Below are 57,671 nucleotides of genomic sequence, written 5' to 3'. Positions count from 1 at the left end.
GGGCGTCATCAACGCCTTCATCGACCTCGGGGTTTTCCTGGTGTTCTATGACTGGATCGGGGTGCCCCTGGTGGCCAGCAACGTGCTGGCGTGGGCGGTCGCAGTGTCCTGCTCCTACATCATGAACAGCTTCACGACCTTCGGACGGGAATCCGGCGGCAAGCTGCGGCTGCGCGACTATCTAAAATTCGTAGTGTCCGGCATTGCCGGGGTGACCGCCGCGACCACCACGCTGGTGGTGCTGTCGCTTTATCTGCCGGTCTTGACGGCGAAGCTGGTGTCGATCCTGGTGAGCTTCGTGGTGAATTTCTCGCTGTCGCATTTCGTGGTGTTTCGGCGCAGCGGCGACGGCGGGGTCGCCGGCTAGCGCGCCGCGCCTGCACTTGCGCGACCTGCGCAAATGCGACAGAAAGCGGCACGCTTAAACCAACCGAGAGGCGTTTCGATCTGATGGCCACTCCGATCATTCCCCTGATCATGTGCGGTGGAGCGGGGACGCGGCTGTGGCCGGCTTCGCGTGAGTCGCGGCCGAAACAATTTCTGCCGCTGTTCGGACCGCGCTCGACCTTTCAGGATACCTTGCTGAGAGTGTCCGATCCCGCGCTGTTCCGGCGTGCTATCATCATCACCAATGCCGCCTATCGCTTCATGATACTTGAGCAGCTGGCCGAGATCGGGCTGGAGGCGGATGTGCTGCTGGAGCCGGCGCGGCGGGATTCCGGCCCGGCGATCGCCGCCGGCGCCGCCTTCGCGCAGATCCACGACCCCGACGCGATCGTGCTGGCGTTGGCGTCCGACCATGTGGTGACCGATACGCCGGCTTTCCTCGCCGCCTGCCGCGAAGGCCTGGAAGCCGCGGAGGCCGGCAGCATCGTCACCTTCGGCGTCGAGCCGGCCCGCGCCGCCACCGAATACGGCTATATCCGCCCCGGTGCGACGGTGGCCGGCGAGGTCCGCGCGGTGGCGCGTTTCGTCGAGAAGCCGGACCCGGTGACCGCCGAGGCCTATATCAAGGACGGCTATCTCTGGAACAGCGGCAACTTCATGTTCCGCGCGTCCGTGCTGCTCGATGAATACCGGCTGGTCGATGCCGACAGCGTTCAGGCGGTGACCGACGCGGTGACCAAGGCGGGGCGCGACCTCGGCTTTATCACGCTGGATCCGGCGTCGTTCGCGGCGGCGAAACCGATCTCGATCGACTACGCGGTGATGGAGAAGACCAGCCGCGCCGCGGTGGTGCCGGTGTCCTGCGGCTGGTCCGATGTCGGCTCCTGGCACGCGGTCTGGGAGCTTTCGGCCAAGGACGCACAGGGCAACGCCGCGCAGGGCCAGGCGGTGTTCGAGGATTCCCGCAACTGCAACGTCGCGACCGACAAGACGTTGGTGGCGCTGGAAGGCGTCGACGACCTTGTGGTGGTGGCGACGCAGGACGCCATTCTGGTGTCGCGGCAGCAGGACCCCAACGGCCTGAAGCGGCTGGTGGTAAGACTGAAAGCCGAAGCGCCGCGGGTCACCGAAGATCATATCAATGTGCATCGGCCGTGGGGCTCCTACCAGTCGCTGGACAACGGCGAACGTCACCAGGTCAAACGCATCGTGGTGAAGTCGGGCGGCCGGCTGTCGCTGCAGATGCATCACCATCGCTCCGAGCACTGGATCGTGGTGCGCGGCACCGCGCGGGTCACCATCAACGATCTGAACAAGATCGTGCACGAGAACGAGTCGATCTACATTCCGATCGGCGCCACCCACCGGCTGGAGAATCCCGGCAAGATCCCGCTGGAATTGATCGAGGTGCAGACCGGCAGCTATCTCGGCGAGGACGACATCGTTCGGTTCGAGGACGATTACAAGCGGAACTAGCCGGCGGCCTCACCCGTGAGACGCGCGCGGTGCCGCGGGTCAGTCGGCCCCTTGGTCGGCAAGGGAAACCGCACACCATTGATAGGGCGTGCGCTGCTGTCCGACATAGGCGTCATAGGTCGTGCAGGCGGGAATGTCGATCGCCATCCCATAAGCGGCAAGGTTCGCCTTGGCCCGCGCCTCGATCTCACCGCGCCGCTCCGGGTCGGGGCCATATTGATACAGCGCGAACAGCGGCCCGCCGTGATGTGCGATCAGCTGGCGCACCTTCTGACGATGGGCGGCGGTGCGGAAGCTCGGGTCGAGCCCGACAAAGGACAGCTGTGGCGGAAACTGGGTGATCATCCAGGTCGGCGGCGGATCCATGTTGATGATCAGCACGGTGGTTCGCGCCACGTCGGTGAGCTCCGGTCGATCGACCCGGTAGGGCGGGTCGGCCCAGCGCTGATGCCCCCAGAAACGCACCCCGCCCGCGACGAACACCAGCGTCGCCGCGATCAGCAGCGGCGTGGCGATCCATCGTGCGGTCTGATCCGAGAATATTCCCCGTAGCAGCAGAACCACAACGAGCGGGGTCAACATTTCGATCGGAACGAGATAGCGCGCGATGCTGAACACCATCATCCAGAGCAGATAGGCGATCGCGAAAAACGTCAGCAGGTAGCATTGCTGCGGCTCGAACCGTCGAGCGGCCACGCCGTGCCACCGCCGAATCAGGGCCGTTGCGGCGTAGACCCAGAACGAGAGGTAGCTCACCGCCCAGATCGCCTGATGGAAGCTGGCCTGCCCTGTGCGCCGCGGCGCCAGGGTGAAGATGAACGGCCACAGTAGGTGCTCGCCGATCGTCGTCGGCAAGAACGACCTGTCGATAATGCTGAAATTCGGCGCCAATTCGCTGGGAAATAGCGACGTAAACTGCGGAAATAGCGGGTTACCGAACGCCCGCCACATCGTCAGATGCCAAGATCCGCCGGTGATCGCCGCGCCGCCCACCACGCCCAGTCCGAAGGCGACGACGAGCGCGAGCCGGCGCGTCCAGGGAACCGGAATGATGAACAAGGCAAGACCAAGCGCCGCAACGTGGACGCAATTGGTCAGCTTGAGACCCATGCCGAGCCCGGCGAGCAGCCCGGCGCCCCCGATCCAGCAGGCGGCGGCCGTCGCGGCGGCCGTCGCGGCGGCCTGCAGCCGCGGCCTCGCTGTGAGGATGACGAGCAGCGCCGACAGGATGAACAGCGCCGTGGCGTTGTCGCCCATGGTGTTGCCGATTTCGGAAAAGAAATTCGGCGTCAGGATGCCGGCGACACTCAGCCAGAACGGAACGCGCAGACGATCGCGCTCCGGGAGGTTGGGAAGAGCGCGGCGGATGATTTCAAACAGGAGATTGAAGTTCAGGCCATGGACGCAGCCCCAGGTGAAGCCCGCCAGCATCGCCGGCCAGTGGCGGATCATCAAATAGTAGGCCAGATCGAGCGTCGGATTGAAGTAGATCTGGAAGCTGCCGGGCGTGAAGTCGATGTCCAGTTTGCCGTTCAACAGCGCAAATGGGCCATAGAGATGGTAGTGGCGCAGATCCCAATTGTCGTCGACGCCGAGGAAAAGGGAGATCAATCCAAAAACGCCGGGGGCCGCCAGGTGGATCAGAAGACGTCGGCGACGGTCCGCGCCGGTGAGTGGCTGCAGCGAAACTGTCGACCCCATGATGCGTCCTTGTGTGGCTCATAACAAAAACCCCGCCATTTGCGGCGGGGTTCAGTCGGGAGGCGAGAGCTGGTCAGGCTCTCCTTGAAATCGCGCCGCTGAAGGCGGCTCAGGCCGGGATGCGGGCTTCTTCTTCGTGCGGCTCGCGCAGCACATAGCCGCGGCCCCATACGGTTTCGATGAAGTTGCGGCCATCGGAGGCGTTGGCGAGCTTCTTGCGCAGCTTGCAGATGAAGACGTCGATGATCTTCAGCTCGGGTTCATCCATGCCGCCATAGAGATGGTTGAGGAACATTTCCTTGGTCAGCGTGGTGCCCTTGCGCAAGCTGAGCAGCTCCAGCATCTGATATTCCTTGCCGGTCAGATGCACCCGCTGGCCGCCGACTTCGACGGTCTTGGTGTCGAGATTGACGACGAGGTCGCCGGTCTGGATCACCGATTGGGCGTGGCCCTTGGAACGGCGGACGATGGCATGGATGCGGGCGACCAGTTCGTCCTTGTGGAACGGCTTGGTCATGTAATCGTCGGCGCCGACGCCGAGACCCTTGACCTTGTCCTCGATGCCGGCGAGGCCGGAAAGAATGAGGATCGGAGTCTTAATCTTCGACACGCGCAGCTGCTTGAGAACGTCGTATCCGGACATGTCCGGCAGGTTCAGATCAAGCAGGATGATGTCGTAATCGTACAGTTTGCCGAGATCGACGCCCTCTTCCCCGAGATCGGTTGTATAGACGTTGAAGCTCTCGGATTTGAGCATCAGTTCGATCGACTGCGCGGTGGCGCTGTCGTCTTCAATCAGCAATACGCGCATGCCAGTCCCCTTTAAGCGCCGCTCCGGGCGTCAGGCGTCCGCACTACCTGCGGCACTGGAAACGCCTTTGAACAACTGATTCGGATCCTGACGTCATATGGTTAACAAAACCTGATTCGTGTCCGCAAGCTCTAACCGTGCAATTTTTATCGAATCGCCATAAGATGTTGCGTACAAGAAGTTTTTTGCATCCGTACCAGTTCAAGTTCCACATTAAGAATCGGGTTCAACCGACTCTCGCGATTCGCCCTTCGTTCTCTAGGAGCGACCGCCTTCAGCCAGCCAAAGACAGTGTGCTAATGATTAACGATGCGGGTAAACAGCAGGTTAAGGATCCGCCCACACGGCGAGGAAGTTTAAGGCTTTCGCAATGAAGGCACTGGCGGAGCAGATCGGCGATATCGACGGCGTCATGATGTACGGCCGGGTGGTCGGCGTCCGCGGACTGATGGTCGAAATCGCCGGTCCGATCCACGCCATGTCGGTCGGCGCGCGGATCGTGGTGGAAACTGGTGGTAGCCGGTTCATTCCTTGCGAGGTGATCGGCTTCAACGGCAACAACGCCGTGGTGATGCCGTTCGCCGGGCTCGAAGGGGTGCGGCGCGGCTGCCGCGCGGTGATCGCCAACGCCGCCGCGCAGGTGCGGCCGTCGCCGTCCTGGCTTGGCCGGGTGCTCAACGCGATGGGCGAGCCGATCGACGGCAAGGGGCCGCTGACCCAGGGCACCTCGCCGATGACGTTCCGGAATGCGCCGCCGCCGGCGCATTCCAGGAAGCGGGTCGGCGCGCCGCTCGATCTCGGCGTGCGGGCGCTGAATACCTTTTTGACCTGCTGCCGCGGTCAAAGGCTCGGCATTTTCGCCGGCTCCGGCGTCGGCAAATCGGTGCTGCTGTCGATGCTGGCGCGCAACGTCGACGCCGACGTCTCGGTGATCGGCCTGGTCGGCGAGCGCGGCCGCGAGGTGCAGGAATTTTTGCAGGACGATCTCGGCGACGAGGGCATGGCGCGCTCGGTGGTGGTGGTGGCGACCTCCGACGAGCCGGCGCTGATGCGGCGCCAGGCGGCTTACCTCACGCTGGCGATTTCGGAATATTTCCGCGACGACGGCAAGGACGTGCTGTGCCTGATGGATTCGGTGACGCGCTTTGCGATGGCGCAGCGCGAAATCGGGCTCTCGGCCGGCGAGCCGCCGACCGCGAAAGGCTATACGCCGACCGTGTTCACCGAACTGCCGAAGCTGCTGGAGCGCGCCGGCCCGGGATTGAACGAGGGCACCATCACCGGGATCTTCACCGTGCTGGTCGACGGCGACGATCATAACGAGCCGGTGGCCGACGCGGTGCGCGGCATTCTCGACGGCCACATCGTGATGGAGCGGGCGATCGCCGAGCGCGGCCGTTATCCGGCGATCAACATCCTGAAATCGGTGTCGCGCACCATGCCGAAATCCGCCGACCCGGCCTATCTGCCGATCATCCGCAGGGCGCGGCAGATCATGGGCACCTATGCCGACATGGAAGAGTTGATCCGGCTCGGCGCCTACCGCGCCGGCTCCAGCCCCGAGGTCGACGAGGCGATCAGGCTGCACCAGCCGCTGGAAGACTTTTTGCGCCAGGGCAAGGAAGAGGCCACCGCGCTGCAGGCAGGATACGCACAATTGGAGCAAATCGTCAGTAATTTAGAAACGGAACGCTAACTTTGTCACGCCATCATGCGGAAGAAGCACTTGCGTTGCCGGTGAGGCCCGATTCGGGAATGCCGGCTCGTCCCGCGTCAGCTTGGGACTTCTGGGGAGTATTAAGTCGATGAAGTCACGCGAAACCCTGATCCGCCTGAAGAAGTTTCAGGTCGACGAAAAGCGCCGAAGGGTCGCGCAGATCGAAGGCATGATCGCCGACTTCCAGCGCATGTCGGTCGATCTCGAACGCGAGATCCAATCCGAACAGGAGCGCGCCGGGATCAACGATCCGACGCATTTCGCCTATCCGACCTACGCCAAGGCCGCGATCCAGCGCCGCGAGAACCTGACCCGCTCGGCCGACGAACTGCGCATCCAGCTCGAGGACGCCCGCAGCCAGCTCAACGAAGCCTTCGACGAGTTGAAGAAGGTCGAATTGTTGGACGAGCGCGACCAGGCCCGCGAACGCGCCGAAGAAAGTGCGCGCGAACAGGCCGACCTCGATAGCATCGGCCTGATGCGCGCCCGGATCGGCGTGGTCGCCTGAACGGGCTTCGCCGGCGCTGCGTCGCCGGTTGATCGCAGACCGCAAACAAAACACCCGGGTCGCAAGGCCCGGGTGTTTGCGTCTGGGGGATGCGAGATGACTCGCCTCGCCGAGCGTAATCAGGCTGATTTGAGTCGGGCGGAGTAGCGTAGCGGAGTAGCGTAGGGTGGGCACGCTTCGCCGTCGCCCATCGAGCGACGGCGAAGCGTGCCCACCGCGGCTGGAAGTGGCGTCGCGACCGAGATGGTGGGCACGGCGCCACGAGCGCCTTTGCCCACCCTACGCGTGCCGCGCCCTCGACCGTTCTTAAGGACACCACATGACTGACCTCGAATCCTTCATCCGCGGCCTGCCCAAAACCGATCTCCACATGCACATCGAGGGCAGCATCGAACCCCAGCTGATGCTGGACCTCGCCGCCCGCAATGGCATGAAGCTCCGCTGGGACACGGCCGAGGCGCTACGTGGGGCCTACCAGTTCGATAACCTGCAGTCGTTCCTCGATCTCTACTTCGAGGGTTGTAAGGTGCTGGTCGCCGAGGGCGACTTTCGCGACGTGACCCGCGCCTACCTGCGCCGGGCCCATGAAGACGGCGTGGTCCGCGCCGAACTCTTCATCGGCCCGCAGAGCTTCACTGAACGTGGCACTCCACTCGAGGCGCTGATGTCCGGCGTGCTCGGCGCGATGCAGGAGGCGCGCCGCGAGCACGGACTAAGCGTCGGCCTGATGATCAGCGTCCACCGCCACCGCACCGAGGCGGACGCGATGGTCATGCTGGATCAGATCATGCCCTGGAAAGACCAGATCATCGCCATCGGCATGGGCGGCGCCGAGCTCGGCAACCCGCCCGCCAAGTTCGCCCGCTTCTTCAAAGCGGCCCGCGACCGCGGCTTTCGCACCACCGTCCATGCCGGGGAGGAAGGGCCCGCCGCCTACGTGCGTGAGGCTCTGGAATTGCTGCAGGTCGACCGCATCGACCACGGCAACGCCTGCCTCGCCGATCCCGATCTGGTACGAGAACTGGCCATGCGACGCATCCCGCTGACCGTCTGTCCGCTCTCCAATCTGCGGCTGAAGGGGGTGACGGAGATGGCGCGGCATCCGCTGAAGACCATGATGGCGCAGGGCCTGCACGTCACCGTCAACACCGACGACCCGCCTTACTTCGGCGGCTACGTGACCGAGAACCTCTTGGCCTGCCGCGAGGCTCTCGACCTGTCGCGGGAGGAGATCGTCCGCCTCGTCCGCAACGGGCTGGAGGCGGCCTTCGTGACCACGGAGGAGCGCGAAATCCTGCTCAGGCAGTTGGATGACTACCTTGCGCGGCATGCCGTCGCGTCAACGTCGTAGCAGCGTAGGGTGGGCACGCTTTCGCCGTCGCTCGCAGAGCGACGGCGAAAGCGTGCCCACCATGAGGGCGTGAAGTGGCGTTGGGATCGAGAGGAGGTGAGCACAGCGCCCAGTGCGCGTTACTACTCTCAGGTTATGACGCGGTTTGTGATTCAACCCAATCTGGTGTTAGTTTCTGACCATCAAGATTGGATTCGTCATGCTCATTCAGAACATTTGTAAGCTACGGAATGCCGGAATTTTAGCTGATCGCACTCCAAAAACGCCAAGCTTAGGGTTTAGGCGATTCAATCTGATCTACGGATTTAACGGTTCAGGCAAGAGTACTCTGTCGAGGTGTTTTGCGGCGATGCAACCGGATCCCAATACCGGATACTTGCCTGCAGCGTGCGAGTTCGAGTTCACTACAGACAGCGGCGAGACGGTGCGAGCCGGCACTCTAAACGCTTTGAATAGCCGTCTGGCGGTTTTCAATGAGGACTTCATTGATCTAAACCTGCAGTGGTCGGCCGGCAAGGCGCGCCCTGTGTTCTATATCGGCAAAGAACAAGCCGAAGCAGCTGCGAATCTGAAAAGGACTGAAGCAGCTATACCGGCGGCGACTGAGCGAAAGGCAGGTGCCGAGAAGCTTGTCAGGGCCGGGGAACAGCAAGTTGCTACATTCAAGCGTGAAGTGGCTCGGAAGATCTCTCAGGAAATCAGACCGGCAAATCGAAAATATGAGGCGCCCCAGCTCACCTCCGATTATGCTGCACTTGATTTGGATGCGGGAGCAACACTCAACGATACACAACTGGCGGCGCAGCGGGAGTTGTGTCGGCGAGATGAGGCAATGCCGGAACTCGCGAATGTAGACTTCGATACCGCACCGGCAAACGTCGCATTGCAAACGGCGATCCGCCTGCTGCAGGAGACTCCGAGCCTCACAATAATTCCTGAACTGGAGACGCACTCGGAAATGTTGCGGTGGGTTCAAGAGGGGGTAGACTATCACGAAAACCACGGACTCAATGAGTGTCTATTGTGCGGCGGTATTCTATCGTCCGAGCGCAAAGATCTGTTGGCGAGCGCGTTAGACGAGGGTTTTGAGAAATTTCAAGAGGCGCTCGACCTCGCAAAGGAGAAACTAGAGGCCGAGCGGGAACGCTATCAGAAAATAGCGTTGTCGATTTCATCATCCAGGGACGTCGTGGCCGATCGGCGCGAAGAATACGACCAAGCCGCCGGTCGGGTGAAGGAGGAGCTCGCCGATTCCATTGCGAAGGTACTTGAACCGGCGATTGCGGCGATCGACGCGAAGTTGGCGAGGCCGACTCTCAAGCCTGACGCTAAGGCGATGACGTGGGGTGATTCGCGGCTGACCGACGAAGCCTTTGCGCGGATCGAATCCTGGGGAGGGGTATTGAATCTTAATATCGCAAGACACAACGAGGCGTGCGCCAGCTTTTCTCAACGTCAGGAGGACGCGCGCCTTGCCCTGCGTAGGCACCATTTGGCCGAGAATCACCAGGAGTATGCGAGCGTTGGCGAGGCGGTGGCCAGTGCGGAGAATGAACTCAAGGCCGCGACTAGCGAACTCCAGGCGCTTCAGGCCGAAGCGCGCGATCTGAGTGTGCGTGTGAAGGAACACGGGCAAGCCGCCGCGAAAATCAACCGGCTGATCGAAGCGTATCTCGGCCACAAGGAACTCTCGATTGTCAGCGTTGATAAGGGCTACGAAATCCACCGGCGTGGTCGACCCATCGAGGGTAGCCCCAGCGAGGGGGAAAAAACAGCGATAGCCATATGTTACTTCCTGTCGACGCTGGAAGCTGACGGGAAATCTATAAAGGACAGCATCGTCGTGGTGGATGATCCAATATCGAGTCTCGACAGCAAGGCTCTCAACTACGCCTGCTCCTTGCTCTTAAGTCGGCTTGCGGATGCATCCCAGGTTTTCGTGCTGACCCACAATCAGAACTGTATGAACGAGTTTAAGAAGGCATGGAGCCGCTTCCATCGACCGCGCAAAGAAAATGCCACGCCGACCGCCAGTCTTCTTTTCCTGGACGTCAAAATTCCCCACGGAGGAGAGACGCGCACTACCACGATCGTGGAAATGTCGCGATTGCTTCGTGAGTACGACTCCGAATATCACTATCTCGTCGACCACGTTCTCAAGTTCCATGCGAGTAACGACTCGGAGTATGAGTACGCCTATATGATTCCGAACGTCCTTCGGAGGGTGCTCGACGTATTCCTCGCGTTCCGCTGCCCGGGCAGCGCTGGCTTCGCGGGCAAGATGGAACAGCTTGGGAAGGACTACGAAGCGCTCGACGGCGAGCGGGTGGCAGCGTTACAGCGACTTGTTCAGCTAGAATCCCATTCGGATAGCGTTGACGATCTCATTGGATTTTCGTCGATGACGCTCGAGGAAAGTAAGTCCGCGGCTGCGGCGCTGGTCGGCTTGATGGAAATTGTGGATCCGAATCACCTGGCCGCGTTGCGTCGCCTGTGCCGACCCGGCAAAGGTGGGTAGGCAAGGCGTCGTCGCTGCGTACGCAGGGACCCATACTCCGCGGAGGCGGCGGTTTCGCCGTGTGGTAAGTCCTCTGCTTCATCGTGGACTCCAGGGGTTATGGGTCCCGGCCTGCGCCGGGACGACCCGCAGAGAGGCCGTGCGTGATCGCGGCGATCCGACGCGAGGCTGAAACCCCGTTGGGGCGATGGAGCCTGGTCGAAAGCGCGGCGAGCGAAATCAGGGTGTCATTGCGAGCCGAGGGCGGCGCGCTGCGCCGCCTGAGCAGCGAAGCAATCCAGGGGCTGCACGCGTGGCTCTGGATTGCTTCGTCGCAAGTGCTCCTCGCAATGACGGGTGCACGCCTCGGTCCGGTGATCGGCGTTTCCTGCAAGCCTGCGCTCGCGGCGCGCCGAATATGTCTTGGCGGTGCTCAGCGGAAGGCCGCCGCCCAAGCCCCGGGGCTCTGCAACTCCGCCTATCCACACCCCATCTCCCCCGATGGTTGGTGGATGCCAGGACTGCGGTTTATGCTAGGAGGGTGCGCCGCCGATCGGCGCGCAGATGGCGATGGGGTATCGCCGTGGGGGACGTTGAATGCTGACGCCGGCTGAGTTGGTCTGGCTGCTTGCCGCTGTGTCCAAGGGCGACGAACTCGCCTTCGAGCGGCTCTATGCGGCGACGCGCGCGAAACTGTTCGGCGTGGTGCTGCGTATCTTGCGGCGTCAGGACCTCGCCGAAGAGGTCATTCAGGAAGCCTACGTCAAGATCTGGAAAAGCGCCGGGCAGTTCAACCCCGCCGTCGCTTCCCCCATCACCTGGATGGTCTCGATCGCGCGCAACCGGGCGATCGACGTGGTGCGCAAGCGCGGCGAGGTTTCGATCGAGGAAGAGCCGGCCGCGCTCGACGTGGCCGCCGACACGCCGGATCCGTTGGCGCGCCGGGAGATGACCGAAGAATTGAAGCGGCTGTTGGAATGCGTCGGCCGGCTCGAGCCGGATCGGCAGAAGCTGGTGCTGCTGGCCTATTACAACGGCTGGAGCAGGGACCAATTGGCGGCGAAGTTCGAGACGCCGGTGAACACGGTGAAGACCTGGCTGCGCCGCAGCCTGTTGGACGTGCGCGAGTGTCTGGGATTGGCATGATGGAGTACAGCGAAGACCATATCGCGCTCGCCGCGGAATATGCGCTCGGCACGCTGGACGCCGACGAGCGCGCCCAGGTCTCATCGATGATGTCGGTCGACAAGGACTTCGCCGCGATGGTCGAGGCCTGGGAGCGCAAGCTCGGCGCGCTCAACCAGATGGTCGACGCGGTCGAGCCGCCGGCGGAGTTGTGGGACCGCATCAAGCTGGCCGCCGGCCTGTCCGGCGCGCAGCAGCCGTTGCAGATTCCGCCGCTGCCGGTCGCGCCCGTGGTCGTGGCGCCTCAGCCCGAGCCCGCGGTCTCCACCGGGCTCAGCCCGGAATCCAAGCGCGTGGTGCATTTCGCGTTCCGCGCCAAGATGTGGCAGTGGGGCGCGATGGGCATAGGCGCGATCGCAGCCTCGCTGTTCGCCATCATCGTCGCGCAACTGGCGTATCCGGACATCCTGCCGAACGAATTGCGCCCCGCGATTCGCACCCAGGTGGTGCAGGTCGCAGGCCCGCCGCCGCCGATCCCGGCGCAATACGTCGCGTTGCTGCAGAAGGACGCCGCCTCGCCGGCGTTCATCCTGACGGTGAACGCCGCCACCAAGGATTTCACCGTGCGCAAGGTCGGCGCCGAGCAGGAGCCGGGCAAGAGCTACGAGTTGTGGCTGGTGTCGGACAAATTGCAGCGGCCGCGCTCGCTCGGCGTGATCGGCAGCGACGACTTCACCATCCGCGCCGCCTTGGCGGCGTTCGACAGCGACACCGTGAGCAAGGCGACCTATGCGGTCACCGTGGAGCCGGAAGGCGGCTCGCCGACCGGCGTCGCCACCGGGCCGATCGTGTTCACCGGCAAGCTGATCGAGACCGTGCCGCCGACGGCGCCGACCAAATAGCCTGCCGCAGCTTTGCCACAAGATTTTCGGCCGCAGAATCCGGCCGATCGCCAAGCCCGATCGTCAAGGCCCGATTGCCAAGGCTGCAGACAAAAGAAAACGCCCGTGGGGCGCGGGCGTTTTCCGTCTTAGGTCCACTTGGGGGAGTGGATTTTCCTAGACATCACGCGGAGCTCGGGGCTGGAAAGCGCCGCGTGAATTCGAAATCTCAACGATATCAGCGAACCAGCGAGGTGCTGGAGCTGGTGACGGTGACCGGCTGGCCGGCCTTGATCACCCGCGCGGTCTGGCTGTATGACTCATCCGAGTTGACGCGGGCGGAAATACCAAATCCTGCCACCGCGATGCCGGCGATAAGAGCAACCACCACGATTTTCAAATGGGTGGTTCGGTCGGCGCTGTAAATCGAATGATTCATTGAAGCCTCCTGCCGTTTCTCCGCTTTGGCGATGTGTCTTGCGCATTCCATCGGCGGTTCAACGTCTCGCAGGAGGAAACGTAAGAATTCTGCAATTGGTTCCGAAGAGCCGATCACAAGGCAGTGATAATTCGTGAAAGCTCGCGATCGGAAATCGCTGACGCCCCCGGCGAACGACAGTTTTATTCAATAAATCAGGGGATTACCTGATTCGCCGGCGATGCGAGGCGAGCAAAGCCGCGCGGTGTCAAGCCGCGCCTCCGGGCGGAAAGCGCTTGGCTGTTGCGGAAATGCCGCGCCGGCTCAGACGCTTCCGACGGTCTTCAGCCGCGCGCGCGGATGGATTTCGGCCTGCGACAGCACGGTGGTCTGCGCCCGGAACCGCTCCACCAGCGAGCGCACGAACGGCCGGATCGAGGCCGAGGTGACCAGCACCGGCGCCTCGCCCTCGCGCGCGGCCTGCTCGAACTTGTCGCGCACCACGGTCATGAACTCCGACAGTTTCGACGGCTGCATCGCCAGGCTGCGGTCTTCGCCCTGGCCGATGATGGATTCGGCGAACGCCTGCTCCCACTTCGCCGACAGCGCGATCAGCGGCAGATAGCCGTTGTACGAGGTGTTCTGCGCGCAGATCTGCCGCGCCAGCCGGGCCCGGACGTGCTCGACGATGGTCGACGGGTTGCGCGAAATGCCGAGCGCATCGGCGATGCCCTCGAGGATGGTCGAGAGGTCGCGGATCGAGATCCGCTCCGCCAACAGCAGCTGCAGCACGCGCTGGATGCCCGACACGGTGATCTGTCCCGGCACGATGTCCTTGACCAGTTCGCCCTGTTCTTTCGGCAGTTCCTTCAACAGCTTCTGGGTTTCGCCGTAGGACAACAGGTCGGACATGTTGTTCTTCAACAGTTCGGTCAGATGGGTCGACAGCACGGTGGCGGCGTCGACCACGGTGTAGCCCTTCATCGTCGCCTCTTCCTTGAGGCTGGCGTCGACCCAGGTCGCCGGCAGCCCGAAGGTCGGCTCGGTGGTGTGGATGCCGGGCACCGCGACCTGATTGCCGCCGGGGTCCATGACCATGAACTGGCTCGGCCAGATCCGGCCGGTGCCGGCGTCGACTTCCTTGATCTTGATGACGTAGCTGTTGGCCTCGAGCTGGACGTTGTCGAGGATCCGCACCGAGGGCATCACGAAGCCCATCTCGACCGCGAGCGAGCGGCGCAGCGCCTTGATCTGCTCGGTGAGGCGATCGGTGCCGTCCGGGCCGTTGACCAGCGGCAGCAGCGCGTAGCCGAGCTCGATCTTGAGGTCGTCGATCTTTAGCGACGCCTGGATCGGCTCCTCCTCCGCGGCGCTGGCGGCGGCGGCCGCCGCGGCCGGCGCGTTGGCTTCGCGTTCTTCGGTCACCTTGGCGGCGCGGTTGCGCTTGCCGGCCGACACCGCCAGCCACGCCGCGCCGCCGCCGAGCAGCAGGAACGGCAGCATCGGAATGCCGGGCAGGGTGGCCAGCACCAGCATGACGCCGGCCGACATGCCGAGCGCCTGCGGATAGCCGGACAATTGCTTCATCAGCGCCTTGTCGGCGGCGCCGGAGACGCCGGCCTTCGACACCAACAGGCCGGCGGCGGTGGAGACGATCAACGCCGGCACCTGCGTCACCAGGCCGTCGCCGACGGTCAGCAGCGTGTAGGTCCGCGCCGCCTCGCTGAACGAGAGGCCCTGCTGGGCGACGCCGATAATAATGCCGCCAATCACGTTGATGAACACCACCAAAAGGCCGGCGACGGCGTCGCCGCGGACGAACTTCGAGGCACCGTCCATCGCTCCGAAGAAGCCGCTTTCGTCTTCCAGGTCCTTGCGGCGCGCCTTGGCGGTCTTTTCGTCGATCAAGCCGGCGGACAGATCGGCGTCGATCGCCATCTGCTTGCCCGGCATCGAGTCCAACTGGAACCGCGCGGCGACTTCGGCGATACGGCCCGAACCCTTGGTGATGACGACGAAGTTCACGATCACCAGGATCGCGAACACGATGATGCCGATGACGAAATTGCCGCCCATCACGAAATTGCCGAACGCCTCGATGACGTGGCCGGCGGCGGCGGTGCCCTCATGGCCGTGCGACAGGATCAGCCGCGTCGAAGCCATGTTGAGCGACAGCCGCAACATCGTGGAGATCAATAGGATGGTCGGAAACGAGGAGAATTCCAGCGGCGCCTGGATGAACAGCGCGGTCATCAGGATCAGGATCGACAGCGTGATCGAGATCGCCAGAAACAGGTCGAGCACGACCGAGGGCAGCGGCATGATCAGCACGACCAGGATGGTCAGCACGCCGAACGCCAGCGCCAAATCGCCGCGCTTCAGCATGGTGCCGAGTTCGCCGAGGCTCGGGATCTGCATCCCCTTGGCGCCGCCGCCCTGACCCGCCGCTACATCGGACATCGTTGCCGCTTCCCCCCGCGGTTGTCGCCCGCGGCTGCTAAACGCCTGCGCGACGGCCGAAGGGCCGCCGGCTTGAAGGTGAGGCACCGCACTGGCGTCTACGGGCAATCCCCGAATTCACGCGGTCGACGACACTCAACTCACTAGGCAATTTTTGCCCTGTGCATGGTTAGGAAAGGGTTAACGCGGGCGGCTGTCGCCCATCCTTCCGACGGCGTCGGCTCCCGCTCGCGGGTTGTTGCGAGCCGCTCTTGACCCTTACCCGCAGGCCGGCGAAGTTGCGTCGTGGAAACGCCTTCTTCAACAGCCGCAACGTCGGCCAAATTCATCCCAGATTCTCGCCAGGCGTGGATCAGGCTGGCCCTTGCGCTGGCGATCGGCTCGATCGGCAGCGTCGGCATGTGGTCGGTGGTGGTGGTGCTGCCGGTGGTGCAGGCCGAATATCACACCACCCGCGGCGCGGCCTCGCTGGCCTTCACGCTGGCGATGCTGGGGTTCGGCCTCGGCGGGGTTCTCACCGGCAAGCTGACCGACCGCTTCGGCATCGTGCCGGCGATCGGGCTTGGCGTGGTGGTGTTGGGGCTCGGCTATGTCGGGGCAGGGGTTTCGACCAGCCTGTGGCAATTCGTGCTGTTGCATCTGTTGATCGGCGCCGGCTCGTCGGCGACCTTCGGCCCGTTGATGGCGGAGGCGTCGCACTGGTTCGAGCGTTACCGCGGCCTGGCCGTCGCGATCGCCGCCAGCGGCAACTATGTCGGCGGCACGATCTGGCCGCCGCTGGTGAATTGGGGCGTGCAGTCGTTCGGCTGGCGGCCGACCCATATCGGGATCGGCGTGGTCTGCACGGCGACGATGGCGGTGGTGCTGCTGGCGTTGCGGGCGCGCATGGGCCGCCACGAGGCGCACCGCCACCTCAACGCGCCGCCGCCGCGGATCGATCTGCGGCTGCCGACCAACACGCTGACGGCGTTGCTGTGTGTCGCCAGCGTCGCCTGCTGCGTGGCGATGGCGATGCCGCAGGTGCATATCGTGGCCTATTGCGGCGACCTCGGCTATGGGCCGGCGCGCGGCGCCGAGATGCTGTCGCTGATGCTCGGCTTCGGCATTGCCAGCCGGATCGGCTCGGGTTTTCTCGCCGACCGCATCGGCGGCATCAAGACGCTGCTGCTCGGATCGGTGGCGCAGGGCGTTGCGCTGTTGTTCTACCTGTTCTTCGACAGCCTCGGCTCGCTCTACGTCATTTCGGCGATGTTCGGCCTGTTCCAGGGCGGCATCGTGCCGAGCTATGCCATCATCGTCCGTGAGGCGATGCCGGCCAGCGAGGCCGCCACAAGGGTCGGGATGGTGATCCTGGCCTCGGTGCTCGGGATGTCGCTGGGCGGCTGGATCTCCGGCGTGATCTTCGACGCCACCGGCTCCTACGCCGCGGCGTTCATCAACGGCATGGCCTGGAACGCGCTCAACGTCACCATCATGGTGGCGCTGCTGATCCGGGCGCGGGGCCGGCCGGCGGTGGCGTGAGCCGGATACTAGGTAGCGTCCCTAGTCGCGCTGCTATTGCTACTCTCACCACCATTGAGTTCCGCTAAAGTTAGGTTGAAAGGTATCCACGGCCGAGTTCCGTGTGCGGAACCTGTCAACGGCAACTTGGACCAAAGCCTCTCTTGCTAGCATCCGTTTTGCATGGAGAGATTGTGTGAGGGGTGACTTTCTCCGAGGCGGGACGGCGATGATCGATATCAGCGATTGCAGCAGTTGGACGGAGGCGGTGGCACCGAGACGGGATGATCCCGTTCTGTTTCTGCATCCGCCGAAGAGCGCCGGGATGACCGTCCTTTCGTTTTTTCGCTTGAATCAGTCCGGCGATAATTTCGTCAATTTGAGCCGGGATTCCGGCGGCGTTGCGGCCAATACGCCTCGTTATCTTCAGACCAGGATCGGAGGCGGCCACCTGGTCTATGGCGTCCACCATCAACTCCGAAGGCCACTGAACTACGTGACGATCCTTCGCGATCCGCTTCAAAGGCAGATTTCGCATTTCCATTATGTTCGAACCGGCAAGAACGGAGTGATGAGCGAGGGCTGCAGCGTCTCCTCGGAGGAGAGTCTCGTCTATCGAGGGGCCATCACGCTGGAGGAATGGGTCGAAAATTCCCTCCAGGAAACCAATTTGCTCGTCAAAATGCTGAGCGGTAAAGCGCCCAACGAGCGCTCGCTCGCGGAGGCCAAGGCCAACATCGAATCCGGAAGAATCTTCGCTGGACTTGCCGAAGACATGGAGTCCTACTTGCTGCTTCTGTGCGGGCGAACCGGTTTGTCGCGTCCATTTCATTTCGACACAAACCGTACCAGGACGATTGAAAAGAGCGACTCGCCGAGTCCAGCGGCCATCGCGAGCTTCAAACATCTCAACCGGCTCGACTACGAGTTGTTTGAGTTTGTGAAATTGCGGACCCGGTGCCTCGTCGCAGAGCTCCCGGACTTCTTTGAGAAGGCGCTGACCGATGTCCGAGTGATCCAGCGCAGAATAGATCACCTCGCGAATCCTCACGAACACAATTACATCGACCGCGGTTTTGACGCCGGCTTCCTCTCAAGGGTTTGCGATTGCATCGGAGGCGGCGTTGAGTCGATCGACCGATGCATCGAGGCACTACGGCCTCTGCTGGGCAGCCAGCCGCCGTTTCATCACGGCTTCGTTGACGACGTCAGCAACGGTGTGGTGACCGGATGGGCCGTCAATCTCGAAGCTCCCGGCGAGAGATTGTTGATCGAGATTCGTTCGGCCGCCGAGGTGATCGCCACCGGCTGGACCGACCTGCCCAGGCCGGATGTCAGCCAGGCCGGATTTGGCAACGGCGGATCTGGCTTTTCGATCAAGTTGCCGGAAGGCTTTTCCGACGACTTCGTGGTCGGCATCCGCGGCGCCTTCGATGGTCTGCAACATGCCGGCCCTTGGAAGCTTGGTTGGAATTGTTGCTGAGGCGGCGCTGCTTGAGAACTCTGAAGCCTCTGATTGCCTCCGGCTCAGATTGCCCGGAATTCATAATCGCTTGAACCTATTGGCTTTTCTGCGCCGCCCGATCACGGTAGCCGGCTGCTGGGAGCGATCAGACAACGTGACGATTGCCGGATGGTGGGTGGCATTGTATGGGTGCCCACCGTCGTCCGCGCGACGCCCGGGCCTGTAGCTCAATGGTTAGAGCCGGCCGCTCATAACGGTCTGGTTGCAGGTTCGAGTCCTGCCGGGCCCACCAAAGGAATTTGACAAGAATATCATCGCCCGTGCCGGCCTTCCCGCGCCGCGGCCGAGGGGATGGCATCGCGCCGTGTTCCAGCGACATATCGAGATCGGCACCGGTGTCACCCGGCCGTGTTGGCTTTCTTTTCGTGGGAAAAGATCCAGACCACGCCCCCCAGTGCACCGACGAAGAACGTCACCGCGCCGAACAGCAGCGAGATGTTGACGCCGTCGGCGAGCGGCAGCCCGGCATAGCCGAACGCCACCATCATCGCGGTCTCCCGGACGCCCCAGCCGGCGATCGAAATCGGCAGCATGGTCACCAGCGTGACCGGCGGGATCAGCAGCAACAGTTCCCAAAACTGCACCGGCGCGGCGATCGATCGCGCCACGCACCAGACGATGGTCACCGTGAGCGCGTGAATGACGAATGACAGCAGCGCCACCCAGGCGCCGCCGGCGCTTTCGAACAGCACACGGTTGGCGACCACCGAACAGGCCTGAATGTGATGCGTCGGCCGCCAGGCCTTCAGCCGGTGCCAGCGAATTTTGCCGAACGCCAGAAAGCCGATGCCGCCGCCCAGCGCGGCGAGATCGATCAGCGTCACCCCGGTGCGGCCGTGCGGGTCCTGGATCAGTTGGTAACTCCAGGGCAGGCTGACAATGACGATGATGGCCAGCGCAATGAGGCCGATCGCCCGATCCACGAACACCGAATAGGCGGCGGCACGCCAGCCGGCGCCGGTGCGGCTCACCAACAGCAGCCGGACCGCGTCGCCGCCGATCGACGACGGCAGGGTCTGGTTGAAGAACGCGCCGATCATGTTGAAGCGAAGCGCCTGACCGATCGACAGCGGTGCTGCGCAATAAGAGCTGATCCGGCGCCAGCGCAGCGCCGAACAGCCGATCTGAACCAGAAAGATGCCGATCGACAGCGCCAGCCAGCCGATGCTGCCGCGGCCGATCCGCGCCCAAAGCGCTGCAAAATCGACGTTGCGCAGCGCCAGGAAGAGGAGCCCCGCCGAGACCAGGAATTTGAGCGCCTGAATAGCGAATTTGCGCATCAAACAGGCCGCGCGACGAACTGAATAGCGTGATTGAAAAACATCATGACAAATCGTTTGCCTGCATCTCGCGACGGCGCCGCAACCGTTGCATAACGATCTTTGTGAATTCGCCGGGTTGTAAATCGTTTGCCGAGGCTCCGCAACCGATCACCTCCGCCCGTCTGCATCGGCTCTCGCCACTTCGCTTGCCCACCAGGCGTAAGTCGTCTCGAGGCCGCGGCGCAGCGAATAGCTCGGCTGCCACCCGGTGGAGCGGATCAGCGTCGGACTGGCAACGATCATCGCCGGGTCGCCCTCGCGGTCGGGCCTGGCGCCGAGCCGGATGAGCTCCGCGCGGCCGCTGATCTCGCCAATTAGTTCGACAATGCGTCGCAGTTGGATCGGGTCGCCGGAGGCGAGGTTGACCGCGCCTTCAAGCGGCGAATTCAGCAGCGCCACGGCGGCGGCCGCCAAATCTTCGATATAGAGGAAATCGCGCCAGGCCGCGCCGGAGGAGAATTCCGCGGGCTGCCCCAGCGCCAATTGCCGGCAGGCGTAAGGAATGATCCGGCCGGCATTTTCGTAAGGGCCATAGCCGAAGAACACCCGGCCGGTGGCGGCGGACAGGCCGAGCTTGGCGGAGGCCGCCTGCAGCACGTCATGGAATGACTTCTTGGCGCTGCCGTACAGCGTGTTCGGCCGCTCCGGGGTGACGCCCTCGACCATGCAGCCATACGACCAATCATATTCCGCGGCGGTGCCGATCTGTACGAAACGCTCGCCGCCCGATGCTGCGAAGGCGCGCAATAGGTCGCAGCTCGCGGCCAGCCACGCCAGGTTCTCCGGGCTGCCCCAATAGTCGTTGTGCGCGGTGATCCAGGCCGCATGCAAAACATGCGTCGGACGCAGCTTCAGGCAGAGCGCATGAGCCGCGTCCGGCTGCAACAGATCGAGGCTGTGCCAGACGGTGCGGGCCTGGCCATTGTCGCTGTCCCGCCGGCGCGATTGCGTGGCGTGGATCTCAGTGACACGGGGATCGGCTTCGAGCCGACGCAGAACGTGCCGTCCGATGAAGCCGCGAGCGCCGGTGATCAGGACGCGCATGGCGGGCTCACTGCGAGACGGAGGTCGGATCGATCGCCGCCAGCGCGGGCAGATCGCGATCGCGCTGGCTGATGACAGAAGGCGGGTGCGGCCAGCGCACGGCGATCTGCGGATCGCTGAAGTTCACGCCGCGCGCCAGGCTCGCCACGTAAGGCTGCGCGATCTGATAGGCTACCGTGGTCTCGTCGGTCAGCGTCAGAAAGCCGTGGGCAAACCCTCGCGGAATATACAGCGCGCGCTGGTTCTGCTCGGTGAGCTCGGCGGCGTACCATCTGGCGAAAGTCTTCGAATCGGTGCGGATATCCACCGCGACGTCGAAGATCGCGCCATTCACCACCCGCACCAGCTTGTCTTCCATGTGCGGCTGTGCCTGAAAATGCAGGCCGCGCAGGGTGTATTGCGCGCGGTTGTAGGATAGGCTGGCCTGGTCGATCGCCGGGTTGAGGCCGTGGGCCTCGAAGGTCGACGCGCAGAACGTCCGCAGGAAGTAACCGCGCTCGTCCGCGATGATGTCGGGCTCGATCAGCACGCAGCCGGCCAGCGGTGTCGGGATGATCTTCAACGCCGTCAATCCTCACACAATGCGCGGCAGCGGAATCGGAATGATGAACTTGCCGCCCCAGGCGCGCACCGAGGCCATTTGTTCGACGATTTCTGCTTCCAGATTCCACGGCAGCACCACGATATAATCGGGCTTGGCCTCGGCGATCGCCTCCGGCGCCAAGATCGGCAGCCTGGTGCCGGGAAGGAACATGCCCTGCTTGTGCGGCGAGCGATCGACGGTGAAGTCGATCATGTCGGCGCCGATGCCGCAGTAGTTCAACAGCGTATTGCCCTTGGCCGGCGCGCCGTAGGCGGCGATCCGCTTGCCCTGGCGCTTCAGGTCGATCAGCAGCGACAGCAGCGCGCGCTTGGTTTCGCGGACCCGCTCGGCGAATCCCAGATAGGGCGCGTTGGTTTGCAATCCCATGTCGGCTTCGCGGGCGCGAACCGCGGCGAGGCCCGGCTGAGGCTTGTGCTCGGCGTCCTTGCGGCAGGCGAACAGCCGCAGCGAGCCGCCGTGGGTCGGCAGTTCCTCGACGTCGAACACCCGCAGCCCCTGCGATTCGAAGATCCGTTCGCAGGCCAAGAGTGACAGATAGGAGAAATGCTCGTGGTAGATAGTGTCGAACTGATTGTGCTGGAACATCTGCAACAGATGCGGGAATTCGAACGTCGCGACACCGTTGTCGGCCAGCAGGATGGCAAAGCCGCGGACGAAATCGTTGATGTCGGGAACGTGGGCGAGCACGTTGTTCGCCGTCGTCAGATCGGCGCGGGTGCCGCTGTCGACCAGTTCGGTCGCGGTGGCGCTGCCGAAGAACTTCACCAGGGTCGAGATGTTGCGTTCGTCCCGCGCCACCTTCGCCACCGAGGCGCTGGGCTCGATGCCGAGCACCGGAATGCCGGCCTTCTGGAAGTACTGCAGCAGATAGCCGTCGTTGCTGGCGATCTCGACCACCAGCTTCGATCCGTCGATCGCAAAGCGCTGCTGCATCTGCTGCGCATAGCGTTCGGCATGCGCCAGCCACGACGTCGAATAGGACGAGAAATAGGCGTAGTCGGCGCGGAACAGTTCGTCGGAGCGGAAGAAGTTCTGCAGCTGCACTAGCCTGCAATTTTCGCAGACATAGGTGCGCAGCGGATAGTAGGGCTCGCCGCCGTCCACCGCCTCGGCGGACAAATAATCGTTCGAGATCGGGGTGCTGCCGAGATCGGCGACCAGGATGTCGAGCGGGCTGGAGCAATGCCGGCAGAGCCGTTTGGACGTCATGACATATCCTTAAAGAAACCTCGGTCGAAGATCCGCCGATCCATCACGTGAAAGCCCGGTTCACCAAACCTTCCAGGGCGCCTTCGATGTGGCCCAAAGCTGCTCGAGATATTGCTTGTCGCGGAGCGTATCCATCGGGTGCCAGAAGCCGCGATGCTTGTAGGCGACGAGTTGCCCCTCGGCGGCGAGCCGCTCCAATGGCTGGCGTTCCCAGATCGTCGAGTCCTGTTCGATGTAAGGCAGCACATCGGGGGAGAGCACGAAAAACCCGCCGTTGATCCAGCCCAATTCGCCGTCGGGCTTCTCTTGGAAGCTCTGCACTTCGTCGGCCGGATTGAGCACCAGCGCGCCGAACCGGCCGGGCGGGCTGACCGCGGTGATGGTCGCCAGCTTGCCGTGCGCGGTGTGGAATTTCAGCAGCGCCCCGATGTCGATGTCCGAGACGCCATCGCCATAGGTCAAGCAGAACGGAGTGTCGCCGACGTATCTTGCCACGCGCTTCAAGCGGCCGCCGGTCATGGTCTCGAGGCCGGTGTCGATCAGCGTGATCTTCCAGTCCTCGGCGCGCTTATGGTGGTAGATCACCGAATTGTCGGTAAAGTCGAAGGTGACGTCGGATTGATGCAGGAAGTAGTTCGAAAAGTACTCCTTGATCATATATCCCTTGTAGCCGAGACAGACCACGAACTCTTTGATGCCGTGCGCGTAGTACGTCTTCATGATGTGCCAGAGGATCGGCAGTCCTCCGATTTCGATCAGCGGCTTGGGGCGCGTCGAGGTCTCCTCGGCGATCCTCGTCCCCATTCCTCCGGCGAGGATCACGGCCTTGGTGATGTTGGTCATTGCGGTCTGTCGATCAAAAGAGGCTGGGAGAGGCGGCGTCCGGTCAATTCGTCCATCGCAGGTCGGCGTCGAGCAGGCCGTCGGAGCGATGCTTCCTGATGGTTTGCAGACGCATGAATTGCGAATTGCGGAAGTTGGCGTCGGCGAAGCCCAACTCCTGCATCCCGGCGACCAGCCGTTCGATCGATTCCGTCAGTGTCACCGTCGGCGTGTAACCTTGCGCCAATTCGGCGAACAGGTCGAAATTGACCCGGTAGGATCGCTTGTCGGGCGGGGCGTCGCGATTGATGCTGACCTTGGTGCCGGGAATGGCGTCGGCGACAGCCTGGGCGAGGTCGCGAACCTGGTAATTCCAGGCGTTGCTTCCGGCATTGACGGCGACGAACGGGCCGCCGGCGCTGCGGTCGCGCTGGATCGCCCAGTCGATGGCGCGAGCCATGTCGGACACGTCGATCAACGGCCGCCACGGGCTGCCGTCGCTGAGCACGGTGATTTCACCGCTGGACAGCGCGCAGGCGACGAAATCATTGAGCACCAGATCGAGCCGCAGCCGGGGCGACATGCCGCACGCGGTGGCAAAGCGCAGCGCGGTGATCGTCATCTCGCCGTTCTGCAGCCCGGCGAGTCCGCGCTCGGTCCCCACTTTCGAGCGGGCATAGGCGGTCAGCGGATTGAGCGCGTCGGATTCGCGGCGGGCGTCGCCTTCGGCAAATCCGTAAGCGCTGCAGCTCGAGGCGAACACGAACGAGCGGACCCCGGCATCGCGGGCGCGGCGCGCCAGATCGAGACTGGCGGTTTCATTGATCTCGATGGTGACCTTCTCGTAATCGTTGCCGATCGGGTCGTTGGAGATCGCGGAGAGCTGGACGATGGCGTCGGTGCCGGCAATCAGCGCATCGGGAAGATCGCGGATATCGCCAAAGTACTGCAGGTCCGCATAGCTTTCGGGCGCGCGCGACCGCGAGGTGATGCAGTGCGCAAAATATCCGGTGTCGTAGCAAACAATCCGGCTACCTGGATGCCGGGCGCGCAGATAAGGAACCAGCACCGCGCCGACGTAACCAAGATTTCCCGTCACTAAAACATTCATGCCTCAGCCCCGAAGAGTGTCCACTCGCGCATTCGATTACGAAAGTTACGGCCTACAGGTGCCAGCAGGCATGTCAAGCGATTGAGGCGCTGTGGGCACCGTTTTCCGGCTCCAAGATCGATCATCACGCGCGCCGCCGGGTCGTGGAATAAGTTCCTGCATCACGGCAGCGGCAATCGGATGAAAATCGCTTCCGGCAACAGCCGCAGCAAGGTCATGATCGGACGCCAATACCATGGCACATAGACCACCATCGCATTGCGGTCCATCGCGGCGAGGATGGATCGTGCCACCGTTCGCGGCTGTGGCGTGATCAGTCCCGGGGTTTTGCCGAAGGCGAGGCGGGTGTCCATATAGCCGAGCTTGATGGTCAGCACCTGGCTGCCGGTCGGCAGCAACCTCGCCCGCAAGCCCTGGGCATAGGCAGCCAGCGCGGCTTTGGCGGCGCCATAGACGAAATTGGTTCGCCGGCCGCGATCGCCGGCGACCGATCCGACGAAGGCGATGCGGTGGTCGCGAGAGGACTCCAGCCGCGGCATCAGCTGCGTCAGCAGACGAACGATCGCCGCATAGTTGGTGGCGAGCAGTTGCGCGGCAAGTGCGACGTCCCGATGCGACTGCTCCAGATTTTCGGCGTATCCGATCACGAAGACCAGGTCGGAGGGCAGCGCGTCGCGACCCAACAGCTCGGCGGCGAGCGCATCGATGCTTTCGTTCGAGAGCGCGTCGAACGGCTGGGTGCGGACCGTCGCGCCGTGACGGATCGCAAGATCGGCTGCGATCCGTGCGAGTTCGCCGGCGTCGCGCCCGGCAAGTTCGATCGCCACCCGCCGCTGTGCGTACTCCACCGCGATCGCCTGGGCGAGGCGCGAGGTGGCGCCGACGATCAGGGCGTTTTGGGAAGCAAGGGAGGGATTGTGCGACATGCTAACCGCGCTTGAAGAACGGCGCCGTCGAGCTCAGCTCCCAGAACCGGCCGTCGGCGGCGATGCCGAACACCCGCACGTTCAGATCGGCCGGCTGGATCGGCCCGTCGATCGGTACCGTCAGATCGAAGCCGGTCTTCAAGTGGTCGTGCAATCCCAGCGCCGCCGCGACGTCAGGGCGAGGGTTGCTCGCCGGACCCGCCCCGCGCAGCACGCCGTTCACGGTCACGGCAACCAGCGCCACCTCGGAATTGCTGCCGCGGTCTGCGGCCCAGCCGGTGATGCGCAGCCCGGCTGCGGTGGTCGCGGCGCTGTCGACGAATCCTGATATGTTCGGGTTGGAAGCCAGCGCGGTATGCGAGCAACCGGTTCGCAGTCCGCCTTCGGCGATCGCGGCGGGGCAGATGAAATCCGCCAACGCGGCGGTGCCGGAATAGCGAAGCGGATTGATCCATGCGGCGATCTGCTCGCCGAGCCTGGTCAGATTCGCGCTCAATAGCACGATCACAACACCGGTGAGTGCGGCCACGATCGCCAATTCCCGGCGGCTGACCTTGATCGGTTGCTCGGTGTCGTCCATCGCTCGGTCGGTCCTCGGTTAACGGCCGGTGCTCAATACAGGAAGCGCTCGTCCCGCAGGCGCCCCTCCCGGGTCACGGTGACGCCCGGAATGTCCTTCTTCGCGATCGTCAACGGTTGGCCGAGCAGGGTTGCGGCATCGTAGGCCCAAAGTCGTTCGAGAGGAACGACGTAATTCGCAACCGTCGGCTCGGGCGCAAATTTCAGCTCGAACTCCAGATCGCCCGAAGCGAGCGGCACCGAGATCGCGGGCGCCCGACGCTGCGCTTCGGCAACGCTCAGCACGAGCACGGGGGTGCATCGGGAAAGATCCTGCGGGTCGCAGGACGGCCGGCGCGACGTGCTGATGTTCTGCAGGATGTGGCCCATGTCGAAAACCGGCGTCAGATGCTGCCGCCACCACGCCAGCGCCGGCTTCTCGTCGACGCCCCGCTGCCGCAGGACCGCGAACCCGCCGACGGTTTCCAGCGGTACGTAGTCGCGCACGATTCGACTGTAGATCAACGGCACGCGCAGCACGTGGGGCAGTTCGAACTGCAGATCCTCGATGCGCCACACGACGTAGCGCGGCTTGTTGTCGTCCAGCCAGGCCAGAACATGCCGCTGTTCGCCGATCGGCGCCGCATTGTAGTTGTTGCTCTGGTAAGGCGGCAACTGTTTGAGCAGGATGTAGAGCTGCGGCGTGTCGCCCAGAACGTAGACCGGCCCGGGCGCGCCGCTCGACAGGGCATCCAGCCGCCGAACCAGCTCGAGCTCCGGCCGGTAGAGTGCGAAGCGTTGTTCGGAATAGGCGAACTGACGGGTCCGCGTGGTTTGCTCGGTGTCTCGAATGGCCGTTGCCAGTGTTCGCGCCGCTTTCAGCGGCGCCGTCGGCAGCCGTTGCAGATAGTTGCTGGGTTCGCCGGTCGGCCTCAGCACGATCACGAGCAATCCCGCGATCAGCCCGGCGATCGCGGCGGTTCGCAGCCTCTGCAGCGCCGGCTCGAGATGGGCCCAAACCAGCAGTCCGAGCACCGTCGGCAGCACGCACTGCCACTGGTTTTCTCGGACGATGTATTTTTGCACGAACATGAATCCGATCAGACCGAGCCCCAGCAGCAACATGTCCCGGATCGCACTCTTGGGCGTCGCCAGGCAGCGATACAGTCCGATGGCGACCAGCAGGCACGGGCCGGTCAGCGCGACGATCGCAGCCAAGTCTGAGCGCAGGCCGAGCGCGGCCACGAGGTTGGTGGGGACGGCAGAGCTGACGGTGTGCGGTCCGAGCGACGTCAGAAAGCCGATCTGGTATTTCAGGTCGCCGGTCGCCGCCAGCACCGCGGCATAACCTGCGACCGCAACAAACCCCGGAATGAATTCCAGCGCGAAGCGCCGTGCCACGGCGTGCGGCGATCGGCCCGGTTGCGAACGGATCGCCAGGCAGAACGTCATCAACACCGCCGGCGCCGCATAGAGGAGCTGGATCGGTTCGATGAACGCCGCCAGCAGCACGGCTGCGGGAAACAGTCCGCGCGTCCACAGGGTGCGTGCCGGCGCCAGTTGAGCGAGGAAGGCGATGAAGACGTCGACCGCGAGCAGGTACCGAAAGACACCCCAGAAGATATACAGCCGATCGGCGATCATGATCAGCGACACGATCGCGAAAGGGGCGAGCAACCGTCGGCCCATCACCACATGCAGCGACAGCAACAGAACGGCATAGAGCAGGGTCTGCTCGGCGGCGCTGAAGATCTGGCCCCAGGGCGCCGGCAGCGAAAACACCCAGGTGCCGCCATAAGGAAACCAGAAATCCCGCAGCGGCCGAAATCCCTCGTGGATCAGGTATTGCCACAGCGTGATATTGTTGGTGTCCCATCCGGGCGGGATCGGATAATGGCCCTGCGCGTAAATGTCGGGGGCGACGGCCAGTAACGGGACCGACGCGACGAACACCGTCAGCACCAAAGCGACGGCGCCCCGCCAACGTCCCGCAAGCGTGGCAGCGCCTGGCGCGACGGCGGGTCCGACGCAAGCCGACTGACCCCGCCGAATGATGAGGAGACACACCGCGGCCGTCGCCGCGCCTGCGAGGGCGATCAAGACGGCGAGCTGGTTGGCGAGGGTGGACAACCCGAAATAGGCGGCCCGTCCGACCGAAAGCGACGCTGCGTCCGGGACCGCGACCATCGCCGTGATGATCGGCACCGCGAGATACACCGACACCGTCGAGGTCAGGCAAAGAACCAGCACGCTCGCCATGCCGGCCCCGCGGGCATTGGCGATGACGACGAGGACAAAGCCGAGCAGGATCAGGCCGAGAACGCCATCGCCGCGTCCGAGACGACCGGTCCACTGCGGCAGTCTCGCGATGCTGGGTCCGTTGTAGCTCAGCTTCAGGTCGGCCAGTGCGATGCTGAGCTTGCCGTCGACCGGTGTCAGTACCGTTTGCCGGTCGACGATGGCGGGCCGACCGATTTGAGTCGGGCCGGCGGCACGAATTTGCTCGACGTCGAAACGGCGGATCGGAGTGTCGCCGACCTCGAAAGTGACCGCGCGAATCCAATCGCCCTCACCGAGGCCGGAAAGCTCCAGCCTCATGCGATGCAATCCTTGCTGGACGCCCGGCGCAATGTAGAGGTGGGGATCGAAGCGGGCGCGTTGCGCCAGATACGGGCGCGGTTCGTCATCGACGAAAATCGCAAGCGTCGACTGGTTCGCCACATTAGCCTCAATGGCGATTTGCAGCTGGGTCTTTTGCGAGATGTCGAGAACGACGTTCGCGAGCAAAATGATTGCTGCCGCGACGAGGGTCAGCACCAGCGCCATAATCACCCGTGATGGCATCGACTGACCAGCAATGAAAAGTGCGTAAAAATGAGTGGGGAACGAGATATCCGACGATCCAAAATGATATGCGGCAAGTCCATTCATGAATCAATATAAATGTTTCTTGCTTGATATATGGATTGACCTGAAGACATCACGTACAGCGGATAGTCCGCTGTTTGATTTCATTCTGCGAGGCCGTGGAGACCAGCCTTGACCGCCGCAACGACCCAACTCAGCCTGACCGGCTGGGGCAACACCAATCCGGTGGATTGTCGCGTGACGCGGCCCGAGCGCTTCGCGGAGGCCGTCGCGGCACCGGCGGCTTTCGGTGAAGCCGGACTGATCGCGCGTGGCGCTGGCTTGGCTTATGGCGACGCGGCGGTGACGCGGGACGGCGTCGTCGTCAACATGACCCGGCTGGACCGCATGCTGTCGTTCGATGTGGAGAGCGGGCGGCTGCGCGCCGAGGCCGGGGTGTCGCTGCGCGACGTGCTCGAGGTGGCGTTGCCGAAAGGATTTTTCCTGCCGGTGACGCCGGGAACCTGCCGCGCCACGATCGGCGGCGCGATCGCCTGCGACGTCCATGGCAAGAACCACCACAGTGCCGGAAGCTTCGGTGCACATGTCGAGGACATTCTGCTGCTGCTCGCCAACGGCGAGGCCGTGCGCTGCAGCCGTAGCCAGCACGGCGAATTGTTTGCCGCGACGCTCGGCGGTATGGGGCTGACCGGCATCATCCTCGAGGCGACCATCGAGCTGATGCGGGTCGGGTCCAACCTGATCGTCGCCCGCAATCAAGTCACCCGCGATCTCGACGAAACGCTGTCGGTGCTGGCAACGACGGATCATGCGGCCTATTCGGTGGCGTGGATCGATGGCTCGGCGACCGGCGCAAAGCTCGGCCGCGGCGTCGTGATGATCGGCGATCACGCCTCGCGCGAGCGGGCCGAGGCGGCGGTGCCGAATGGAAAGCTGGAATTCGTCCGGCCGCCGGGCTGGCGGCTGCCGACCGGGCTTCCCAGCGGCTTGATTTCTCCGATGGTGGTGCGGCTCGCCAATACCGCGCTGTATCACCGCTATCGCAGCGCCGGGACCGGCGAATCCCTGGTGCCGGCGCATTCGTATTTTTATCCGCTGGATTCCGTTGCCAATTGGAACAAGCTCTACGGCCGCCGCGGCTTCATGGAGTATCAGATGGTGGCGCCGGAGGACGGCGCCGAGCTGACGGTGCGGGCGCTGCTGGACCGGCTGCACCGTTCCGGGCTGTCGTCGTTCTTCACCTCGATGAAGCGCATGGGGCCGCAAGGCGAGGGGCTGTTGTCGTTTCCGATGAAGGGCATCGCGTTCAGTTGCGACCTGCCGAGCGGGCCGGCGGCGCTGCGGCTGTTCGACGATTTCGACGAGATCACCGCCGCGGCCGGCGGCCGGATCTATTTCGCCAAGGACGCGCGGGCCTCCGCGCGTCATATCAAGACGTTCTATCCGAGGCTGGCGGAATTCCAGGCCGTCATCGGTCGCGTCGATCCGGACGGGGCATTTTCCAGCGCGTTGTCCCGCCGGGTGGGCCTCGCGAATTTTCGAGGAGCATCTGCGGGACATGGATAACGCTGCAGCGCGCAAGCCGTCGGTTTCGATCATCTGCCCGGTCTACAACGAGGACCAATCGATCCCGTTGTTCTTTGACCGGCTGATGACGGTGATCGGACCGTTGCGCGAGACGTTCGATTTCGAGCTGATCTTCATGAACAACGCCTCGACCGACGGCTCGCTGGACGCGATCGCGCAGATCCGGCGGTCTCACGATTGGGTTCACGTCATCACGCTGTCGCGCAATTTCGGTTATCAGGCGTCGCTGACCTGCGGCCTCACCAACGCCTCCGGCGACGCCTCGATTTTCATCGACGTCGATTGCGAGGATCCGCCGGAAATGATCCCGACCTTCCTCGATCACTGGCAGCGCGGCTTCGATATCGTCTATGGGCAACGCGTCGCGCGGCCCGAGAGCGCGGTGTTGGTCGCCGCGCGCAAGGTTTTCTACCGGCTGACCCGGCTGATCGCCGACAATGATTTCATCCTCGACATGGCGGAATTCGCCTTGATGAACAGCCGGGTCAGGCAGGTCTGTCTCAACAATCGCTCGACCTACCCGTTCATTCGCAACGAGATCGCCTATGCGGGGTTCCGTCGCCACGCCATCCCGTTCGAGCGGCAGACCCGCGTGGCGGGCACCACGCACTACAATCTGGTGCGAATGACGACGTTCGCCATCGCCGGCATCCTGTCGGCGTCGACCTTTCCGCTGCGGCTTGCGGCCTATATCGCGGCGGTGCTGGTGCCGCTCAACCTTCTGGCTGCCCTGCTCTGCCTGTTCGGCGGCGTTTCCGACCTCAAATGGCTCGAACATCTGAACTGGGCCGCGACCATCCTGTCGGTCGGATCGATCGCACTGTTCGTCGCCCGGATCTACAAGAACGGCATCAATCGTCCGCTCTACGTCATCGACCAGCAGCAGACGGCGTTTCCCCGCGCGACGTTGGATCATGGGGAACTGAGGAACTGATAGCAGGATGGACTCCCCTCCTTGCGAGGGGGGCTACGGTGCTCTAATTGTACAGCGGCAGCGCTAAGAAAATTATGCAATGAAACGATTTAATAGGCGGACTAAAATAAATTTTTTGACTTATCTCCTCCGGAAGCCATGATGAGAATTGATGATAGCCAGAATTTTACAGAATTGCCGTTGGCGGTGGATCTTGATGGTACTCTGATAGTTACGGACTCTTTGCACGAGAGTATTTTCTCTGCCCTTAGGGCCCGCCCCTCGCATTGCAGACATTTATTTTCGTTCCTTCGCGGAGGGAAAGCAGTTTTCAAGCGGCACATCGCTAATGCAGCGATCACCGATGCAGCGACATTTCCTTACAACGCGCCATTTGTTGACTTCCTCAAAGAGCAAAGGCGGGCGGGCCGCCGTCTGGGCCTTTTCAGTGCGGCCGATGACTCCTTGGTGCAGTCCGTCGCCAAGCATCTCGGACTTTTCGATGTGGTTGTGGGATCTGATGGTCGGGAGAATTTCTCCGGTGCTCGAAAACTAGCGGCGATCAGGCAAGCGTTCGGCGAGCGCTTCGCTTATGCCGGGGACTCAAAGGCGGACTTGCCGATATTCGAAGCGGCGGAAACTGTGGTGTTGGTCGGAGCCGGAAACCGTTTCGCCAAACGATTGGCTGGCATTACCATCGTTGAGCGTGTGTTCCCGAGCCCCGTCGGAAGCTATCGGACGTGGATTAAGGCGTTGCGCTTGGAGCATTGGGCAAAGAACCTTCTCGTCTTTGCCGCGCCGATCCTAGCGCAGAAGTTCACTGATCTGGAAACTGTCGCGCAGTCCCTGCTGCTGTTCGTTCTGGTGGGAATGGTCGCTTCGGGCAATTATATCATAAATGATCTGTTTGACCTTGAGGCGGACCGCAAGCATCCACGCAAACGTCTGCGCGCATTCGCTGCCGGTTTGATTTCCGTGCAGAGCGGCATGACTGCAGCGATCGCCCTGATCAGTAGTGCGTTCTTGATTTCCCTGCTGCTGCCCTTGGGCTGTACCCTAACATTACTCGCCTACCTGGCTGTCGCTCTCGTCTACAGCCTGTTGCTTAAGCGGTTGGCTGTCGTCGACGTGATGATTTTGGCTGCACTGTTTTCGCTTCGCGTCCTTGCCGGCGGCTTTCTAGTGCCGGATGGAGCTTCACCCTGGCTGCTGACGTTTTCGATGTTGTTCTTCTTTTGTCTCGCTACCGTCAAACGTTATGCAGAGTTGGAACGTGGGGTACGCGTCGTGGGCCACGCCTTTAGAGCGCGGGGATACACAGAAAAAGATCTGCCGTTGTTGCTTTCCGCGGGGGTCGCAAGCGGTCTCGGGGCGATAGTCGTTTTCATGATTTATCTGATCAATGACCAATATCCGAGAGCGATTTACGGACATCCGCAAATCCTGTGGGTGATGATGCCGATATTGATGCTTTGGACGCTTCGGGTCTGGCATCTCTCTGTTCATGGGCTGATGAACGAGGATCCTTTGGTGTTCGCGCTCAAAGATCGTCTGTCGTTAGTCTTGGGAGTGCTCGGCGCGGCAGCATTCATCGCGGCCTCGTGGTGAATTGGACCAGCGAATATTCGGGGTGGGGGCGAAACCAGACGATGCGTCATCGGCTGGCCTTGCCGGGCTCTATGACGGAGCTTATCGCGCTGGTGGGCGCCGGTTCTAACGCGCCCTTCCTCGCGCATGGTTGCGGTAGGTCGTATGGCGACGTCGCCCTCAATCCAGGCGGCCTCCTGATCGATTGCCGGGGGCTCGATCGTTTCATAGCCTTTGATCCTGAAACAGGACACCTTGTTTGCGAAGCGGGCGTACGCCTCGCCGACATCCTGCGGGTTATCTGCCGTCCGGACCAAGATGGCGCCGGCTTCTTTCTCCCGGTGTCGCCTGGAACCAGATTTATCAGCGTCGGCGGTGCGATCGCCAATGATGTGCATGGCAAGAACCATCATGTCTTCGGCTCGTTCGGAAATCACGTCGAGTCATTTGTTTTGCTACGGTCCAGCGGTGAGATTCTGCGCTGTTCAGAATCCGAGAATGCCGAACTTTACGCGGCAACAATCGGTGGGCTCGGATTGACCGGGATCATCTTGCAAGCAACGCTCAAGCTGCGCCGGGTGGATGGGCTGGCCTTTGAAGCTGAGGACATAGCATTCGGTAGCCTCGACGATTACTTTCAATTAGCGGTGCAATCCGATCTGGCATGGGAATACACGGCGGCGTGGATCGACTGTTTTGCGAAGGGCGCCGACATTGGTCGGGGTATCTTTTCCCGTTCTCGACACGTTGCGGGCGTAGGGGCTCCGCCGCCCCCGCTGCAGCCGCGAATTTCTATCCCCTGGACGCCTCCGATTTCCGTCGTCAACCGGGTTTCGACCAGGGCTTTCAACGCGCTCTACAGGCGCAAATTGGGAAAGCTCGGAAAGAGGACATCGACCGGATCTTACGAACAAGCGCTTTATCCGCTCGATGGCCTTGGCAATTGGAATCGGCTTTATGGTCGCGATGGGTTTTTTCAATTCCAGAACGTGATTCCGCGCGGCTGCGCCCTCGAAGTTGTCCGAGCGATGCTCCGGGAAGTCGTCGCCGCCGGCGCGGGGTCTATGCTTTCCGTTCTGAAGGTGTTCGGAGCGCTGCCATCGCGCGGGCTGCTGTCATTTCCAATGGAAGGCGTTACATTTGCGCTGGACTTTCCAAATGATGGCTCACAAACGGTCCGTCTGATCGAACGGCTTGAGGCGATCACGATCGAATCCAATGGTCGCATCTATCCAGCCAAGGACAGCTTGATGAGCCGTCAGGCGTTCTGGCAGGGATATCCCTTCGCTGGACGTTTCCAAGATTCAATGGATCCCGCGATATCGTCGGAGTTTGCGATCCGCGTCGGTCTTGCAGTGGGGAGAAGAAGGTGACTAGGTCAAAACCTATGACCCGCCGAATTGCGATCTTCGGCGCGGCGTCGGGGATTGCCGTTCAGGTCGCGCGGCTCTATGCGGAGCGCGGCGACTCGCTGGTGCTGATCGGACGAAGCGACGAAACACTGTCGAGCATCGCCCAAGACCTGACGGTGAGAGGCGCGCCGCGGGTGCAGACTATCCTCGCGGACTTTGCTTCGCTCGAGCAACTTCCCGATGTGCTGGCTAGCGCCTGGAATGCGTTCGACGGCTTGGACATTGCGGTTGTTGCCTACGGCACTTTGCCGGATCAGAAAACTACGGAGGTCAATTCGGCTGCGCTGATTAACGCGCTACTTATTAATTTCGCGAGCCCGGCGGTCGTGGTCAATATGCTTGCGGAGCGCTTCCAACCGCGAGGCGCAGGAACTATTGCGGTCATCACATCGGTGGCGGGAGAGAGAGGTCGGCAGAGCAATTATGCATACGGCTCCGCGAAGGGCGGGCTACAGCGGTTCCTCGAGGGTGTGAGACATCGGTTGAAGCCGGCGGGTATTGCCGTCATCGATATCAGGCCTGGATTCGTATCCACACCGATGACATCGCATCTCGACCAACGCGGATTGATGTGGGCTCGTCCGGAAAGAGTTGCCAAGGACATCGTCGCTTCGATCGATCACAAGGTAGAAATCGTCTACACGCCGACGTTCTGGCGCTGGATCATGTTGGCGGTGCGCAACCTGCCGCGTCCGCTGTTTCACCGTACGAAGCTGTGAACACTCTCATTAGCGGAACTGGAAGTCGGTAATGAATACGATGCCGGGACCTTTGGGCTCACCATGGAGCGAATGGTAGGCTAGGTAGAGCTTGCCGTCGCCTTGAAGATCCACGGTGATCTTCTGAATGCCGCGCTCGCTCTCGATCGTCGCTTCCGGATCGAGCCGGCGCCGGAATAATTCCTTGCGGCCGCCTGCCGTATCTTGGGAAACGATAAATTCAACTGGGGAGATCGTCGGCCCGATCGAATACATCTTCGATGCGAACCCATATTCCATGGTTGCGCTGTGGCTCCCCGCTGGTGGGTCGAAAACCATTTCCGCCGGGGGAGCCAGCGAGAATATATTCTTTGCATAGTCGGTGTCGAGTTGTGTCAGGGCAGAACTAACCCGTACCGGCCTGTTGGAAAATCCCGGAAAGACCTTCATCGGCAGCGAAGCAAAACGCTCGGGATGATCGCGAAATTGTTCCCCGGCCAGAAAGAGATTCTCCCAATAGCGCCGATGCCCGTAGACAATTCCGAATGGTGGCGCCACCGGAGCGTCCGCCACGTCGCTGTTTGGAGACATCGACGTCGGCATCAGACACCATGATGTCAGAGGATAGTACAGCGCTTTCTTGCTGGCATAGAGCCCCGGATATTGCTTCATATCCGATGGGCTCGTCTGGTCTGACGGACACTGCGCTACAATATAGTCGACATACTTGTCGGTGGGCGATCCAATCAAATGGTTGTCGAAAACGCGCTGAGGCATGTAGAAAGGAATAATCCCGGCAACCCAAAGGCCGACGCGGTAGTCGCGCGGGATCTGGGTCGCGAAATACCGTCCAGCACCTTTCATCTCCTGATGGAGAGTGGCCCACCCGTCGATCGTATCGTTGCCGACCGGGCCGAGCCCGGGATCCCGGACTCGCGAGAAATACATATTGACGTTTGTGCCATACCAGAAGATCGCCAGATTGGCGGTCGTGAGCATGACGGCCGCCGCTTTGACGGCCGTGCCGTGCCATTGAGCGGGCTTCAAGCGTCTGCCAATCGCGTCGAGTTGAAAACCGAGCAACAGGGCAAGGACCGGAATAAGCGGTGTATAGAACCGGAAGCTGAACATCATATGGACGATGCCCTGCGACGCAATGTAGCCGATGTATCCAAGGGCCGCCGCGCCGATGAAGAACATGCGGGCGCGATCGCCCTCCAGCCGCATCCGAAAAAACCCCGGCAATCCCGCCAGCACAGTGATCAGGGCAGCAATGATGCCAAGGCCATGGAGGTTCACAAGCGCAAAGTCTTCAAGGTAGGGAAGGCCCGTGTGAATTGCATTCATGAGCATGGCGTAGAGGCCGAACGACGCCTTCATTGCCGGCGTTGGAAGAACGCTGCCGTAATATATCCGTAAGAAGATAGCGAAAAGAACAAGGGGAACGAGGAAGAAACCAGAATTGCGCAACGTGCGGCGAGAAAACCGATTGAGGTAGAATGTGCCGAAAAGGATCGGCGTGACAAAGACCAGCGTATCCATCCGATACAGGACGCACAGGGCCGCCAGCGAGAATACCACCGGTTCGGGAATGGATCGCGGGTGATAGTAGAAAGCCCAGCACAGCAGGATCAAGGTGGTCGCGACATAGGTCGTCTCCATCGCGCTTGCAGACCAAAGCACGAACGGAAAGCTGCCCGCCAGGAACAGTCCGCAGAGAAGCCGCAGTCCGGAGGAGACGCCGATGGATTTTTGGATCGAATTGACAAGAGCGAGGCAGGTGCAGCCGAGAAATCCAGCGAAAGTCTTGACGCCAAAATCGATGAAGTCAGCTCCACCAATCAAATATGACAGCGCCCCCGCGAATATGTGGAGATACGCCGTAGTTGCGTTGATATGAAGTTCGGGGTCGGTACTGATGACACCGCTGTCGACCAAATTCTTCGACATCAAGAAGGTGATGAACGTGTCGTCGACGATGAATTGGAAGGCCCGAAAAAATAGCACCAAGTAAACGATGATTGGTAAAACCAACGGCCACTCTACTGGAAGCTTTCTCCAATCGCGCTTCACTGCAAAATCCCCTTAGCCCTGCAAATGTAGCCAAGGAAAGAGCATGAAAGAAAGCCAGGGGTCAAGCTAGCGATTAGCATGGTGCTAAGTGCGATCCCATTCCTGTGTCGGACGAGGCGACGGCCGGCGCGCAAATATTCGCAGTTGTTTCCGATCGGAGTTCGTCCGAGCGCAGCGTGTTTTAACGGGGCGCCGTTCGGCGGCAGTTGTCTCCTCCGTCACATTCGGAACGGACTGACAAAATCCGCCAGCAGCGGCAGCTTTTCGTCCTTTGGCGAGAGGAACGGGCCGTGCTCGATGTTCCAAGGGAAGGCGATGGTGGGGTCGTTCCAGCGGATGCCGCCGTCGCATTGCGGAGCGTAGATGTCGCTGACCTTGTAGACCACCTCGGTATCCGGTTCGAGCGTGACGAAGCCGTGCGCGAAGCCGACCGGGATGAAGATTTGCCGGGCGTCGGCGGCCGACAATTCGGCCGAGGCGTATTGGCCGTAGGTCGGCGAATTGGCCCGAACGTCGACCGCGACGTCGAGAATGCGGCCGCGCACGCAGCGCACCAGCTTGGCCTGGGCGTGCGGCGGGGTCTGGAAATGCAGGCCGCGCAACGTGCCGGTGTGCAGCGACAGCGAGTGGTTGTCCTGGACGAAATCGAGCTCGATGCCGAGGGCTTGCAGCGCCGGATGGCTGTAGGTTTCCATGAACCAGCCGCGGTCGTCGGCAAAGCGTTTCGGCGTCAGCACGACTACGCCCGGGATGTTCAACTCATCAATCGTCATCGCAGATGTCCTAGTTGTCCTCGGGCCGGCGCATCGATCGATCGCTGTGGGCGAGCGTGCCGGCCGATCACCAGTCAAGAAGGCAAACAGGTGGCGCGTCAAGGGGTTGAATTGCTCGGCGAAACCGGGCTTAACGGCCCTTCATCTGAAGGTGCGATTGATGCGCGTGCTGCATGCCTACAAGGCCTACCGCCCGGACGTCGACGGCGGTGTCGCGGCGGTCATCGCGCTGCTCACCGCGGCGGGCGAGGAGGATCTTCGCAGCGAAATTCTGGTGGCGCGCGGGATGCGCGGGCTCGGGCAGAGCACCGCGTTCGACGGCGTGCCGAGCCGCGCGGTGGCCTCGCTCGGCAACCTGTTCGGCATGCCGATCGCGCCGCAATTTCCGCTGGCGCTGGCGTGGGCGATCCGCAAGGCCGACGTCGTCGCCTTGCATGCGCCGTTTCCGCTCAACGACATCGGCGCGCTCGCCGTTCCCGACCATGTCGGCGTGGTGGTGCACTGGCACGCCGAGATCCTCGGCCGTCGGTTGCTGGCGGGGGCGCTGGCGCCCTTGACGCGGGCCACGCTCGCCCGTGCCGACCGCATCATCGTGTCCGACCAGATCATCGCGCAGAACTCGGCGTTGCTGCGGCCGCATCTCGCCAAATGCGAAGCGGTGCCGTTCGGCGTCGATGCCGCGGCATGGGCGACGCTCGGTGCCGATGGCTGCGCGCGCGCCGAGGCGCTGCGGCGTCGCCATCCGCGGCTGATCGTGGCGCTCGGCCGGCTGGTGCCCTACAAGGGCTTCGACGTTCTGCTCGCGGCTCTGCCCCGAATCGATGGCCATCTCAGCATCGTCGGCACCGGCGCGGAGCGCGAACGTCTCGCACAGATCGCAGCCGATGCCGGCGTCTCCAATCGCGTGACCTTCGCCGGCTATCTGTCGGCGGAGGAGGTGCGGGTGCATTTGCGCGCGGCGCGGGTGTTCGCCTTCCCCTCGGTGACGGCCGCGGAAACCTTCGGCATTTCCCAGCTCGAGGCGATGGCGGCCGGCTTGCCGATCGTCAACACGGCGTTGCCGACCGCGGTGCCGCTGGTGGCGCGCCATGGCCTGGAGGCGCTGACGGTGCCGCCGCGCGACGCCGCCGCGCTCGCCAGCGCGATCAACGCCGTCCTCGATGATCCGGAGCTGGCCGAGCGCCTCGGCCGCGCGGCGCAGGCGCGGGCGCGCGAGCAATTCGACCACGCAAGGTTCTGCGCGAGGGTCCGCGCCATCTACCGCGAGGTGTATGACGCAAGACGAGGATGATCGCGCTGCACGACGTTTCTTGCGACGTCGCGGCGCCTTCGTCAGTTGCCGATGCGTCTTGATATCGCAGATCAGTCCAGCCGCAGCACTGCGCAAAACTCGAAGCATCCGTGCGGCGTGGCGAAGACGCGCTCGGCCTTCAGTCGGATCAGCCCGAGCCTGTTCAGTTGATCCACGATGGCGCGAAAGCCGATCGGGGTGAACTGCCAGGCGTGAACGTCGATATAGCCGCCGTTGGCGGCCTCGAACTCCTTGACCGCGCGCTGCACGGCGTCGGGCTCGAGCGCGATGATCGGAACCGAATGCTCGCCGCTCCAATGCTTCGCCGGAATATTGTGCGAGGTGAGGGCGCGCGCTTCGATCACGCTCTTCAGCGTGTGGGTCATCCGTCGTTCCGAATGCGCCTGGAGAACGTCGGCGATGGTTTTTTCCGCGACAAAGTGATCGAAGCAAAATCGCTTGTCCGGGATCACCAGCGCATAGGCTCCCTGCGCGTTGAGCAGCGCCTCCACCTGCACGAGATGCCTGACGAGATCCGGCTGATGTTCGATGCAGTGCGAGCTGAAGACGATGTCGAAGGTGTCGGGAATGACCGACAGATCCCCGGTCGGATGGAAATAATCGATGTCCACCGGATCGGTCGCCGGGTGCCCGATCTCGCGCGCTCTGATCAGCAAGGCGTCGCGGTCGGCGACGTCGAAATACCGAACCTTGCCGCCACGCAGCGTCGGGGTGGTGAACGGCCCGATTTCAAGCGCAGGGCGATCTCCAATCCACGCGATGAGGTCCGCTCGCACGAAATCCGCCGCAGCCGATCGTCCTTCCGACGCGCCATGCCGCGTCCAATGATTGGCCAGATCGGCATCCGACAGATCGGCCAAGTCGGCATATTGGAGCCGATAGAAACTCGCATCGAAATCGTTCGGAAGATTGGTCATGGGGTTCTTGAATTGGAGGACGTGAGCGCGAAGCGGAACAGAACTGTTGTTCGTCGAGAGAACGGCGTCGGGCAGATCGACCAGCAATAGGTCGATTGATGATCGTGCAGCCTGCCGCCGGCGGCGATACTTTTCGGTGTGGCAGGTTCGGCGGTATGCACGAGCTCAAATACGAAATTAATCCACTAAGGCTGGACATCCTGTAATGTTGCTCCGGCACCGTCAAGAGCCGATGTCGAAGGATGGTGGGCGCGCCCAGACTCCTGCAACAACGACGAAGGCGACGTCGCTAACCGCGCGGCGACGCGGCCGAGGTTGCCTCGATCATTGCCAACATCTGGTCGAGCCGCGCGTCCCAGGAATTGGCCTGTAGCAGCGGGTCGTCGATCGGTAGCGGCTGCGGCCCGCGGCCATCGAGAGCTGCGGAAATCGCCTGCGCAAACGTTGCTGTATCGGCGCCGATGCCGTGAACCGCGGCAAGGTCGCGCAACGCCGGCAGCGGGGTGGCGACGACTGGAAGTCCGGCTGCGAGGTATTCGAAGAACTTCATCGGAAACATCGCGCGGGTGTAGTCGTTGATCAGCTGCGGCAGCAGGCCGACATCGAAGCCGGCAAGATAACGCGGCAGGTCTTGATAGGATCGCCAGCCGAGAAAATGCACGTTCGACAGCTGCGCCATGCGCGTCACGACGTCGCTGTGCTGGCCCTCGCGTTCGTCGCCGATGAAGACGAAATGCCAATCGGGATGGGCCACGGCCAGCGTCTGCAACAGTTCCAGATCGATCTTGAAGTCGGAGATCACCCCGACATAGCCGAGCCTGGGCCGCGGAATCGCGGCGAGTTCCGGCGGCAGATCGATGTTGCCGCGCGCGGTGGCGAAATGGTCGATATCGGCGACATTGCCGAAGTAACGGGCGCGCTCGCCGGCGATGGCGGCGCAGCGCTGCTGCAGATGCCCGCTGGTGGTGAAGGCCAGATCGACGCGCCGCAACAGCCGCTGTTCGGCGGCGTCGTAGGCGGCGCGGTCGACGCCCGGCACCGCGCCGATATCGTCGACGCAATGATAGACCATGGCCGAGGGATCGAGCGCCTCGGCCGCCTCCAGCATGTAGGGGTGATAGGTCCAGATCAGCGGCCGGCCGATGCGGTGTTTGCGCAGCCAGCCGCCGATCCGCGCCCGCAACTGCCAGCGGTTGAATGCGGCGATCGGCGCATAGCGCTGACCGAGCGGCACGGTGAGCGGCGACAGCACCCACAGATTGTCGCGCACTTCCGCGATCGGCTTCAGACCGCGCCGCAGCCGCGCCCAGATCCGCCCGACGTCCATGCTGTTGAGGCCGGGGCGGCGCAGCCCCACGGTTTCGACATAGAGCACGCGATGGCCGCGCGCGGCGAGATGCGCAGCGGTGTGCTGCTTGTTGGTCCAGTACTGCGACGCCCAATCGGCCGTCGAGAACATCACGACGTCGGCGCGCCGTGTCGTCATGACGCGCTCGCCAGGATGTCGGCGATCCGTTCGCTGGCGCGGCCATCGCCATAGGGATTGGCGATCACCGCCGCGCCGCGATCGCCGGCTTGCGCCAGCAAGGCGCCGGCGCGGTCGACGATCAGCTCCTCGTCGGCGCCGACCAGCTGCGCGACGCCGGCGGCGACGCCCTCCGGCCGTTCGGTCTTCCAGCGCAGCACCAGGATCGGCACGCCGAAGCTCGGCGCCTCCTCTTGAATGCCGCCGGAATCCGACAGCACCAGCACCGCGCGCGACAGCAGATAGACCAGCGACGGGTAGCTCACCGGCTCCAGCAGCGCGATGTTCGGCGTGTCGCCGAGCAGCGGCATCACCTGGGCGCGGACGTTGGGGTTGAGGTGCACCGGAAAGACGATGCGATGATCGGGGTGGCCGAGCGCGATGCGCTTCAGCGCGCGGCAGATCGCCGCGAGATCGTCGCCGAAGCTCTCGCGACGATGGCAGGTCACCAGGATCAGCGGTTGCCCATCGGTGCCGAAGCCGCGGATCGCGGCCGGCACAAGGGCGAGGCCGTCCGGCGTCTCGAGCCGGCCGCGCAGCGCCAGCAAGGCATCGACGATGGTGTTGCCGGTGACATGGATCGTGGCCTGGGCGATCGCCTCGGCGCGCAGCGCGTCCGCGGCGCCTTGCGTCGGCGCAAAATGCAGATCGGCGATCGCGCTGATCAGCCGGCGGTTGATCTCTTCCGGAAACGGATTGTGCCGGTCGTGCGAGCGCAGCCCGGCCTCGACATGCGCGACGGGCACCCGGGCATAATAGCCGGCCAACGCGGCGGCGAACGCCGTGGTGGTGTCGCCCTGGACGATGACGCGATCCGGCCGCTCCGCAGCAAGCGTCGCGGTCAGCCGTGAAATCAGCAGCGCGGTCAGATCCGGCAGGGTCTGGTCGGGGCGCATGACGTCGAGGTTGATCTGCGGCTGAATGCCGAACGTCTCCAGCGTCTGCAGCAACATTTCGCGATGCTGCCCGGAGGAGCAGACCACGGTGTCGAACTGACGCGGGCGGGCTTGCAGCGCCGCGATCACCGGCGCGAGCTTGATGGCCTCGGGCCGCGTACCGAACACCACCATGATCTTCTTGGTGTTAGTCATCGCGCCGCTACGACCCGGCCGCGAAAGCCGATCGACAACGGTAAGCCGGCAGCTTCCGTCGCGCTGACCCGATAGCTGTCCGATGCCTCGTCGAAGGCAATCTCCGCGGCTGCCTTGCCCTTGATGAAATCAAGCGCGGTGTCTTCGTTGACGAACAACAGCGGTCCGTCGCCGGCATTCTGCTCGATGTAGTCGAGGAAGTCGCCATGCGCCGCGACCCGCGCCGGTTCGCTGGCCCAGCCATAGGCGTAGCGTTCGGAGAACGGATGATCGAGGTAGCCGAAGAACTGCCCGCCGTCGCGGGCCAGGGAAAACGCGGTCTTGAACATCCGCAGCGGGTCGCCCTCGCTCAGCATGCAATCGCCGTGCAGCATGCAGCCCTGGGTGTGCGAAATGATCTGCTCGGGGCTGAACGGCGGCTGCCCGGCGCGCGCCATCATGTATTCCGGATCGTTGGCGATGATGCCGCCGACGAAGCCGTCATAGCCGGCGCGGGCCAGCGCGGCCGGCACATAGGTCGGGTTCTGGTGAAACGGCGACACCGCATAGCGCACCGTCAGGCCATCGATGCGGCTCTCGAGATAGGACTTGGAGTCGCGCGCCTCGCGCTCGGCGGCTTCCGCCGAGCCGCCCCAATTCGGCGCATGGCTCACCGAATGCGACAGGATCGAGCCGCCGGCGGCGCGCAGATCCCCGATCAGCGCGAGATGCGCCGGGTTGCACGGCTGGTCGGTCTTGATGGCGAGCGACAGCGGCCGGCCGCGGTCGCGGTACAGCTCCAGCAACGGCCGGGCCGAGGCGATGTCCTCGTCGCAGTCGAGCCGCATCGTCACCGCGGCGCCGTAGCCGTGCGGAATGTCGCGCAGGAACGGCCGGCAGCTCAGCTCTGCCGCGCGGTAATCGGCAATGAAGCGCTCGACTACGGCCCAATCCGGCCCGTCGATCGGGCCGACCGGACGGGCGAACCACAGCACCGCGCCTGCAGGCCAATCGCGCAGCGTCACCGCGGCGCCGGGCGAGGCGAAGTCGTCCAGCGTAAGCTCGGCGATCACCTGGTCGCAATGGCTCGCGAGCTGGCCGATCGACCAGCGGTCTGGCCCGATGCCGATCCGGCCGTAACCGAGATTGTTCCATTCGTTGGTGAAATCGAATCGGCAAAGCCGGCGGTCGTGCAGCGGGGAGGCCGCGCCAAGCCCGGTCCGGGCATAGCGCAGCGCCGCGCGGCTCTGCGCGGTGGCGTAACTCGGCGCTGGCGCGCTGACGGCCGCGGCGGCGAGATCGGGGGAAGCCTCGGCGACGGTGACGCCGGCCAGTGCGGCGAGCCGCGGCCCGAGCTTTCCAAGCAGGAGGAGTTTGCCGCCCTGGCTGACGACGCGCTGCAAGTCCGTCGCCAGCGCTTCGTCCGGCGCGAGCGCAATCACCACGGGGGCCTTCGCGGTGATCGCGTCGGTGCAATCGATCAACCGGACCTGGCCTCGGGTAAATGAGCGTTCGAAAGCGCGCTGCACGAGTTCGGTCGTGACCGCGTCACGGCTGTCGGCGAGGAGATAGATCATGGCCGATTAGTTGCTCTTGGAAGACGATACGAGGTGGCGGAATTTCGAGCGCCAGCCTTGCAGATGCAGCGCCGTGGACTCGATGAACTCGATGTCGATGTTGTCGCCCCACCAGCCCTTCAGCCGCTCGCTGAAGGCCTGCTGATCGACGCCCGGCTCCGGCACCACGCGGAACAGCGGACGGCCGTCGCGGATTTCGATCTGGAATTCCTTCACCGCGCCGATGCGGTCGAGCACGTCCTGGATGTAGTGGGTCGGCAGCCGGCGGCCGGCGATCTCGATGACGTCGTGGATGCGCCCGACCATGCCGTCGATTACGAAGCCGGAGGGCGTCTCGCGTAGCGCGGCGATATCGCCGCTGCGATAGCGGATCAGCGGCATCATCCGGTTTTTCAGCGCCGTGAATACCAACTCGCCATTGCTGGCGCCGTCGGCCTCCGGCACATCGACGCCGCCCTCGGCCGCAATGATCTCCGGCCAGGCCAGCGGATCGAACACCTGCATTTGCGGTCGCTGCGGGTCGGTCTGATAGGCGACGACGCCGATTTCAGCGAGGCCGTAACGATCGATCACCTCGCAGCCGAACACCCGGGCAATCGCCGCGCGTTGCCTGCTCTCCAGCAGCTCACCGGAGGATTCGAACACGTTGAAGGCTTTCGCCTTGCCGTATTTCTGTTCGACGTGCAGCGCCAGTTGGTACAGCGTCGAGGGATGACCGTGCACCAGATGCGGCCGGATCGATCTGATCTGCTGCCAGATCTCGTCGAGTTCATCCGGCTCGAAGGTGGCGAAGAAAATGTTGTAGCGGTTGTTCGACAGGCACTTGACCTGTTCGCGCATCCGCGCCTTCCAGGGAAACTCTTCCGGAAACTTGCTGGCGAAATGCAGCTCCGAGCGCATCGGCCCGGCACCGATCAGGCCGCGCGCATAGCGCGTGACCGCCGAGGACCAATCGGCGGCGTCCTGATCGTAATAGATGACGGCGGACGGCCCGGTGGAACCGCCGGTCTTGGCGGCATGCTTGCGGAAGGCCGCGTGATCGTCGCGCAACAGCCGTTCGCCTTCGGCACGTATGATGTCCTTGGTCAGGAACGGAATGTCGTCGAGGAATTTCGGATCGCGGGCGAGCGCCTCGGGATCGAAATGGATGCGTGCGAACAGCTCGCGATAATACGGCACGTGGGCGGCGGCGAAGCGCACGGTGTCTACGGTTTCGGCCCAGGAGCGGGCGCGGCGCGCCGCGAACGGCTGTTCCATTTCGGCGGCGAACTGGCGCTGCTTGCCGCGCATGTCGCGGCCTTCCAGGCGTTCGGCGATCGGAAACAAAATCAGCGAGCCTGTGAAGCCGCGAACGCCGTTGATGATGGCCTGATGCAGCATTCCGAGAGACCTCGCTGTTCGGGTGGGCCGAGTGATAGCCCTAGCGGCCGGTCGGTGCAACCAAGGCGGACGCGCCTCGTTGCATGCTACCGGCCCGAACGCCGTTGCCGGGCCGCGGCATAGACCTCGACCAGATGGCGGGTCACCTCGGGCCAGCTGAAGCGCGAAGCGACATGGCTCTGCAGCGCCGTGTCGCGTCCCTGCGCCAGCGCCCGGTCGATGCCGCGGCGGATGTCGCCGGGATCGCGATGATCGACATATTGCGCAAAGCCGGCGAAATAATCCCGGGTCGAGCCTTCGGAGGTGACCACCAGCGGCGCGCCCATCGCGGCCGCCTCCAGCGCCGCCAGCCCAGGGGTTTCCAGCGTCGAGGGAAGCACGAACGCCGCGCAGGCGGCGAACGCCGAGGCGAGCCGCGGCTCGTCGTGGTCCAGCGCGCCGAGATAATGCACCTGGCTGCCGCCTTCGGCGAGCACCTCGGCGGCGTAGGCTGGGTCGCGCTGATGGCCCATCAGGACCAGCGGCAGCGGATGACCGGCCATGGCGCGAACCAGGCCGAGCTGGTTCTTGCGCGGCTCGATGTTGCCGACGTTGAGTACGAACGGTCCTTCGATGCCGAAGGCGTTGCGGAACAGCGCGGGGTCCTGCGGTTGCAGAAAACGGTTGTCGAACCCGTTCATCACCGCCATGAAGCGCTCGCGCGGCAGGCCCAGCAACTTTGCCAACTGATCGGATTCGGTGTCGGAATTGGTGACGATGACGTCGGCGAGCGCCAATTGCGCCCGGATTTCGTCGATCGGATAGAGATGCATGGTATCCGCGGTGATCCACAGCGACGACGAGATCACCAGCGGCAGGCCGCGCTGGCGGGCATAATTGCAGAAATGGATCGAGCCGCCGATGCAGGAGAAAAAATGCATCAGATCGACGTCGCCGAGATTGGCGCGCCACGGATCGTGCAAGTGCACCGCGACGCCGTGCGCCGGCAGCTGCTCGGCGTATTTCCGCAGTTGAATCTCGCCGCCGCCCGGCGTCTCGAACGCCCACGGATAGGTGCTAAACAATACGCGCACGATGTAGGGTCCTGGCTTGGGTCACGGCGTTGAGGATGAGGTGTCCGTCGGCCTGGCGACGCAGCGCCGGCAGGCGCAGGCGCCGCGCCGCGCCGAGCTGCGCGCGCGTGGCCTCGTCGTCGAGTGCGGCGGCGAGCGCATTGGCGACCGCCTCGGCATCCGACGCGTCGACGACGAGCGCGGCATCGCCCGCGGTTTCGATCATGCCGGCTTCGGAATTGATCACCAGCGGCTTGTCGAACGACAGCGCGTCGAGCAGCGGCACGCCGAAGCCCTCGTGCCGGCTCATCGACGCGCAGACGCCGGCGTTGCGGTAGAGCGATTTCAGCGCGCCGTCGGATAGCCCGTGGAGGAATTCAATGCGCTGCGCGATCGACGGCGGCAGCGCCGCGATCCGGGCCGAGAGCACCGCGGCATAGGCTTGGTCGGGCGGGCCGCCGACGCAGACCAGGCGGACGCCGGCATCGTGCGCGGCCAGCGTCGCAAAGCCGTCGAGCAATTGCGTCACGCCCTTATGCGGCACCAGCCGCCCGACATAGAGAACGGTTCGCGCATCGGCATCGGCGTTCGAAGGCTGGTCGACAATGCCGTCCCAGCGGTCGGCACCGATCAGCGGCGGACAGGCGACGATCGCGGCCTCAGTGATGCGCCGCTGGTCCTGCGGCGGAAGGCCGTCGTGCAGCACCTGCGCGGTGGCACGCGAATTGGCCATCAGCACGTCGAAGCCCGCCGCGAGCGGGCGCTGCTGCAGCCCCTGACGGACCAGTCCCGCGGTACGCTCGTCGATGCCGGCGAAGAAGCGCTCCGGAGTGATGTTGTGGAAGTACAGAATCTTGGCGCAGGGAAGTGCCGCGATGGCCGGAAACGCCGGGTCTTCGGTCGAGAAATGCAAGATCACCAGATCGTCAGCGCCGATCGTGCCGATCGTCTCGGGCATTTTTGCGATCAGCGCCCGATCGTCTGGGTGGCAGTTCTCCGCGGCGAGGCTCGCGTCATAGCCTTGCGCGAGCAGCAAGGCGTGGATCTGCCGGCAGAAGTTTCCGACCGCGTCGAAGCGCTGGATGTCGCGGGCGATGATGTGGATGCGCATGGTCACAGCGATGAGTACAATCGCGTCGCGTCGGCCTTAAGATCGGCGATCATGCGTCCGATGCCCTGATCGAGTTCGACTGCCGGACGCCAGCCGAGTTCGGTGGTGGCCCTGCTGATGTCGAGCACGCTGGTCGGAACGTCGAACGCCCGTTCGGGTTTTTTTTCGATCGCGATCGGGCGACCGAGGTGTCGCTCGACCATGGCCACGATCTCCCTGACGCTGGCGCCTTTTCCGCTGCCAATATTGTAGGTCGGCAGAATATGCGGGCTCGTGGGCTTCGCATCGGCCACCGCCAGCAGGCCGGAGACCGCATCCGAGATGTGGATGAAATCGCGAACCACCGATCCATCCCCCCAGATCTCCACGGCTTCGCCGGCCAACGCCCGATAGGTAATCGTCGACGCGACACCTTGAGGCCGTCTCGGGTTCTGGCCGGGGCCGAACGGATTGGCGATCCGCGCGATCCGCGCGTCGATGCCGTGCAGGTCCCGATAGACGTTGAAATAAAGCTCCGCCGCGGCCTTCGACGCACCATAGGCGGTGATTGGCGCCAGCGCGTGGGTCTCCGGCACCGGCACGCATTGCAGCCGGCCATAGACCGTTCCACCCGATGAGGGGAATACGACGATACCGCCGCCGCGGCGCTTGATCGCTTCCAGAATTTGCAGCGTGACGCCGAGGTTGACGTGCAGATCGGTGGCCGGATCGGCGTTGGCGGTCTGCGGCACCGTCGTCCAAGCGTAGTGATGCACGGTCGTGGCGGTGCCGACGATGGCGTCGAAATCCCCGGGTCTGGCGGTCGACAGGTCGATCAGACGGCAAGGCGGTGCGGCATGCGGCTTGTCGGCCGGGTAGGGACTGATGTCGACCACGGTGACGGCATCGCCACGCTCGATCAGGGCACGCACGACATGCCGTCCCAGAAACCCGGAGCCGCCGATCACGACATGGGACGCCATGTCAGAAAGACCGGCCGATGGCCCGAAGGCGGGGTCCCGATATCGGACGTGAATCGCTTTGCTGAAGGATCGGCCCACAGCCCGGCACCCGGTTCGGTGGTCCAGAAGGAGTAAACAATGCCCGAACCTCCGATTAGCAGAACTTGACCTTGACGCTACGCCAGCTTGAGACCAAGGGCCATCACCATCGGCAGCTGATGAAGTCCACCAAGTGCAACAAAAAGCCTTTGGAAACAACCCCGACGGGGAGGTCGCCGCACGTCGGTGCCGCGTCGAGAGCCCAGTGCAGCGAGCGACCGAACGCTCCTGCGACCGGGCGTCACCTTTGCAAGCCGGGGCGGCGAATAAAGGCCAGGCCATCGTCGCGCATGCTGGAACGCACATAGGTTGTGGCGTATTCGAAGCCGGATTTCTGGACGGCGAACGGAACGATGCGCTCGAGCGCGTGCAAAATCGTGCCGTCGATCGGCAGCGGCTCGTGCGGGTAGTCATTCCAATCCAGGTTCAACTGAAACAACGGCTGCAACGCAGCGACACGCGCCCAGAACATCGTCCCGATCGGAAAATCGAAGTGTTCGGGAAGCGGGGCCTCGATCTTCATGCGCTGCGCCAGCCGTTCGGCCAGGTCGCGGTTCTCGTCCCATCCGTTCAGATAGGGATCCTCTGCAAAAACCAGCCCGAGCTTGGCATCCTCCGCGAATGCATCGGCGATAACGTCGATCATCGGAAACGCGTCGCCGATCAGATGCTGCCAGGCAAAATCCCGCCATTGGTCGCCGACCGTGGAGTCGACGTGCTTGCTTCGCTTGCCGTGAAAATGGCCGACGATGTCGTAGGAGCCGAGCTTGTCGGGCATTTCCTTGAGAAAGGGCCCGATATCGCGCCCGCGATTCGGCACCGACCAGACATCGGCATTTTGAATGCCGAAGGCCCGCAGCGACTTTCGGATCTGCGCGGCCTGCTCCGGGCCGCTGGTGGTCAAGAACAGATCGACCGAACTGGCATTCGCGGCGATCAACTTTAGGAAGCTCTCAAGCAGATCCGGGTAGTAAAAATGGCCGTGGATGGCGATCCGCGGCCGGGCTGCATTGCTTTCGCGGCGCGGTTCGGGGCGGATGACACGATGGGTCCAACGCCCTTCCGGTCGCCCATTGCGAAGAAAATGCGCCAGTGGATCGATGCCTTGGCGATCGACCTCGGGATTCTCGGCGGCGTAAATCAAAGGATGAAAGCCTTCGACCGGCCGGCGAATCAGCATTCCGGCCTTGCCCCGGTGCAGCGGCCGGCAAAGTCGCGACGCGTTGAGGTATTCGTTGACGGCCTGATCGGGCGTGAACTTTTCCGCGCAACTTCCGAAACGAAGGCTGGCGTTGAAGATCCCGGACTCTAGGATCGTCGCCTGGTCGAGCGCCATCTGCTCAATGTCGGCGGCACAGGTGCGTCCGAGTTGGTCGAGCTTGCGGGCATATTGGCCCATGTCGAAGGTGGCGTTGGCAACAGCCTGAATATCCTCGCCAAGTCGTGTCAACAGGCGGGCATCTGCCAGCAGGTCGCAAATCATGCGGCCGGCCGCCGAACTGTCGAGGTAGGGGACGACCAGTTCTTTGGCAGTGTCGCTGCACTCGAGCAACTCGGCGAAGCCGCTGGCGTTCTTGAAGCAGACCACTGGAATCTTCCTCAACGACGCGTCGATGGCAACGTTTGGAAGCGGGTCCAGCCGCGAACTGAGAAAAAACACATCGGCCTTGCTGTAGAACGGTTCAAGTTCATCGACCTCATCGACGAACAGAACGTGTTGCTCAAGGCCGCTTCGCTTGATCTGCTCTTGCAGAAAACCGAAATAACTGGCGTCGGACGGATGCAGATGGCCGATCCAGACGAATTTGAATTTTCGTGTCGCGCTGCGTTGGACCTGCGAGGCCGCTGCGATGAACGCATCGACGCCTTTTCGGTATTCGATTCGCCCAGTCCCGAGAATCACGGCGGTATCTTCAAGCGCCAGGTCCTCCAGTCGTTGCACGGAACTGCGACGCTCGGCGCCGCCGGTAGGGTGCTGAAAGCTGGGAACTTTCGACGGGCCTTGAGGCAGGATATCCAAATGTCGGGGCTTGAGACCTGGATAGTCCTGCACACTGGCGTCGGCGACAATCGGCGCCGGAAAGACGAGTTTCGACGCCGAAACGTACAGCGGGTTGAGAATCCCGATCGGTTGAAAGTAGCTGGAAAATTCGTGCACCAATGCGATCACCGGGACGCCTGCGGCCTCAAGCAGAATGGCCAGTTCGCGCGTCGCGACGCTGTTGGCGATGGCGTAGAGCGGCGAGTAGGTTTCGGTCAGCTTCTGAGCGAAGAGAGCGTCCTCGCCGGACCCATAGGGAAATTCGGCAGGGATGGTGACGAGTTCAGTCGCCGCCTCCCGGAGCGCCGGTTCGATCGGGCCGCCGCTTTTGAGCAGAACCACGACGTTATGTTGCTTGCGCAACTCGTTGATCAGATTCCATGCCAGAATCGGCGCTCCGGACCGTGACGCGTCGTGAACGGCCAGCAGGATGGTCGCGCGGCCGGGATCGATCTTTTCCGTCGGGCACGCGATGCTCGGGGTCATTGCGACGCCCTGTCGGCCCTCCGCTCTGCCGTACTGCAGATAGTGGTTGAGCAGTCCCCCTTGCCAGCCACCAAGATCGGGATATTGTTTCAAATAGTATTTGGGGTCGAATCTGGTCGACGGAGCAGCACCGAGTTGTTCCCCAAACTGGAGATAGTGATCGATTGGACGGATTCCGTTCTTTTTGGCTTCGCCGGAAAACGCGTAATAGCTCTCATCGAAGAACTCTTCGATGCTTGCAAACTGGTTACTCAACCCTTTACCCCTATCGATGTTCGCGGCGAGGTGACTCGCCTTCCATAGCGACTCAAGGAAATATTGGCAAAGAAAAACCCATTAGTATGGGATATCGTCAATTCGTTATGTGTGTGGTCTACGAGAGACACGGGATTCGGGCTTCAAGGAAACATGCAGTTCATTCGTGAACCACTCATTGCAGTGTCGATTGTGTGGGGATTGCTGGCGCGGCTTCGAGGATCTATCCGCCGGCGCTGGGAGGGCGCAGATCCCAACCGTTCGCTGAAGCGCCATGCCGTTTATGTGCATTTCCATCCCGAAGGGGTGGTGGCTGATTTTGTTGCGGCGCAACTCCGCGAGTTCTCGCGGCTTGGTTTTCGTATCACCTTCGTCTCGAATTCGCCGACGATCGACGACCAACTAATCACGATTCTCTCTCCGTTGTGCCGGGAGATCATTCTGCGAAGAAACACCGGATACGATTTTGGCGCCTACCGCGACGGCATCATGTCGATCCCGGATCTGCCGTCGACGCAATGTCTGGTTCTTGCCAATGACAGTGTCTACGGGCCGTTGTTTCCGCTGGATGAACTGTTGGGGCGATGCGACCCCGAGGTGTTCGACGTTTGGGGGGCGACCGACAGTGAGGAAATCGCCTACCATCTGCAATCTTATTTCCTGGTTTTCTACGGCCGGGCGATCAAGTCGAGGGCGTTCTGGCGTTTCTGGTTCTGGTTTCCAAATATCGACAGCCGAAAATTCGTCATCAAATGTGGCGAGATCGGGTTGACGCAGCGATTGGTCAAGGCGGGCCTGCGGGTCGGCGCAGTCTACAAATGTGTCGACGCCGAAATCCGCAAAGCAAGGAAGATTTCGTCGGTTGAGGCGCTTCCCCGGGATCCTCAGATCGAAGCGTTCTTGGCACTCATCGAAACGAGAAAGCCAACCATGTTCAACCCGACCCATTTCTTTTGGGAAGAGCTGGTGATTTATGAGAGATATCCGTTCCTTAAGCGCGATCTTATCAGGGAAAATTATTGGAAGGTGCCTTTCGGGCAGCCCTGGCATAAGGTAATCGTAGAGCATACCAGCTATGATGTCGCCATGATCGATAAGCATATCACCCATCAGAGGTGATTTTTGCTATTGGCGACTGAGGGCTGAAATTCGCCCAGGCAAACCGGCCTCGGGTGGCCGCTATGTTATAGTGCAGGAAGTCTTGACCGTTGAAGAGACGAAGCGAATTGTCGGTGTGGTCAGCCCAAAATTCAACCGAAAATGCGGCGGAATCGTTAGACAGCCTGTTGCTGCTGCCTTATCGGACCGTTGCATCCTTCGGCTATGATCTTCCCAATGGCTTGGTTGCGGCCTGGTTGTCCTGTGGTCCGGCGTTTCAACTCGAATACGATATCGAAAACGATGCCGGCGCCGACGACCTCGTGCATTGGTGGATGAAGGTCGGTCGTGCGCTTTTTCCCGGTATTCAGTTCGCGTTGGATCGGTGTCTCGCGACGGCGTTGCACTTGCAAGATCTGGGGAGGATGGTCGAAGCGCAGCAGCTCGGTCTGACCAAGCTTCTCAGCCTCATCCTTCGCCATCGAGAAGATCTCCGGAAGGCGTTCGACGTTTCGACGCCGGAGGGGATTGCCGGTGTCTGGTACTGGTGGATGACCGACGGACAGCGCGAACTGCTCGGCGCGCCGGACTGGCTGACAGTGGCGCAATTTGAGGCGCTGCACAGCTGCGATCTGCGGGCATTTCCCGAAAGCGGGCCGGTTCGCCCGACGCTGCTGGCGACCATGGTGTGGCAGCGCAATGAACTGCTGCAGGCGACGTTCGACCTGCACACCCCGGAGGGCATCGCGGAGAGCTGGCGGGTATTGCTCGACAGCGAGGCGTCGGTGCTGCGGCTTCCGGATGGCGGCATGCCGCGCATCGTCCACGGCATGCTGCCCGCCGCGGCTGACGCTGGCGGCGCGGATGACAGATTCGCCGCGATCTTCCCGGATTCGATGGCGATTTTCTACTCTGCGCGTCGCGACCTCCAGGTTAATTTTGACATCACCACGGGTCAGGGCGTCGGCGATTTTGTCTATTGGTGGCTGCTGTACGGTCGCGCCGACGCGCCTCAATATGCCGATGCGGTCGATAGCAAGCTGGCGACGGCGCTGCATTTGCGGCATCTGGCCGGGATGTCGGCGTCCGGCCGATTGGCACTGACGCCGTTGCTTGCGCTGATCCATGCACGCCGCGAAGAGTTGCAGCGGCTGTTTGACGTTTCGACGCCGGAGGGGATTGCCGGTGTTTGGTACTGGTGGATGACCGAAGGACAGCGGGAACTGCTGGGCGCGCCGGACTGGCTGACGACGGCGCAATTCGAGGCGCTGCACAGCTGCGATTTGCAGACGTCTCCCGGAAGCGCGCTGGTTCGCCCGACGCTGCTGGTTGCCTTGGTGTGGCAACGCAATGAGCAGCTGCGGTCGTCGTTCGACCTGGATACCCCGGAGGGCCTCGCCGAGGGCTGGCGTTATCTGATCGAGGTCGAAGCGCCGCTGCTGGGACTGCCGGATGGCGGCATGCCGCGCAATAAGCGCGACACGGCACAAATTGCCAAGACTTATGGGATCACGCCCGAACTCGCGCTCGATCGGGGCACCATTGCGCCTCTTCGCTCTCGCCTTGGCGCCGGTGCCGGCGATCGTGCGGCGGAGCCGGATGCGGCTGCGGCGTCTGCTGTCGCCCTGGTCGGCTATCCCAGGGGGGAATTCGGCTTGGGCGAAGATATTCGCCTCTTGCGCGCGGCGTTGCAGGCGGTGGGCGTCGCCCCCTCGGTGATCCGCGCGCCTTGGCAGATTGTCGCCCGCGAGGGCATCGATGAGCCGGCGATCGAGGCTGCCCTCGCGGAATTCCGGAGCGACGTGATGTTCTATGTCATGCCGGCCTTCGACACCGTGACCTTGATGAACACGGTCGGCAGCCGGGCATTTCAAGCCAAACGACGAATCGGATTCTGGCAATGGGAGCTTGACCGTTTCCCCCATGCCGCGAGCTTCGCCTTGAATCTCGTCGATGAAATCTGGTGTCACTCGGAGCATTCCGCGCGGGCCTTCAGATCCGCCACCGACAAGCCCGTCACCAAGGTGCCGTTGCCGATCAACGTGCCCGAGACCGGCGTCGCCAATCGCGCCGACTACGGACTCCCGGACAGTGCGTTGGTGATCTTCACCAGTTTCGACGGCGCGTCGTCGATCTCGCGAAAGAACCCGCTGGGCGCCATCGAAGCCTTTCAGCGCGCCTTTGATCCCTGCGAACGCAACGTTCGCTTGCTCGTCAAAGCGATGAATGTCGAGAAGGATGCGCTGTGGCGGGAATGTCTGCGGCGTCGGGCGAGCGACGACCGCATCGTCATCCTCGACGAAGTGATGGACCGCAACGCCTATTACGAATTGTTGCGGGCCTGCGACGTAGTGCTTTCGATGCATCGTGCCGAAGGATTCGGCCGTTTGATGGCTGAGGCGATGGCGCTGGGAATTCCCGCGATCGCGTCGGGCTATTCCGGCAATGTCGACTTCATGACCAAGGACAACAGCTGGCTGGTCGAGGGACGGCTGCTGCCGGTGCTGCGCGGCGATTACGCCTTCTATCAAGCGCAGCATTGGTTCGAGCCGGATGTCGATTCCGCGGCCGCCGCTTTGCGCGAGTGTTTCGAACAGCCGGAGCTGCGGCATAGCCGCGGCCAGGCCGGCCAACGCACGATCCTGGAAAACTACAGTCTCGAGGCGTGTGGCAGGGTTTATTCGGAGCTGCTTCGCTCTCGAATGAACCAAAACCGAACCAGTGAACTGTGAAGCTGAATTTTGGTGCACTTGCTTCGCAACTTGACGCCCAAGGCGCTGCTGGCTAACGGTTCTGCAGCAAGGATCAGCGCAACTGGGATTGTGTCGCAGGGCGCACGCCAGGGCTTGTCCGTGCTTTACCGTGAATGCTCACGGACCGGCTCGAACTTGCGAAGCAGGCGACCAAGCTTGCTTAAAGATAACGCAATTGAATATGATGGATTGTTCGTGAGCAGCCCGACATCGGCAAACAATCTAAGAGGCACGGACGGGCATTTGATGGCGGAGTGCGCATCGCTCGGCCCGTCGGTCCTAATTAGACAGAGAATGCGGGAATCGCTGCTTCCCGCCCCCGCCCACGCGACACTCTCGCGGGCAGGTCGCCGCGGCTGTGAACGTCGTATCTTTATGAAACCGCGGATTGCCAACATCGCATCCGCTCCCGAGCTTAAATGAAAATGGAACAATCACTGTCCGACGTCTCGCTCGCCTCAACATTCCGTGCGGACAACAACATCCAAACCCAGGTTCTGGTTGCCCAGAACGGGCTGCGGAACCTGGATGCCTTGGGCGTGCTCGACAACGTGCGGAAAGAATCCAAGCATCTGTTGATCACCGACGCGAACGTTGAGCAACTGTATCTGCGTCCGGTGCTCGATTGCATCGAGCGCAGTGGACGGACGGTGCGGACAATTGTCGTGCCAGCGGAGGAAGCATCGAAAAGCTTCGAAGTTTACGCCGGCTTGGTTCAAACCGCGCTCGATCACGGTATCGACAAATATTCGGTTATCTTCAGCCTTGGCGGCGGGCTGGTCAACAATCTCGCCGGCTTTCTCGCCTCGACATTGTATCGCGGAATCGGCCTGATCCATCTGCCGACGAGCCTGCTTGCGCAGGTCGACGCAGCGATAGACTTCAAGCAGGCGCTCAACTTCAGCCACGGCAAGAATTTGATCGGCAGCTTCTATCCGGCCTCCAACGTACTGATCGACCCGATTGCCTTGCAGACGTTGAATCCGAGACTGATCCGCTGCGGACTCGCAGAATCCGTTAAGCACGCGCTCTGCCAGGATGGCGACTTCCTGAACTACATCATGTCGCACCACAATCATCTGGACGAAATCGGTTTCCTGACGAAGACCGTGATCCGCTCTGTGAATCTGAAACTCGAAATGATGGTGCCGGATCTGCACTCGGATCGCGAGGAAACCATCAAGCAATACGGCCACGCGGTCGGCCACGCAGTTGAGCACCTCTCGGGCGGTGAAATTTATCACGGAGAGGCGATCGCAATCGGCATGTGCGTCTCTGCCGAAATCGGACGGTTGCTTGGCGTCACCGATGAGGAAACCGTCGACGTCCATTACCGCTGCCTGTCGATGTTGGGGCTGCCGACCATGGTGCCGCTTGAGTTTTCGCTCGGCGACATCTGGGAAAAAGTTCGTTACGACAAGCACTTCCTCCAGGACCGGGCCTATATGGGCCTGTTGAGCAGAGTGGGCGTACCCAGCAGCAGCGGGGAGAACGGGTTGCACGGTCATTGGATTTCCCGCGACGTGCTGTTCGAGGCCATCGAAATCAATCGACGCGCTGGCGGTCGTCTCGGCTGATAAGGGGGGCTGCGCCGTGCGCGAGTTCTTGAGCGCGGCGATGTCCCGATCATTCGGCCCCCCCTATGGGAGCACCATCTCGCGTCATTGGAACAACGGCCGGGTAGGAAATGGATCGTTGCTCGGCCTGAGGTTGCCGTATATACGGGCCTCAATCATTATCCACATTTGATAGCTGGGAAATCGTGACCGGACGGGTTCTAATCACGGGCGCCGGGCGCGGTATAGGGCTCTCGATCGCGCGCGTGCTGGCGCGGGACGGCTTTTCGTTGGCGCTGGTGACCAAGAGCGAGTCGTCAGCCACAAGGCTTCGAGCCGAGCGATTTGTGGTCGACGCCGATGCCATCGTTGTTGCTTTCGATCTTGCCGATGATGCAGCTTTGGCGGATTTCGTCACGAAATGGCGAGAGCCGTTGTGGGGAATTGTCCACAATGCCGGGATTTGCGCGACGGCGACGCTTGCGGACTGCGAGCATGATCCCTGGCGTGAAGTGCTGGCCGTAAACCTCGAAGCGCCTTATCGACTGATGCGCGGCTTGCTACCAAGTCTCGCCCGCCCGGGCCGGATCGTCACTATCGGCTCACAGCTATCGGTCGAAGGACGTGCGGGCTA

At 62.7% G+C, this 57,671-nt stretch carries 44 protein-coding genes and 1 tRNA gene (2 of these 45 running past the window's edge); 21 read left to right on the top strand and 24 right to left on the bottom strand.

The genetic code is table 11. From position 1 onward, the window contains the following. Positions 1-367, top strand: partial view of a GtrA family protein gene (locus RPC_RS21175; RefSeq protein ID WP_041802181.1) — the 3' portion only. 80 nt of this gene lie to the left of the window's left edge; only the last 367 of its 447 coding nucleotides appear in the window; its start codon lies off the left edge, out of view; its stop codon occupies positions 365-367. Positions 368-450: 83 nt separating this feature from the next. Next, positions 451-1,863, top strand: coding sequence for a mannose-1-phosphate guanylyltransferase/mannose-6-phosphate isomerase (locus RPC_RS21170; protein WP_011474640.1), 1,413 nt, complete (start codon positions 451-453; stop codon positions 1,861-1,863). A 39-nt stretch (positions 1,864-1,902) separates the two neighbouring features. On the opposite strand, the gene RPC_RS21165 is transcribed toward RPC_RS21170, so the two are convergent. Then, positions 1,903-3,474: a hypothetical protein gene (locus tag RPC_RS21165; RefSeq protein ID WP_049766147.1), complete on the bottom strand. Its 1,572-nt coding sequence runs from the start codon at positions 3,472-3,474 to the stop codon at positions 1,903-1,905. Between the two features lie 199 nt (positions 3,475-3,673). Continuing rightward, on the bottom strand, positions 3,674-4,375 hold the full coding sequence (ctrA, locus tag RPC_RS21160; RefSeq protein WP_011474638.1) for a response regulator transcription factor CtrA: 702 nt from the start codon (positions 4,373-4,375) through the stop codon (positions 3,674-3,676). 370 nt (positions 4,376-4,745) lie between these two features. On the opposite strand from ctrA, the gene fliI reads away from it, so the two are divergent. The 6 genes from fliI to RPC_RS21130 all read left to right on the top strand — a co-directional run bounded on the left by fliI (position 4,746) and on the right by RPC_RS21130 (position 12,475). Then, positions 4,746-6,071 carry a flagellar protein export ATPase FliI gene (fliI, locus tag RPC_RS21155; protein ID WP_011474637.1) on the top strand — a complete coding sequence of 442 codons (1,326 nt, stop codon included), beginning with the start codon at positions 4,746-4,748 and terminating at the stop codon, positions 6,069-6,071. Positions 6,072-6,180: 109 nt separating this feature from the next. Beyond that, positions 6,181-6,600, top strand: a complete 420-nt coding sequence (gene fliJ, locus RPC_RS21150) for a flagellar export protein FliJ (RefSeq protein WP_011474636.1) — start codon at positions 6,181-6,183, stop codon at positions 6,598-6,600. A gap of 319 nt (positions 6,601-6,919) precedes the next feature. After that, positions 6,920-7,951, top strand: a complete 1,032-nt coding sequence (locus RPC_RS21145) for an adenosine deaminase (RefSeq protein ID WP_011474635.1) — start codon at positions 6,920-6,922, stop codon at positions 7,949-7,951. A gap of 199 nt (positions 7,952-8,150) precedes the next feature. Continuing rightward, positions 8,151-10,469 (top strand): AAA family ATPase, encoded by a 2,319-nt coding sequence (locus RPC_RS21140; protein ID WP_041802180.1) that lies wholly within the window; start codon positions 8,151-8,153, stop codon positions 10,467-10,469. Between the two features lie 576 nt (positions 10,470-11,045). Beyond that, positions 11,046-11,594 (top strand): sigma-70 family RNA polymerase sigma factor, encoded by a 549-nt coding sequence (locus tag RPC_RS21135; protein WP_011474633.1) that lies wholly within the window; start codon positions 11,046-11,048, stop codon positions 11,592-11,594. Continuing rightward, entirely contained in the window at positions 11,594-12,475 is an 882-nt protein-coding gene (locus RPC_RS21130) for an anti-sigma factor (RefSeq protein ID WP_041802178.1), read from the top strand. The genes RPC_RS21135 and RPC_RS21130 overlap by 1 nt, the downstream gene beginning before the upstream one ends. A 217-nt stretch (positions 12,476-12,692) precedes the next feature. On the opposite strand, the gene RPC_RS21125 is transcribed toward RPC_RS21130, so the two are convergent. Then, positions 12,693-12,893: a hypothetical protein gene (locus tag RPC_RS21125; protein WP_041803162.1), complete on the bottom strand. Its 201-nt coding sequence runs from the start codon at positions 12,891-12,893 to the stop codon at positions 12,693-12,695. 303 nt (positions 12,894-13,196) lie between these two features. Beyond that, positions 13,197-15,332: a flagellar biosynthesis protein FlhA gene (gene flhA / locus RPC_RS21120; protein ID WP_011474630.1), complete on the bottom strand. Its 2,136-nt coding sequence runs from the start codon at positions 15,330-15,332 to the stop codon at positions 13,197-13,199. A gap of 285 nt (positions 15,333-15,617) precedes the next feature. On the opposite strand from flhA, the gene RPC_RS21115 reads away from it, so the two are divergent. The 3 genes from RPC_RS21115 to RPC_RS21105 all read left to right on the top strand — a co-directional run bounded on the left by RPC_RS21115 (position 15,618) and on the right by RPC_RS21105 (position 18,589). After that, a complete protein-coding gene (locus RPC_RS21115) occupies positions 15,618-16,853 on the top strand; it encodes an MFS transporter (protein ID WP_011474629.1) in 1,236 nt (411 codons plus the stop codon). Between the two features lie 208 nt (positions 16,854-17,061). Continuing rightward, positions 17,062-18,315 (top strand): sulfotransferase family 2 domain-containing protein, encoded by a 1,254-nt coding sequence (locus tag RPC_RS21110; RefSeq protein ID WP_011474628.1) that lies wholly within the window; start codon positions 17,062-17,064, stop codon positions 18,313-18,315. Between the two features lie 198 nt (positions 18,316-18,513). Continuing rightward, positions 18,514-18,589: transfer RNA gene (locus tag RPC_RS21105), tRNA-Ile, on the top strand. Positions 18,590-18,695: 106 nt separating this feature from the next. On the opposite strand, the gene RPC_RS21100 is transcribed toward RPC_RS21105, so the two are convergent. The 9 genes from RPC_RS21100 to RPC_RS21060 form a co-directional block, all read right to left on the bottom strand. Next, positions 18,696-19,637, bottom strand: coding sequence for a lysylphosphatidylglycerol synthase transmembrane domain-containing protein (locus RPC_RS21100; RefSeq protein WP_011474627.1), 942 nt, complete (start codon positions 19,635-19,637; stop codon positions 18,696-18,698). A gap of 150 nt (positions 19,638-19,787) precedes the next feature. Then, positions 19,788-20,723: an NAD-dependent epimerase/dehydratase family protein gene (locus tag RPC_RS21095; RefSeq protein WP_011474626.1), complete on the bottom strand. Its 936-nt coding sequence runs from the start codon at positions 20,721-20,723 to the stop codon at positions 19,788-19,790. Positions 20,724-20,730: 7 nt separating this feature from the next. After that, entirely contained in the window at positions 20,731-21,285 is a 555-nt protein-coding gene (gene rfbC / locus RPC_RS21090) for a dTDP-4-dehydrorhamnose 3,5-epimerase (RefSeq protein ID WP_011474625.1), read from the bottom strand. A 12-nt stretch (positions 21,286-21,297) separates the two neighbouring features. Then, the gene (locus RPC_RS21085; protein ID WP_011474624.1) at positions 21,298-22,536 is read right to left on the bottom strand and encodes a methyltransferase domain-containing protein; all 1,239 of its coding nucleotides are present in this window, start codon (positions 22,534-22,536) and stop codon (positions 21,298-21,300) included. A gap of 60 nt (positions 22,537-22,596) precedes the next feature. Next, positions 22,597-23,379, bottom strand: a complete 783-nt coding sequence (rfbF, locus tag RPC_RS21080) for a glucose-1-phosphate cytidylyltransferase (protein ID WP_011474623.1) — start codon at positions 23,377-23,379, stop codon at positions 22,597-22,599. Between the two features lie 43 nt (positions 23,380-23,422). Continuing rightward, positions 23,423-24,469: an NAD-dependent epimerase/dehydratase family protein gene (locus tag RPC_RS21075; protein ID WP_011474622.1), complete on the bottom strand. Its 1,047-nt coding sequence runs from the start codon at positions 24,467-24,469 to the stop codon at positions 23,423-23,425. A 161-nt stretch (positions 24,470-24,630) separates the two neighbouring features. After that, positions 24,631-25,395 (bottom strand): SDR family NAD(P)-dependent oxidoreductase, encoded by a 765-nt coding sequence (locus RPC_RS21070; RefSeq protein ID WP_011474621.1) that lies wholly within the window; start codon positions 25,393-25,395, stop codon positions 24,631-24,633. A 1-nt stretch (position 25,396) separates the two neighbouring features. Further along, the gene (locus tag RPC_RS21065) at positions 25,397-25,975 is read right to left on the bottom strand and encodes a hypothetical protein (RefSeq protein WP_011474620.1); all 579 of its coding nucleotides are present in this window, start codon (positions 25,973-25,975) and stop codon (positions 25,397-25,399) included. A gap of 32 nt (positions 25,976-26,007) precedes the next feature. Further along, on the bottom strand, positions 26,008-28,779 hold the full coding sequence (locus tag RPC_RS21060; protein WP_041802176.1) for a hypothetical protein: 2,772 nt from the start codon (positions 28,777-28,779) through the stop codon (positions 26,008-26,010). Between the two features lie 213 nt (positions 28,780-28,992). Here RPC_RS21060 and RPC_RS21055 point away from each other — a divergent pair, with 213 nt between their 5' ends. From RPC_RS21055 to RPC_RS21035, 5 genes are all read left to right on the top strand, one after another. Continuing rightward, a complete protein-coding gene (locus RPC_RS21055; RefSeq protein WP_011474618.1) occupies positions 28,993-30,387 on the top strand; it encodes an FAD-binding protein in 1,395 nt (464 codons plus the stop codon). Further along, entirely contained in the window at positions 30,380-31,342 is a 963-nt protein-coding gene (locus tag RPC_RS21050) for a glycosyltransferase family 2 protein (RefSeq protein WP_011474617.1), read from the top strand. Before RPC_RS21055 ends, RPC_RS21050 begins: the two co-directional genes overlap by 8 nt. A gap of 141 nt (positions 31,343-31,483) precedes the next feature. After that, positions 31,484-32,929, top strand: coding sequence for a UbiA family prenyltransferase (locus tag RPC_RS21045; RefSeq protein ID WP_041803154.1), 1,446 nt, complete (start codon positions 31,484-31,486; stop codon positions 32,927-32,929). A 41-nt stretch (positions 32,930-32,970) separates the two neighbouring features. Then, positions 32,971-34,281, top strand: a complete 1,311-nt coding sequence (locus RPC_RS21040) for an FAD-binding oxidoreductase (protein ID WP_011474615.1) — start codon at positions 32,971-32,973, stop codon at positions 34,279-34,281. 14 nt (positions 34,282-34,295) lie between these two features. Next, positions 34,296-35,039 (top strand): SDR family NAD(P)-dependent oxidoreductase, encoded by a 744-nt coding sequence (locus RPC_RS21035; protein WP_011474614.1) that lies wholly within the window; start codon positions 34,296-34,298, stop codon positions 35,037-35,039. A gap of 9 nt (positions 35,040-35,048) precedes the next feature. On the opposite strand, the gene RPC_RS21030 is transcribed toward RPC_RS21035, so the two are convergent. Both RPC_RS21030 and rfbC (RPC_RS21025) read right to left on the bottom strand, forming a co-directional pair. Then, positions 35,049-37,091, bottom strand: a complete 2,043-nt coding sequence (locus RPC_RS21030) for a hypothetical protein (protein ID WP_011474613.1) — start codon at positions 37,089-37,091, stop codon at positions 35,049-35,051. 218 nt (positions 37,092-37,309) lie between these two features. Then, a complete protein-coding gene (rfbC, locus tag RPC_RS21025; RefSeq protein ID WP_011474612.1) occupies positions 37,310-37,864 on the bottom strand; it encodes a dTDP-4-dehydrorhamnose 3,5-epimerase in 555 nt (184 codons plus the stop codon). Between the two features lie 160 nt (positions 37,865-38,024). Between rfbC (RPC_RS21025) and RPC_RS21020 the strand changes: the two genes are divergently transcribed. Beyond that, the gene (locus RPC_RS21020) at positions 38,025-39,155 is read left to right on the top strand and encodes a glycosyltransferase (RefSeq protein WP_011474611.1); all 1,131 of its coding nucleotides are present in this window, start codon (positions 38,025-38,027) and stop codon (positions 39,153-39,155) included. 71 nt (positions 39,156-39,226) lie between these two features. Here RPC_RS21020 and RPC_RS21015 read toward each other — a convergent pair whose 3' ends face one another. The 9 genes from RPC_RS21015 to RPC_RS20975 form a co-directional block, all read right to left on the bottom strand. Then, entirely contained in the window at positions 39,227-40,180 is a 954-nt protein-coding gene (locus tag RPC_RS21015; RefSeq protein WP_415914757.1) for a hypothetical protein, read from the bottom strand. A gap of 202 nt (positions 40,181-40,382) precedes the next feature. Then, positions 40,383-41,579, bottom strand: a complete 1,197-nt coding sequence (locus RPC_RS21010; RefSeq protein WP_011474609.1) for a glycosyltransferase — start codon at positions 41,577-41,579, stop codon at positions 40,383-40,385. After that, positions 41,576-42,709, bottom strand: a complete 1,134-nt coding sequence (gene wecB / locus RPC_RS21005) for a non-hydrolyzing UDP-N-acetylglucosamine 2-epimerase (RefSeq protein ID WP_011474608.1) — start codon at positions 42,707-42,709, stop codon at positions 41,576-41,578. Before wecB ends, RPC_RS21010 begins: the two co-directional genes overlap by 4 nt. Then, on the bottom strand, positions 42,706-44,265 hold the full coding sequence (locus tag RPC_RS21000; RefSeq protein ID WP_011474607.1) for a hypothetical protein: 1,560 nt from the start codon (positions 44,263-44,265) through the stop codon (positions 42,706-42,708). Before RPC_RS21000 ends, wecB begins: the two co-directional genes overlap by 4 nt. A gap of 6 nt (positions 44,266-44,271) precedes the next feature. Continuing rightward, complete coding sequence (locus RPC_RS20995) at positions 44,272-45,645, bottom strand: phenylacetate--CoA ligase family protein (protein WP_011474606.1); 1,374 nt, start codon at positions 45,643-45,645, stop codon at positions 44,272-44,274. An 86-nt stretch (positions 45,646-45,731) separates the two neighbouring features. Beyond that, on the bottom strand, positions 45,732-46,718 hold the full coding sequence (locus tag RPC_RS20990) for a glycosyltransferase (RefSeq protein WP_011474605.1): 987 nt from the start codon (positions 46,716-46,718) through the stop codon (positions 45,732-45,734). Continuing rightward, positions 46,702-47,808: a glycosyltransferase gene (locus RPC_RS20985; RefSeq protein WP_011474604.1), complete on the bottom strand. Its 1,107-nt coding sequence runs from the start codon at positions 47,806-47,808 to the stop codon at positions 46,702-46,704. The genes RPC_RS20990 and RPC_RS20985 overlap by 17 nt, the downstream gene beginning before the upstream one ends. 2 nt (positions 47,809-47,810) lie before the next feature. Continuing rightward, the gene (locus RPC_RS20980; RefSeq protein ID WP_041802170.1) at positions 47,811-48,770 is read right to left on the bottom strand and encodes an NAD-dependent epimerase/dehydratase family protein; all 960 of its coding nucleotides are present in this window, start codon (positions 48,768-48,770) and stop codon (positions 47,811-47,813) included. Between the two features lie 319 nt (positions 48,771-49,089). Next, the gene (locus tag RPC_RS20975; RefSeq protein ID WP_011474602.1) at positions 49,090-51,630 is read right to left on the bottom strand and encodes a rhamnan synthesis F family protein; all 2,541 of its coding nucleotides are present in this window, start codon (positions 51,628-51,630) and stop codon (positions 49,090-49,092) included. Between the two features lie 153 nt (positions 51,631-51,783). Here RPC_RS20975 and RPC_RS25180 point away from each other — a divergent pair, with 153 nt between their 5' ends. The 4 genes from RPC_RS25180 to RPC_RS20955 all read left to right on the top strand — a co-directional run. Further along, positions 51,784-52,749 carry a rhamnan synthesis F family protein gene (locus tag RPC_RS25180; RefSeq protein WP_011474601.1) on the top strand — a complete coding sequence of 322 codons (966 nt, stop codon included), beginning with the start codon at positions 51,784-51,786 and terminating at the stop codon, positions 52,747-52,749. A 167-nt stretch (positions 52,750-52,916) separates the two neighbouring features. Beyond that, positions 52,917-55,460, top strand: a complete 2,544-nt coding sequence (locus RPC_RS20965) for a glycosyltransferase (protein ID WP_041802168.1) — start codon at positions 52,917-52,919, stop codon at positions 55,458-55,460. Positions 55,461-55,900: 440 nt separating this feature from the next. Next, positions 55,901-57,058, top strand: coding sequence for a 2-deoxy-scyllo-inosose synthase (locus RPC_RS20960; RefSeq protein WP_011474599.1), 1,158 nt, complete (start codon positions 55,901-55,903; stop codon positions 57,056-57,058). 185 nt (positions 57,059-57,243) lie between these two features. After that, positions 57,244-57,671: the 5' portion of an SDR family NAD(P)-dependent oxidoreductase gene (locus RPC_RS20955; protein WP_011474598.1), read on the top strand. It continues 325 nt past the right edge of the window; only the first 428 of its 753 coding nucleotides appear in the window; the start codon lies at positions 57,244-57,246; its stop codon lies beyond the right edge, outside the window.

Origin of the sequence: Rhodopseudomonas palustris BisB18, assembly GCF_000013745.1 — a bacterium.
GTDB lineage: Bacteria > Pseudomonadota > Alphaproteobacteria > Rhizobiales > Xanthobacteraceae > Rhodopseudomonas_A > Rhodopseudomonas_A palustris_F.
The sequence above is the reverse complement of the archived record's forward strand: the minus strand, read 5'-3'. Positions and strand labels throughout refer to the sequence as shown.

Coding starts and splice junctions, on each gene's coding strand:
- fliJ (WP_011474636.1), top strand. CDS start 6,181: ATGAAGTCACGCGAAACCCTGATCCGCCTGAAGAAGTTTCAGGTCGAC.
- RPC_RS21020 (WP_011474611.1), top strand. CDS start 38,025: ATGCGCGTGCTGCATGCCTACAAGGCCTACCGCCCGGACGTCGACGGC.
- RPC_RS21060 (WP_041802176.1), bottom strand. CDS start 28,779: ATGGCGCTGGTGCTGACCCTCGTCGCGGCAGCAATCATTTTGCTCGCG.
- RPC_RS21100 (WP_011474627.1), bottom strand. CDS start 19,637: ATGCGCAAATTCGCTATTCAGGCGCTCAAATTCCTGGTCTCGGCGGGG.
- RPC_RS20995 (WP_011474606.1), bottom strand. CDS start 45,645: ATGCTGCATCAGGCCATCATCAACGGCGTTCGCGGCTTCACAGGCTCG.
- RPC_RS25180 (WP_011474601.1), top strand. CDS start 51,784: ATGCAGTTCATTCGTGAACCACTCATTGCAGTGTCGATTGTGTGGGGA.
- RPC_RS21035 (WP_011474614.1), top strand. CDS start 34,296: ATGACCCGCCGAATTGCGATCTTCGGCGCGGCGTCGGGGATTGCCGTT.
- RPC_RS21085 (WP_011474624.1), bottom strand. CDS start 22,536: ATGACGTCCAAACGGCTCTGCCGGCATTGCTCCAGCCCGCTCGACATC.
- RPC_RS21130 (WP_041802178.1), top strand. CDS start 11,594: ATGGAGTACAGCGAAGACCATATCGCGCTCGCCGCGGAATATGCGCTC.
- RPC_RS21170 (WP_011474640.1), top strand. CDS start 451: ATGGCCACTCCGATCATTCCCCTGATCATGTGCGGTGGAGCGGGGACG.
- RPC_RS21010 (WP_011474609.1), bottom strand. CDS start 41,579: ATGACGACACGGCGCGCCGACGTCGTGATGTTCTCGACGGCCGATTGG.
- RPC_RS21040 (WP_011474615.1), top strand. CDS start 32,971: ATGCGTCATCGGCTGGCCTTGCCGGGCTCTATGACGGAGCTTATCGCG.
- fliI (WP_011474637.1), top strand. CDS start 4,746: ATGAAGGCACTGGCGGAGCAGATCGGCGATATCGACGGCGTCATGATG.
- RPC_RS21145 (WP_011474635.1), top strand. CDS start 6,920: ATGACTGACCTCGAATCCTTCATCCGCGGCCTGCCCAAAACCGATCTC.
- rfbC (WP_011474612.1), bottom strand. CDS start 37,864: ATGACGATTGATGAGTTGAACATCCCGGGCGTAGTCGTGCTGACGCCG.
- RPC_RS21000 (WP_011474607.1), bottom strand. CDS start 44,265: ATGATCTATCTCCTCGCCGACAGCCGTGACGCGGTCACGACCGAACTC.
- RPC_RS21135 (WP_011474633.1), top strand. CDS start 11,046: ATGCTGACGCCGGCTGAGTTGGTCTGGCTGCTTGCCGCTGTGTCCAAG.
- ctrA (WP_011474638.1), bottom strand. CDS start 4,375: ATGCGCGTATTGCTGATTGAAGACGACAGCGCCACCGCGCAGTCGATC.
- RPC_RS21050 (WP_011474617.1), top strand. CDS start 30,380: ATGGATAACGCTGCAGCGCGCAAGCCGTCGGTTTCGATCATCTGCCCG.
- RPC_RS21095 (WP_011474626.1), bottom strand. CDS start 20,723: ATGCGCGTCCTGATCACCGGCGCTCGCGGCTTCATCGGACGGCACGTT.
- wecB (WP_011474608.1), bottom strand. CDS start 42,709: ATGACTAACACCAAGAAGATCATGGTGGTGTTCGGTACGCGGCCCGAG.
- rfbF (WP_011474623.1), bottom strand. CDS start 23,379: ATGACCAACATCACCAAGGCCGTGATCCTCGCCGGAGGAATGGGGACG.
- RPC_RS21140 (WP_041802180.1), top strand. CDS start 8,151: ATGCTCATTCAGAACATTTGTAAGCTACGGAATGCCGGAATTTTAGCT.
- RPC_RS20985 (WP_011474604.1), bottom strand. CDS start 47,808: ATGCGCATCCACATCATCGCCCGCGACATCCAGCGCTTCGACGCGGTC.
- RPC_RS21045 (WP_041803154.1), top strand. CDS start 31,484: ATGAGAATTGATGATAGCCAGAATTTTACAGAATTGCCGTTGGCGGTG.
- RPC_RS20980 (WP_041802170.1), bottom strand. CDS start 48,770: ATGGCGTCCCATGTCGTGATCGGCGGCTCCGGGTTTCTGGGACGGCAT.
- RPC_RS21070 (WP_011474621.1), bottom strand. CDS start 25,395: ATGTCGCACAATCCCTCCCTTGCTTCCCAAAACGCCCTGATCGTCGGC.
- RPC_RS21075 (WP_011474622.1), bottom strand. CDS start 24,469: ATGAATGTTTTAGTGACGGGAAATCTTGGTTACGTCGGCGCGGTGCTG.
- flhA (WP_011474630.1), bottom strand. CDS start 15,332: ATGTCCGATGTAGCGGCGGGTCAGGGCGGCGGCGCCAAGGGGATGCAG.
- RPC_RS21065 (WP_011474620.1), bottom strand. CDS start 25,975: ATGGACGACACCGAGCAACCGATCAAGGTCAGCCGCCGGGAATTGGCG.
- RPC_RS21110 (WP_011474628.1), top strand. CDS start 17,062: ATGATCGATATCAGCGATTGCAGCAGTTGGACGGAGGCGGTGGCACCG.
- RPC_RS21125 (WP_041803162.1), bottom strand. CDS start 12,893: ATGAATCATTCGATTTACAGCGCCGACCGAACCACCCATTTGAAAATC.
- RPC_RS20960 (WP_011474599.1), top strand. CDS start 55,901: ATGAAAATGGAACAATCACTGTCCGACGTCTCGCTCGCCTCAACATTC.